Source organism: Telluria sp. Soil_C_11 (assembly GCF_057657395.1).
The window spans coordinates 115,063-171,631 of record NZ_JBDGIN010000010.1 but is presented as its reverse complement, the minus strand read 5'-3'; the positions used below and the strand labels follow the sequence as shown (position 1 = coordinate 171,631).

Genomic DNA, 56,569 nt, shown 5'->3' with positions numbered 1-56,569 from the left:
CTGGCCAGGGGCGAAGGACTCGCTGAAGACGAAGGTGGCGCCGGGGATCCCGGCCTGTGGCGGCAGTGGCCTTGCCCTCACCTCCACCGCGAGATCTTTATCGCCGGCGGCCAGCGTCCCGCTCCAGCGCCGCTCGCCGGCCAGCGCCAGCCCGGCCTCGAGCGCAGCCTGGCGCGCGCCGGCCTCGCAGAACAGCGCCGCCAGCATCCGGCCTTCGAGCGGCGCGCCGAGCAGCCGTTCGAGCGCTTCGTTCGCCGCCCATACCATCCCCTGCGCATCGCAGGCACACGCGGGTGCCGCAATGAGCCCCAGCGCCTCGGCCACCAAGGCCGGTTTGCTCGTTACACGATCCATCCCTGTTCCAGTCTATGGGCCCGTCTACGGAACCTCTCATCACTGCGGGATCATAAACCACAAATTACCGTAAATATCGAACAGCCCAAAAAAAGCCCGCCGGCGAGCGACGGGCCGGTGGCGCCGATACGCCTCAGAAGGTGTCGCCGGGGATGCGCACCCAGCCTTCCATCAGCACGCGCGCGCTCCGGCTCATCACCGCCTTGGTGACGATCCAGTCGCCGTCGAACACCTGGGCCTGGGCGCCCACGCGCAGGGTGCCGGACGGATGGCCGAAGCGCACGGCTTCGTGCGCCCGCCCGCCCGCGGCCAGGCTGACCAGGGTGCCGGGGATCGCCGCCGCGGTGCCGATCGCCACCGCCGCCGTGCCCATCATCGCGTGGTGCAGCTTGCCCATCGAGAGCGCGCGCACCAGCAGGTCGATGTCGCCGGCCTTCACCTGCTTGCCGCTGGAGGCCAGGTAACCGGCCGGCGGCGCCACGAAGGCGACCTTCGGCGTGTGCTGGCGGCGCGCCGCCTCCTCCACGTGCGAGATCAGGCCCATGCGCATCGCGCCATAGGCCCGGATCAGTTCGAACATCGCCAGCGCCTTCGGATCGCCATTGATGTCGTCCTGCAGTTCGGTGCCCTTGTAGCCGACGTCGGCCGCGTTCACGAAGATGGTCGGGATGCCGGCGTTGATCATCGTCGCTTTGAGGGTGCCGACGCCCGGCACCTCGAGCTCGTCGACCAGGTTCCCGGTCGGGAACATCGCATTGTTCCCCTGCGCGCCGCCCTCGCCGCCTTCGGCTTCCGCCGCCGGGTCCATGAACTCGAGCTGGACTTCGGCCGCCGGGAAGGTCACGCCATCGAGCTCGAAGTCGCCCAGTTCCTGGACCTGGCCGCCGGCCACCGGCACATGGGCGACGATGGTCTTGCCGATATTCGCCTGCCAGATCTTCACCGTGACCGTGCCGTCCTGCGGGATGCGGTCCGGATCGATGAAGCCGTTGGCGATGGCGAAGGGACCGATCGCCGCCGACAGGTTGCCGCAATTGCCGCTCCAGTCGACGAACGGCTTGTCGATCGAAACCTGGCCGAACAGGTAGTCGACGTCGTGCCCGGGCTTCGTACTTCTTGCGACGATCACCGTCTTGCTGGTGCTGGACGTCGCGCCGCCCATGCCGTCGATCTGCTTGCCATAGGGGTCGGGGCTGCCGATCACGCGCAGCAGCAGCTTGTCGCGCGCCTCGCCGGGAACTCGGGCGGCTTCGGGCAGGTCCTGCAGGCGGAAGAAGACGCCCTTGCTGGTGCCGCCGCGCATGTAGGTGGCGGGGATTTTGATTTGGGGGATATGTGTCATATGTGTTAGCTCGTAAACGTCGTCCCCGCGAAGGCGGGAACCCAAGTTCTGCTTGAACTATCGACTGCTCGACAAACCTGGGGCGCCCTCGCGGGAACGACGAGGTTTTACGCGGCGACCTTCGTCGTCGCCAAAAAGTCCTGCGCAAACCGCTGCAGCACGCCGCCGGCCTCGTAGATCGACACCTCTTCCGCGGTATCCAGGCGGCAGGTCACCGGCACTTCCACCGTCTCGCCGTTGCGGCGATGGATCAGCAGGGTCAAGACCGCGCGCGGCGTGCGTTCGCCCACCACGTCGAAGGTCTCGGTGCCGTCGATGCCGAGGGTCAGGCGGGTCGTGCCCGGCATGAACTCCAGCGGCAGCACGCCCATCCCGACCAGGTTGGTGCGGTGGATGCGCTCGAAGCCTTCGGCCACGATGGCTTCCACGCCCGCCAGCCGCACGCCCTTGGCCGCCCAGTCGCGCGAGGAGCCCTGGCCATAGTCGGCGCCGGCGATCACGATCAGCGGCTGCTTGCGTTCCATGTAGGTCTCGATCGCTTCCCACATGCGCGTGACCTGGCCCTCGGGTTCGATGCGGGCCAGCGAGCCCGCGCGCACGCTGCCATCCGGGTTGCGCACCATCTCGTTCTTCAGGGTCGGATTGGCGAAGGTCGCGCGCTGCGCCGTCAGGTGGTCGCCGCGGTGGGTCGCGTAGGAGTTGAAGTCTTCTTCCGGCAGGCCCATCTTGTGCAGGTATTCGCCGGCCGCGCTGTTCATCATGATGGCGTTCGACGGCGACAGGTGGTCGGTGGTGATGTTATCGCCCAGCACCGCCAGCGCGCACATGCCCTTCATCGTGCGTTCGCCGGCCAGCGCGCCTTCCCAGTACGGCGGACGGCGGATGTAGGTGCTCATCGGGCGCCAGTCGTACAGCGGCGACACCGCTTCGGAGCTAGCCTCCTGGCGCGCGAACATCAGGTCGTAGACCTTGCGGAACTGCTGCGGCTTGACCGACTGCTCGACCACGGCGTCGATCTCTTCGTCGCTCGGCCAGATGTCGGCCAGTTTGACCTCGCGGCCGGCGGCATCGACGCCCAGCACGTCCTTCTCGATATCGAAGCGGATCGTGCCGGCGATCGCATAGGCCACCACCAGCGCCGGCGAAGCCAGGAAGGCCTGCTTGGCATACGGGTGGATGCGGCCGTCGAAGTTGCGGTTGCCGGACAGGACGGCGGTCGCGTACAGGTCGCGCTCGACGACTTCCTTCTGGATCACGGGATCGAGCGCGCCCGACATGCCGTTGCAGGTGGTGCAGGCGAAGGCGACGATGCCGAAGCCCAGCTTCTCCAGTTCCGGCAGCAGGCCCGCCTCTTCCAGGTACAGCGCCACGGCCTTCGAGCCCGGCGCCAGCGAGGACTTGACCCAGGGCTTGCGCAGCAGGCCCGCCTTGTTGGCGTTTCGCGCCAGCAGGCCGGCGGCGACCATGTTGCGCGGGTTGTTGGTGTTGGTGCAGCTGGTGATGGCGGCGATGATCACGGCGCCGTCCGGCATCAGGCCCGGCTCGTTTTCCACCTTGCCGGCGATGCCCTGCGCCGCCAGCTCGGAGGTCGGCACGCGCTTGTGCGGGTTGGACGGGCCGGCGATGTTGCGCACCACGCTCGACAGGTCGAAGTGCAAGGTGCGCTCGTACTCGACCTTGGCCAGGGTGTCGGACCACAGCCCGGCCTCTTTCGCATAGGTCTCGACCAGCTTGACCAGCTCGTCGTCGCGGCCGGTAAGCTTGAGATACTTGATGGTCTGCTCGTCGATCGAAAACATGGCGGCGGTCGCGCCGTATTCGGGGGCCATGTTCGAGATCGTGGCGCGGTCGCCCAGGGTCAGGTTCGACGCGCCTTCGCCGTAGAACTCGAGATAGGCGGAGACGACCTTCGACTTGCGCAGGAACTCGGTCAGCGCCAGCACGATGTCGGTGGCGGTGATGCCGGGCTGCGGTTTGCCGGTCAGCTCGACGCCGACGATGTCCGGCAGGCGCATCCAGGAGGCGCGGCCGAGCATCACGCTTTCCGCTTCCAGGCCGCCCACGCCGATCGCGATCACGCCCAGCGCATCGACCATCGGGGTGTGCGAGTCGGTCCCGACCAGGGTGTCCGGGAAGGCCACGCCATCCTTGACCTGGACCACGGGGCTCATGCGCTCGAGGTTAATCTGGTGCAGGATGCCGTTCCCCGGCGGGATCACGTCGACGTTCTGGAAGGCCTTCTTGGTCCACTCGATGAAGTGGAAGCGGTCTTCGTTGCGACGGTCTTCGATCGCGCGGTTCTTGTCGAAGGCATCCGGATCGAAGCCGCCGCACTCCACGGCCAGCGAGTGGTCGACCACCAGCTGGGTCGGCACCACCGGGTTCACCAGGGCCGGATTGCCGCCCTGCTGGGCGATGGCGTCGCGCAGGCCGGCCAGGTCGACCAAGGCGGTCTGCCCGAGGATGTCGTGGCAGACCACGCGCGCCGGGAACCACGGGAAGTCGAGGTCGCGCTTGCGCTCGATGAGCTGCTTCAGCGAAGGAACCAGTGCAACCGGCTCGCAGCGGCGCACCAGGTTCTCGGCCAGCACGCGCGAGGTGTACGGCAGGCCGTCCCAGGCGCCCGGCTGGATCTCTTCGACCGCGGCCTTGGCGTCGAAGTAGTGCACGTTCGTCCCATGCAGGGGTTTGCGGTATTGGCTGTTCATGATGTCTGTGGATCTAATATTAGTTGGCGGTGCTGCTTGGCGTAGTAGCGCCCGTCGTGCAGGAAGGCGTCCGGCTCGAGGCCGAACTGCCGGAATCCGAAGGCGTCGTACAGGCGCTCGGCGCGCGTATTGCCCTCGTGGACCGTCAGCGTGAGCTGGCGGATGGTGCCAAGTGAGCGGGCGAATTCGATCAGATGAGCGACCAGGCTCCGGCCTATGCCTTGTCGCTGGCGTTCCGGGTCGACCACCAGCGCGTTCAGGCTGGCCGAGTGACGGATCTTGCTGCCCTCCTGCGTGCGCAGGCAGACCGCGCCGACCAGCGTGCTTCCTTCGAAGGCGCCGAACCAGTACTCCCCTTCTTTCGCCAGGCGCTTTTCGGCCCAGGACAAGGGCTGCTTCGATGCCTCTTCATGGTCCGGCCGGAAGGCGTGCGGGAAGGCGCGCAGGCCGGCCAGGCGCAGGGTGCGGTAGGCGGTTGCGTCGGCGGGGTTGAGCTGGCGGATGGTCAGGTTCATCATTTTCTCCGTCGTCCCCGCGAAGGCGGGGATCCAAGTTCTGCAAGAGTTATCGACTGCTTTTCAAACTTGGGTTCCCGCCTGCGCGGGAACGACGGTGTGTTGGTTCAACCGTTCGCGGGCTTACTTACGCTCCGCCAGCGGCACGAACTTCAGGTCCTCCGGACCGACATAATTGGCGCTCGGACGAATGATCTTGTTGTCGATCCGCTGCTCGATGATGTGCGCCGACCAGCCCGAGGTGCGCGCGATCACGAACAGCGGCGTGAACATCGCGGTCGGCACGCCCATCATGTGGTACGAGACGGCCGAGAACCAGTCCAGGTTCGGGAACATCTTCTTCACTTCCCACATCACCGATTCCAGGCGCTCGGCGATGTCGAACATCTTCATCGAGCCGGCGCTGGCCGACAGCGTGCGGGCGACTTCCTTGATCACCTTGTTGCGCGGGTCCGCGATCGTGTACACCGGGTGGCCGAAGCCGATCACGACTTCCTTGTTGGCGACGCGGTTGCGGATGTCGGCTTCGGCTTCGTCCGGGTTCTCGTAGCGCTTCTGGACTTCGAACGCGACCTCGTTGGCGCCGCCGTGCTTCGGGCCGCGCAGCGCGCCGATCGCGCCGGTGATGGCCGAGTAGATGTCGGAACCGGTGCCGGCGATCACGCGGCCGGTGAAGGTCGAGGCATTGAACTCGTGCTCGGCGTACAGGATCAGCGAAGTGTGCATGGCCTTGACCCACTCCTCCGGCGGCTTGGTACCGTGCAGCAGGTGCAGGAAATGGCCGCCGATCGAGTCGTCGTCGGTCTCGACCTCGATGCGGCGGCCAGCATGGCTGAAGTGGTACCAGTACAGCAGCGCCGAACCCAGCGATGCCATCAGGCGGTCGGCGATGTCGCGCGCGCCCGGGATGTTGTGGTCGTCCTTTTCCGGCAGGGTGCAGCCCAGCACCGAGACGGCGGTGCGCATCACGTCCATCGGATGCGAGGCGGCCGACAGCGCTTCCAGCGCGGACTTCACCGCTTGCGGCAGGCCGCGCAGCATCTTCAGCTTGGCCTTGTAGCCGCGCAGTTCGGCTTCGGTCGGCAGCTTGCCGTGCACCAGCAGGTAGGCGATTTCTTCGAATTCGGAGGTGTCGGCCACGTCCAGGATGTCGTAGCCGCGGTAGTGCAGGTCGTTGCCGGAGCGGCCCACCGAGCACAGTGCGGTATTGCCGGCGGCGACGCCGGACAGGGCGACGGATTTCTTCGGCTTGAAGGTCGAAGGTTCAGCTTTTGATGCGTCGTTCGGTTTGGTCTGGTCGGTCATATCGTGGTCTCCGTAGGCGGTTATTTGGCTTTGTTCTGGGCAAACAGGGCGTCCAGTTTCTGCTCGAAGCTGTGGTAGTCGATGCGGTCGTACAGCTCGGCGCGGGTCTGCATGGTGTCGACCACGTTCTTCTGGGTGCCGTCGCGGCGGATCGCTTCGTACACGTTCTCGGCGGCCTTGTTCATGGCGCGGAAGGCCGACAGCGGGTACAGCACGATGTCGACGTCGGCGCCCTTCAGCTCTTCGACGGTGAACAGCGGGGTCGCGCCGAACTCGGTGATGTTGGCCAGGATCGGCACCTTGACCGCCTTCTTGAACCGGGCGTACATCTCGAGGCTGGTGATCGCTTCCGGGAAGATCATGTCGGCGCCGGCTTCGACGCAGGCGACGGCGCGTTCGACGGCCTTGTCCAGGCCCTCGACGGCCAGGGCGTCGGTGCGCGCCATGATCACGAAGTTGTCGTCGGTGCGGGCGTCGACGGCGGCCTTGATGCGGTCGACCATCTCGCCCTGGCTGACGATCTCCTTGCCCGGGCGGTGGCCGCAGCGCTTGGCGCCGACCTGGTCTTCGATGTGGCAGGCGCCGGCGCCGGCCTTGATCAGCGAGCGCACGGTGCGCGCCACGTTGAAGGCCGACGAGCCGAAGCCGGTATCGATGTCGACCAGCAGCGGCAGGTCGCACACGTCGGTGATACGGCGCACGTCGATCAGCACGTCTTCCAGGCCGGAGATGCCGAGGTCGGGCAGGCCCAGCGAGCCGGCCGCCACGCCGCCGCCCGACAGGTAGATCGCGCGATAGCCGGCGCGCTTGGCCAGCAGGGCGTGGTTGGCGTTGATCGCGCCGATCACCTGCAGCGGGTGTTCTTCCTGCACGGCCTGGCGGAATTTCGCGCCTGCGGAGAGTTGGCTCATGTCCTGTTACCTTTCAATGATGCGTTGACGGGAATATGGCGAGAAACAATGCAAACGGCGTGCCAGGCCGGAAAGCGGCGCCCTGCCCCATGTTTTCAAGGACTTGCGGCCGCCTCCGTCACGCAGGCCGGCACTGGCGCTTCAGGAATGTTTCATTGTGAAACATCGCGCTGCAACAGGCAAGCCATGACCCGTTCCACTCCTGCGCGGCGCGACGATCGCGCCGGACCTCATCGGCCGCCCTCCTCTCCATGAAAAAACCCGAAAGCCGGAGACCGGCTTTCGGGTTCAGTGTACAGCGGCGCAGGTTCAGTGTGCCGATGCGGCAGCAGCACCGATACCGGTCTCCGAACGCACTTCCTGCGCCTCGAAGCCGGCCTTGTCGATGGCCGCGCGCGGGCTCTTGTCGGTGACCGAGAACAGCCACACGCCGACGAAGCCGACGATCATCGAGAACAGGGCCGGCGAAGTGTACGGGAAGATCTCGGCCTTGTTGTGGAAGACGTCGACCCACACCGATTTCGACAGCACGGTCAGGATCACGGCGGTGGCCAGGCCCAGGAAGCCGCCGATGGTCGCGCCGCGGGTGGTGCACTTGCTCCACAGGACGGACATGAACAGCACCGGGAAGTTGGCCGAGGCCGCGATCGCGAAGGCCAGCGAGACCATGAAGGCCACGTTCACGGTTTCGAACACATAGCCCAGCGCCACGGCGATGATGCCGAGGACGATGGTGGTAATCTTCGACACGCGCAGTTCGCTGCCCGGGGCCGGCTGGCCCTTCTTGACCACGGTCGCATAGATGTCGTGCGAGACGGCCGAGGCGCCCGACAGGGTCAGGCCGGCCACCACCGCGAGGATGGTGGCGAAGGCCACGGCCGAGATGAAGCCGAGGAAGATATCGCCGCCGACCGCGCTGGCCAGGTGCACGGCCGCCATGTTGTTACCGCCGAGGAGCTTGCCGGCGGCGTCCTTGAAGGCCGGGTTGGTACCGACCAGCACGATCGCGCCGAAGCCGATGATGAAGGTCAGGATGTAGAAGTAGCCGATCCAGGTGGTGGCCCACAGCACCGACTTGCGCGCTTCCTTGGCGCTCGGGACGGTGAAGAAGCGCATCAGGATGTGCGGCAGCCCGGCGGTGCCGAACATCAGCGCCATGCCGAAGGAGATGCCGGAGATCGGGTCCTTGATGAAGTTACCCGGGCCCATGATCGAGATGCCCTTGCTGTGCACGTCGACGGCCTTGGCGAACAGCGCTTCCGGGCTGAAGTCGTACATGGCCAGCACCGAGAACGCCATGAAGGAGGCGCCCGCCAGCAGCATCACTGCCTTGATGATCTGCACCCAGGTGGTGGCGGTCATGCCGCCGAACAGCACGTAGACCATCATCAGCACGCCCACCAGCACCACGGCGACGCCGTAGTCCAGGCCGAACAGCAGCTTGATCAGCTGGCCGGCGCCGACCATTTGCGCGATCAGGTAGAACAGCACGGTCACCAGGGTGCCGGAGGCGGCGAACATGCGCACCGGCTTCTGGGCGAAGCGGTAGGCGGCGACGTCGGCGAAGGTGAAGCGGCCCAGGTTGCGCAGGCGCTCGGCCATCAGGAAGGTGATGACGGGCCAGCCGACCAGGAAGCCGATCGCGTAGATCAGGCCGTCGAAGCCATTGGCGAACACGGCGGCCGAAATGCCCAGGAAGGACGCGGCCGACATGAAGTCGCCGGCGATCGCCAGGCCGTTCTGGAAGCCGGTGATGCCGCCGCCGGCGGTGTAGAAGTCGGACGCCGAGCGGGTGCGCGCGGCGGCCCACTTGGTGATGAACAGGGTGAAGATGACGAAGGCCGCGAACATCGTGATCGCGGTCCAGTTGGTGGCCTGCTTGGTGGCCTGGCCCAGGTCGGGCGCGGCGATGGCGGCGTTGGCGGCGGCCAGCAAGGCCAGTGCGCAAGCGTGTCGGATCATGGCTTTCATGCGCGCACCTTTTGCTTGATCGGCGTGGCGCCGGAATCGCCGGCTGCGGCGTTGCGCTGGATCGCATCGGTCAGCGCGTCGAATTCGCTGTTGGCGCGGCGCACGTAGATGCCGGTCACGACCACCGTGAACAGGATCACGAACAGGCCCAGGGGCACGCCCCAGGACATCACGCCCGCGCCGATGCGGGCGCCCATGAATTCCTTGTCGAAGGCGTTCAGGCAGGTGAAGCCGTAATACACGATCATCACGGCCCAGGTCAGCATCCAGCCGTAGCGGGAGCGGGTCTTGACCAGCTTCTGGTAATTCGGGTCGCTCTTGACCCGTTGTACGACGTCTTGTTCCACTGTTTGTCTCCAATACTTTTAATGATGCCTTTTTGGTACAGGCTGGTAGCGATGCTATGAGGGTTGCCTTACCCAATTCTTACGACTGTTACGGAAATTAACGGTCAATACGATGTTTCACGCTGAAACGTCGGGTGCACATTGCGCTACACTTGCAACATGAGCCATCCCGCCCGCACGCCGCACGACAGCATCGACAAGCCCGTGATCTGGACCGTTTCGGTCTCGCGCCTGTCCGACCTGTTCCGTGACATCACCCTCGAATACGACCACCTGGCCCAGATCGAGCCGCTGCACCTGGGCTTCGACGAGGCCGCGCGCCACATCCGCGAACGCATGGCGACCGACCATTGCGACGTCGTGATCGCGGCCGGTTCCAACGCCGCTTATTTGAAGGGGCGCGTGTCGGTGCCGGTGGTGGTGGCGAAGGCCAGCGGCAGCGACGTGATGCAGGCGCTGGCGCGGGCGCGCCGCCTTTCTCCGCACATCGCGCTGATCAGCTACCAGCAGCCGATGCCGGAACTGGCCGACTTCAGCGCCACTTTCGGATTACCTATCGCCCAGCGCACCTACGTGACCGAGGAAGACGCGCGCGCCGCCATCGACGAACTGAAGGCGGCCGGGGTCGAGGTGATCGTCGGCGCCGGCCTGATTACCGACCTGGCCGAGGAGGCCGGCCTGAAGGCGGTGTTCGTGTATTCGGCCGCCTCGATCCGCCAGGCTTTCGACGACGCCCTCGAGATGGCGCGCCTGACCCGCCTGGAAGCCGGGCGCGGCCGGCGCGGCGCCCCGGACCCGCGCCGGGCGCGGCGCGGCCTGAACGACCTGCGCGGCGACTCCCCCGTCATGGAGAAGCTGCGCCAGACCGTGGTGCTGTATGCGCGCTCGAAGGCCACCGTCCTGGTCCAGGGCGAGACCGGCAGCGGCAAGGAGCTGGTGGCGCAGGCGATCCACCGCGAAGGCACGGGCCGCGCCGCCAACCGGCCCTTCGTCGCCGTCAACTGCGGCGCGATCGCCGAGTCGCTGCTGGAATCCGAACTGTTCGGCCACGAGGAAGGCGCGTTCACGGGCGCGCGCCGAGGCGGCCACGCCGGCCTGTTCGAAGCGGCCAACGGCGGCACCCTGTTCCTGGACGAGATCGGCGAGATGCCGCTCGCCCTGCAGACCCGGCTGCTGCGCGTGCTGGAAGAGCGCGAGGTGATGCGGGTCGGCGGCACGCGCCCGGTGCCGATCGACGTACGGGTGATCAGCGCCACCCACTGCGACCTCGACGCCCGCGTACGCGAAGGGCGCTTCCGGGCCGACCTGTTCTACCGCCTGGCGGTGCTGCGCCTGACCCTGCCGGGGCTGGCGCAGCGCCGCGCCGACATCCCCCAGCTGGCCGAATGGTCGCTGAAGAATGCGATGGCGGCGCTCGACGCCCGCCCGCATCCGAACCTGGCCGCCGAGATCGCGGCCTGCGCGCCGCTGCTGCAGGCCTACGCCTGGCCCGGCAACGTGCGCGAGCTGCGCAACCTGATGGAGCGGCTGGCGCTGTTCCTGGCCGCCGAACCGCTGCAGGCCCTGACCCCGGCCTTCCTGCTGGCGGTGGCGCCGGAGCTGGGCCGGGCCGCCCCTCCGCCCGCCTCCGCCCTGCCCGCTCCCGGCGTCCTATCGCCGCCGCCAGCATCGCCGCAGGCCAGCGTGGCCGAGGTGCTGGCCCGCTTCGGCGGCCAGCGCGAGGCCGCCGCCCGCCACCTGGGGATCAGCCGCACGACGCTGTGGCGCCGGCTGAAAGCAGGCGGCTGAGGGGGCACCCGGGCCTGCACCGAAACCGGCGACAGCCGGCCGCGTAAAGCCTTAATATTGCCCAAGCCGCGCGCCTTGACGCCGTCATAAGATCATCCTTTTATCGACGGCCCGGCGCCCGCCTTGCGCCCTATCGGAGGCAATATGAAACCTTCCCAGCCCGCACCACAGCCCGCATCTTCGGCTGCCCTGTTTTCGCTGATCGGCAACACCCCGCTGGTCGAGGTGACCCGGATGGATACCGGCCCCTGCCAGCTCTTCCTCAAGCTCGAATCCCAGAATCCCGGCGGCTCCATCAAGGACCGCATCGGCCGCGCCATGATCGAAGCGGCCGAGCAGGATGGCCGCCTGCAGCCCGGCGGCACGGTGGTCGAAGCCACCGCCGGCAACACCGGCCTGGGCCTGGCCCTGGTGGCGCGCATCAAGGGCTACCGCGTGGTGCTGGTGGTGCCGGACAAGATGGCGGCCGAGAAGGTGCTGCACCTGAAGGCCCTCGGCGCCGAGATCCACTTGACCCGCTCGGACGTCGGCAAGGGCCATCCCGAGTACTACCAGGACTATGCGGCGCGGCTGGCGCGCGAGATCCCGGGCGCCTGGTTCGCCGACCAGTTCAACAACCCGGCCAATCCGCATGCCCACGAGACCACCACCGGCCCCGAGATCTGGGAGCAGATGCAGCATGAAGTGGATGCGATCGTGGTCGGCGTCGGCTCGTCCGGCACCCTCACCGGCCTGTCGCGCTTTTTCGCGCGGGTGAAGCCGGAAGTGGAGTTCGTGCTGGCCGACCCGGTCGGCTCGATCCTGGCCGAGTACGTGAACACGGGGCGCGTATCCGCGGTGTCCGGTTCGTGGGCGGTCGAAGGCATCGGCGAGGATTTCATCCCGGCGATCGCCGACCTGTCGCGGGTGCGCCGCGCCTATTCGATCGGCGACGAGGAAAGCTTCAACACGGCGCGCGCCCTGCTGCGCCAGGAAGGCCTGCTGGCGGGCTCCTCGACCGGCACCCTGCTGGCCGCCGCCCTGCGCTACTGCCGCGAACAAACCACGCCGAAGCGCGTGGTCACCTTCGTGTGCGACACCGGCACGCGCTACTTGACGAAGGTGTACAGCGACGGCTGGATGGTCGACCAGGGCCTGCTGCACCGGCCCACCACGGGCGACCTGCGCGACCTGATCGGCCGCCGCTTCGACGACGGCGAAGTCGTCACCGTGTCCCCGACCGACACCCTGCTGGTCGCCTTCAACCGGATGAGGAGTGCGGACCTGGCCCAGCTGCCCGTCATCGACAGGGGCAAGCTGGTCGGCCTGATCGACGAATCCGACATCTTGCTGCACGTGACCAGCGAACGCGAACGCTTCCAGGCGCCGGTGTCCGGCACCATGACCTCCGAGCTGCAGACCCTGGCGCCGTCCGGGACCATGCAGCAGGTGCGCGAGATCCTCGACCGCGGCCTGACCGCCGTGATCGCGGAAGGCGACCATTTCTACGGCCTGATCACGCGCTTCGACCTCCTCAACCACCTGCGCAGGACGCTCACCTGAACATGAACATCGACGACAAGAAACACAACCTGGCCACCCGCGTCATCCACGGCGGCCAGCAGCCCGACCCCGCGACCGGCGCCGTGATGCCGCCCATTTACGCGACCTCGACCTTTGTCCAGGAAAGCCCGGGCGTGCACAAGGGCCTCGACTACGGCCGCTCGCACAACCCGACCCGCTGGGCGCTGGAGCGCTGCGTGGCCGACATCGAGAGCGGCAGCGCCGCCTTCGCCTTCGCATCCGGCCTGGCCGCCATCTCGGCGGTGCTGGAACTGCTGCCGGCCGGCTCGCACATCGTGGCCGGCGACGACATGTACGGCGGCACCTACCGCCTGTTCGAGCGCGTGCGCCGCCACAGCGCCGGCCATGAGTTCACCTACGTCGACCTGACCGACCCGCTGGCGCTGGCGAACGCGCTGCGTCCTGACACGAAGATGGTGTGGGTCGAGACCCCGACCAACCCGATGCTCAAGCTGGCCGACCTGCACGCCGTCGCCGCCCTGTGCCGCGAACGCGGCATCCTCAGCGTGTGCGACAACACCTTCGCCAGCCCGATCGTCCAGCGTCCGCTGGAGCACGGCATCGACATCGTGGTGCACTCGACCACCAAGTACATGAACGGTCACTCGGACGTGATCGGCGGGGTGGCGGTGATCGGCACGCAGTTGGGTGCCGATGGGCGCCACCAGTCGCTGCGCGAAAAGCTCGGCTTCATCCAGAACGCGGTCGGCGCGATCCAGGGACCGTTCGACAGCTTCCTGGTGCTCCGCGGGATCAAGACCCTGGCCCTGCGCGTCGAGCGCAGCTCGGCCAACGCGATGGAGCTGGCGCAGTGGCTGGAAAGCCAGCGCAAGGTCAGCCGCGTGTTCTACCCGGGCCTGGCCTCGCATCCCCAGCACGAGCTGGCGCGGCGCCAGATGCACGGCTACGGCGGCATCATCTCGATCGACCTCGACACCGACCTGGCCGGCGCGCGCCGCTTCCTGGAGCATTGTGAAGTCTTCACCCTGGCCGAGAGCCTGGGCGGCGTCGAGAGCCTGATCGAGCACCCGGCCATCATGACCCATGCCACCATCCCGCCCGAGCAGCGGGCCGTGCTCGGCATCGGCGACGGCCTGATCCGGCTGTCGGTCGGCATCGAACACGTCGACGACCAGCGCGCCGACCTGGCGCGGGCGCTGGCCGCGGTCTGAGCGCGGCCTGACACGGCCGGAGGCGCCGCGGCGGTCCGGCTCAGGCGTGGGCCGGCGCCGGCAGCGCCGTCCGGACTGCGGTCCCTGCCGTCACCGCGTCGACCCTGAAGGTGGCGACGACCCCGGTCAGCCGTTCGGCCTGGGCGCGCATGGTTTCGGCACTGGCCGCGGCCTGTTCGACCATCGCCGCGTTCTGCTGGGTCGCCTGGTCCATTTCCGCGATCGCGCGGCGCACCTGGGCGATGCCTTCGGCCTGTTCCGAGCTGGCGCTGTCGATCGCGGCCAGCAGGTCGGCCACCTGCTGCACCCGGTCGAGGATCTGGCGCATGGTGCCGCCGGCCGCGCTGGCGATGCCGGCGCCCGATTCGATGGCGCCGTTCGATTCCGCGATCAGGGTCTTGATTTCCTTGGCCGCCGCGGCCGAATGCTGGGCCAGGCTGCGCACTTCGTTCGCCACCACGGCAAAGCCGCGTCCTTCGGCGCCGGCGCGCGCCGCTTCCACCGCGGCGTTCAGGGCCAGGATATTCGTCTGGAAGGCGATGCCGTCGATCATGGCAGTGATGTCGCCGATCTTCGCGGCCGACAGGCGGATCGTCTCCATCCGCTCGACCATCTGGCCGACCGCGTTCGCGCCTTCCCTGGCGACGCCGGACGCCGCCAGCGCAAGCTGGTTGGCGTCGTGGGCGTTCACGTGGTTCTGCTGCACCGCCTCGGTCAGTTCCACCATCGAACGCACGGTCGCGTGCAGGCTGCCGGCCTGGTGTTCGGTGCGGCGCGACAGGTCGCGATTGCCGGCGGCGATCTCGGCCGAGGCGTGGTCGATCATGCGCGCGCTGTCGAGCACCTTCACCACGGTGGCGGACACGCCGCCCGTCATGTGGTTCAGGGCGTCGAACAGGCGGCCGATCTCGTCGCCGCGCGCGTGCGCGATGCTGGCGCTGAGGTCGCCCTGCGCGACCCGTTCGGCCAGCCGCACCGCGTCCTGCAGCGGGGCGACGATGCTGCGCGTGAGCAGCCAGCCGGCGGCGCAGCCGAGCAGCAGCGCGGCCGCGCCGGCGACGAGCAGCAAGGCGCGGCTGGCCACCGACGCGTCGGCCGAGGCGGCGGCGATGTCGTGGGCCTGGCGGGCTTGGGACGCCAGCAGCGCTTCCAGGGCGCGCGTGTAGGCATCGAAGGAGGCGGCCAGTCCGGTGCCCGCCAGTTGCTCGACCTCCTGGGTCTTGCCCAGGTCCTTGGCCTGGAACACCTGCGCGCGCACTTTCAGCCAAGCGACCTTGCGCCGGGCGGCTTCCAGGGCAAGCGCGTGATCCGCCGGGTTCGACGCCAGGGCGCCGAGGCGCGCTTCGAGCGCGGCGGCGTCCTTCTCGCCTTGCGCGAGCTGGGCCTGGAAATAATCGCCCAGCTCCAGGCTGTCGCTGCGCGCGATCGAGACGGTGCGCACGCCGTTCAGGCGCGCCAGGCCGAGCAGTTCGGAAGTGAGCTGCTGCCGCGCCAGCTTGTTGTCGACCAGGTCGCGCGTGATGGCGTCGGCGGCCTGCATGCGCCACAGGGCGATGCCGGCGATCAGGACGATGGAGAGGGAAACCACGGCAAACGCGCCGAAGATCTTGGTGCCGGTCTGGAGCCTGGAGAGTCGCATGGGGCCTGTACTGGGTTGGGTTGCAACCCAGTATAGGTTGGCATTGTGACAAGCCGATGACAGGTGCCGGAGGCCGCGGCCGGGCGAAAAAAAACCCCGCACGAAGCGGGGTTCCGTTGCCGGCGCGGGCCGGCGGCGTCGATTACTCGATCTCGACAGTCTCGACCGGCTCCGGCGGCGGCGGGACGTCGCCTTCCGGGAACTCGAGGAACACATCGTCCTTCTCGTTCAGGTCCACCGTCACGCGTCCGCCGTTGACCAGGCGGCCGAACAGCAGCTCGTCGGCCAGCGCCTTGCGGATCATGTCCTGGATCAGGCGCGACATCGGACGTGCACCCATCAGCGGGTCGAAACCCTTCTTCGCGAGATACTTGCGCAGTTTCTCGGTAAAGATCGCTTCCACCTTCTTCTCGTGCAGCTGTTCTTCCAGCTGCATCAGGAACTTGTCCACGACGCGCAGGATGATTTCCTCGTCCAGCGCGCGGAAGCTGATGATCGCATCCAGGCGGTTGCGGAACTCCGGCGTGAACATGCGCTTGATGTCGGCCATCTCGTCGCCCTGCGCCTTCGAATCCACGAAGCCCACCGAACGCTTGGTCAGGCTTTCGGCGCCCGCATTCGTGGTCATGATGATGATCACGTTGCGGAAGTCCGCCTTGCGGCCGTTGTTGTCGGTCAGCGTGCCATGGTCCATCACCTGCAGCAGGATGTTGAAGATGTCCGGATGGGCCTTCTCGATCTCGTCCAGCAGCAGCACCGCGTGCGGCTTCTTGGTGATGGCCTCGGTCAGCAGGCCGCCCTGGTCGAAGCCGACGTAGCCCGGAGGCGCACCGATCAGGCGCGACACCGCATGGCGTTCCATGTACTCCGACATGTCGAAGCGCACCAGCTCGATGCCGAGGATGAAGGCCAGCTGCTTGGCCACCTCGGTCTTGCCGACGCCGGTCGGACCGGAGAACAGGAAGGAGCCGATCGGCTTGTCCTGCTTGCCCAGGCCGGCGCGCGCCATCTTGATCGCGGAGGCCAGCGCGTCGATCGCCGGGTCTTGCCCGAACACGACGTTGCGCAGGTCGCGGTCGATGGTCTGCAGCTTGCTGCGGTCGTCCTGGTTGACGGTCTGCGGTGGAATCCGCGCGATCTTCGCGATGATGTCCTCGATCTCGGTCTTGCCGATGGTCTTCTTCTGCTTCGACTTCGGCAGGATGCGCTGGGCCGCGCCCGCTTCGTCGATCACGTCGATCGCCTTGTCCGGCAGGTGACGGTCATTGATGAAACGCGCCGCCAGTTCGGCCGCGGTGGAGAGCGCCGACGACGAGTACTTCACGCCGTGGTGTTCTTCGAAGCGCGACTTCAGGCCGCGCAGGATCTGCACGGTCTGCTCGACCGACGGCTCGTTGACGTCGACCTTCTGGAAGCGGCGGCTCAGTGCGTGGTCCTTCTCGAACACGCCGCGGAATTCCGTGAACGTGGTCGCGCCGATGCACTTGAGCTGGCCGTTCGCCAGGGCCGGCTTCAGCAGGTTCGAGGCGTCGAGCGTACCGCCCGAGGCCGAACCGGCGCCGATGATCGTGTGGATCTCGTCGATGAACAGGATGCCGTTCGGGGTGTCCTTCAGCTGCTTCAGCACCGCTTTCAGACGCTGCTCGAAGTCGCCGCGGTACTTGGTGCCGGCCAGCAGCGCGCCCATGTCCAGCGAATACACGACGGCATTCTGCAGGATCTCCGGGACGTCTTCCTGGACGATGCGCCATGCCAGGCCTTCGGCGATCGCGGTCTTGCCCACGCCGGCCTCGCCCACCAGCAGCGGGTTGTTCTTGCGGCGGCGGCACAGGATCTGGATCACGCGGTCCACTTCCTCCTCGCGGCCGATCAGCGGATCGATGCGACCATCGGCGGCAGCCTTGTTCAGGTTCTGGGTGAACTGGTCCAGCGGGCTTTCCTTGGTCTGGCCTTCGACCTGCGCTTCTTCCACGCCTTCCGACGCCTTCTGGCTGTCGATCTGCTGGTCCTTGCGCACGCCGTGCGAGATGAAATTGACCACGTCCAGGCGGGTCACGCCCTGCTGGTGCAGGTAGTAGACGGCGTGCGAGTCCTTCTCGCCGAAGATCGCCACCAGCACGTTGGCGCCGGTCACTTCCTTCTTGCCGTTGGACGCCGACTGCACGTGCATGATCGCCCGCTGGATCACGCGCTGGAAACCAAGGGTCGGCTGGGTGTCGACCTCGCCCGTGCCCGGCACGGTCGGGGTGTTGTCGCCGATGAAATTCGTCAAGGTCTTGCGCAGATCTTCAATGTTCACCGCGCACGCACGCAGGACTTCAGCGGCCGAAGGATTGTCGAGCAGCGCCAGCAGCAAATGCTCGACCGTGATGAACTCGTGCCGAGCCTGCCGCGCTTCGACAAAGGCCATATGTAAAGAGACTTCCAATTCCTGCGCAATCATACTTCCTCCATCACGCACTGCAGGGGGTGACCTGCCTTACGCGCATGCGTTAATACAAACTCCACTTTGGTACACGCTATATCTTTGGAAAACACGCCGCACACCCCTTTACCATGGCGATGTACGGAAAGCATGATCTGCGTCGCCGTCTCGCGATCCTTGTTGAAGTACTCCTGGATGATGGCGACCACGAACTCCATCGGCGTGTAGTCGTCATTCAGCAGCGCCACCTGATACAGGGGGGGTGGCTTTACGGTCTGCCGCTCCAGCAGCTGTTCGGTATCGTGCTTGGTTGCCATAAGAGTATTCTAAGATGCTTTCGCCGTTCGTGCGTACGTTAACAATCAGGGACAATCAAGGGACGCCCATGTGCTTTCCATCTTACGCGTTTTCCCAACTGCGCGCAGATGGCGGCCCGATTGCGAAAATCAAGAGCTTGTTGCAAAGCACCTGTGATGTTTTTTACAACACGCTCTCAAAACCGCTTGACTTACAAGATTATTGCACCAACAATGCAAACATTGACATGTACTTATGTACTTGTTGATAAGAAGTGAGCAGGCTGAGGAGGGGGCAAGAAGCTTCTTGCTTTTATGGCTCGTGTGATTAGTTTTTATTTGAAAGTTTTTTATGGCAACTGGTACTGTTAAATGGTTCAATGATTCCAAAGGCTTTGGCTTCATCACTCCTGATGACGGCGGCGAGGATCTGTTCGCGCACTTCTCCGCAATCAATATGGCCGGTTTCAAGACCCTCAAAGAAGGTCAGAAAGTCCAATTCGAAGTCACGCAAGGCCCTAAAGGCAAGCAAGCTTCCAACATCCAGGGCGTGTAATCCACCCTCGGAAGCAAAAGCCCCGCTGCGGCGGGGCTTTTTTTTGTTCTGGCGCAAGACCTCAGCCTCTGCGCCATGCGCGCGGCATGCGCCGCCCGCCCCGCCTGTCTCTATATATATATGTATCAGGCGTCCATGTTCTCGATCATGACCTCGCCGAAGCCCGAGCACGACACCTGGGTCGCACCCTCCATCAGGCGCGCGAAGTCGTAGGTCACGCGTTTCGAGGTGATCGCCTTCTCCATCGAGCTGATGAGCAGGTCGGCTGCTTCGATCCAGCCCATGTGGCGCAGCATCATCTCGGCCGACAGGATCAGCGAACCCGGGTTCACATAATCCTTGCCGGCGTACTTGGGCGCGGTGCCGTGGGTGGCCTCGAACATCGCCACCGAATCCGACATGTTCGCGCCCGGCGCGATGCCGATGCCGCCGACCTGGGCCGCCAGCGCGTCCGAGATATAGTCGCCGTTCAGGTTCAGGGTCGCGATCACGCTGTACTCGGCCGGGCGCAGCAGGATCTGCTGCAGGAAGGCGTCGGCGATCGAATCCTTGACCACGATGTCGCGGCCGGTCTTGGGATTCCTGAACTTGCACCACGGGCCGCCATCGACCAGCTCGGCGCCGAACTCGCGCTGCGCCAGCGCATAGCCCCAGTCGCGGAAACCGCCTTCCGTGTACTTCATGATATTGCCCTTGTGGACCAGGGTCACCGAAGGCTTGTCGTTGTCGATCGCATACTGGATCGCCTTGCGCACCAGACGCTCGGTGCCTTCGCGCGAGACCGGCTTGACGCCGATGCCCGAGGTCTCCGGAAAGCGGATCTTCTTCACGCCCATCTCCTTCACCAGGAAGTCGATGATCTTCTTTGCGCCGTCCGACTCGGCGGCCCATTCGATGCCGGCGTAGATGTCTTCCGAGTTCTCGCGGAAGATCACCATGTCGGTCTTCTGCGGCTCCTTCAGCGGCGAGGGCACGCCGGCGAAATAGCGCACCGGGCGCAGGCAGACGTACAGGTCGAGTTCCTGGCGCAGCGCCACGTTCAGCGAACGGATCCCGCCGCCGACCGGGGTCGTCAGCGGCCCCTTGATCGAGACCACATATTCGCGCACCGCGTCGAGCGTCTCCGGCGGCAGCCAGACGTCGGGGCCGTAGACCCGGGTCGACTTCTCGCCGGCGAAGATCTCCATCCAGCTGATCTTGCGCTTGCCGCCATAGGCCTTGGCCACCGCGGCATCGACCACCTTGAGCATCACCGGGGTGATGTCCACGCCCGTGCCGTCGCCCTCGATATAGGGGATGATCGGCTGGTCCGGCACGTTCAGCGAATAGTCGGGCCTGACGGTGATCTTCTGACCTTCGGTCGGTACGTTGATATGTTGGTACATCGTGTTCTCCGAATTGGACGCACTGAGCTGCGATAATCACAATATTGATGACAACAGCTATTTTGCTCCAAAATCCCCTTTTATGTCCCTCATCTTGTTCAACAAGCCATTCCAGGTCCTCTGCCAGTTCAGCGCCGAGCCCGGCCGCGCCTCGCTCGCTGACTACATCGACATCCCGAACATCTATCCGGCCGGCCGCCTGGACGCCGACAGCGAAGGCCTGATGCTGCTCACCGACGACGGCCGCCTGCAGCACCGCATCGCCCATCCGGACCAGAAGGAAGCGAAGACCTATATCGTGCAGGTGGAGGGCGCGGCCGACGCGGCCGCCCTCGCCCGCCTGCAGGCGCCGCTCGACCTGGGCGACTTCGTCACCAGGCCCTGCCGCGCGGTGCAGATCGCGGAACCCGAATGGCTGTGGCCGCGCAACCCGCCGATCCGGGTGCGCCAGGACAAGCCGACCAGCTGGATCGCCATCACGCTCGAGGAGGGAAAAAACCGCCAGGTGCGCCGCATGACGGCAGCGGTCGGGCTGCCGACCCTGCGCCTGGTGCGCACCAGCATCGGCCCGTTTTCACTGGCCAGCCATCCGCTGATGCCGGGCGAATGGATGGAAGTGCCGGCCGAGGCCGTCGGCGCCGGGAAGGCCAGGAAAGGCTGAGGCGTTTGTTTTGCGTCAATCAGAAACGCTCATCCGGCAATGCATCCTGCCGTTAACGAGCCAGATCCGCGTCCGTGGATCGACTTCTTAACGAAAAGGAACCCGACATGTCCAAACTCATCGCTGGTCTGGTAGCTTCGCTGTTCGCCGTCTCCGTCTTCGCCGCCACCCCGGCGGCTACGCCCGCTGCCGCACCGGCTGCCGCCGCGACCGAACCGGCCGCCGCCGCGCCGAAGAAAGCCAGGAAGATGAAGAAAGCCAAGAAGGCCGCGGCCGCCGAAGCCGCGCCAGCCGCCGACCCGGCCACGAAGTAAGCGCCTGCATGGACAAAAGAAGGCAGGCTGCGGCCTGCCTTCTTGTTATCGAAAACCCATTGCCAAAAACCGGGGTCAGACTCCGATTTTAGGAAATTGCCCAAATTCGGAGTCTGACCCCGGTTTTGGGAAATTGGCCAACGAAAAAACCCGCCAGGACCGTAGTCGGGCGGGTCTTTCATCCTGCAGAACCTGCGCGGCAGGGGCCGCGCCGATGGTGTCGCTTAGGCCGACAGGGCCTTGATAGCGGCAGCCAGGCGGCTCTTGTGGCGAGCGGCCTTGTTCTTGTGGATGATTTTCTTGTCAGCGATGCTGTCGATGGTCGACACGGATTGCTGGAAGATGGTGGTCGCAGCGGCCTTGTCGCCAGCCTGGATGGCTTTCTTGACAGCCTTGATCGCGGTGCGCAGGGTCGAGCGCTGAGCCGAGTTGTGAGCGTTTTGCTTAACTGCTTGACGAGCGCGCTTGCGCGCCTGTGCGGTATTTGCCATGGAAATTCCTAATCGGTGTAAGTTGCGTCCGCAAACACCTCAAACGATTAGTGTCTGCCAACAGAATTCAATACAGCCCTCGATTATAGCGAAGGTTTCATCGCAGGGCAATTCCAAATTCATACCCGCGTCCGGTTTGCCCCGTAAAAAGCGACGCACGCAAGTTTCCGCAGGCTATTGCCCAGCTATAATCGCGGGCTATGAACCTACTTCGAACCCTGGCAGCCATCTCGAGCATGACGATGGTTTCCCGCATCACCGGCCTGCTGCGCGAGACCCTGTTTGCCCGCGCCTTCGGCGCCAACGAATTCACCGACGCCTTCAACATCGCCTTCCGCCTCCCCAATCTGCTGCGCAGGCTGTTCGGCGAAGGCGCGTTCTCGCAGGCCTTCGTGCCCATCCTGGCCGAATACAAGACGCAGAAGGGCGACGCCGCCACCCGCACCCTGATCGACCACGTCGCCAATTCGCTGGTCTGGGCGACCCTGCTCATCAGCGTGCTCGGGATCGTCGGCGCACCGCTGATCCTGATGGCCATCGCCAGCGGCCTGAAAGGCCACGCCTTCGATGCCGGCGTGGTGATGACGCGCCTGATGTTCCCCTACATCCTGTGCATGTCCTTCGTGGTGATGGCCGGGGCCGTACTCAACACCTGGCGCGAGTTCAAGATTCCCGCCTTCACGCCGGTGCTGTGGAACCTGTCGTCGATCTTCTTCTCGCTGTTCATGGTGAAGTACTTCGAGGTGCCGATCTATTCGATGGCGGTGGCCGTGATGGTCGGCGGCGTGCTGCAGATCGCGATCCAGGTCCCGGCCCTGAAGCGCATCGGCATGCTGCCGCGCCTGTCGCTCAATCCCCTCGCCGGCCTGAAGGACCCCGGCGTGCGCCGCATCCTCAAGAAGATGGGGCCGGCGGTGTTCGCCGTCTCCGCAGCCCAGATCAGCCTGCTCATCAACACCAACATCGCCTCCAACCTGGGACGCGGCGCCGTCTCCGTGCTGCAGTATGCCGACCGCCTGATGGAATTCCCGACCGGCATGCTGGGCGTGGCGCTGGGCACCATCCTGCTGCCCAGCCTGTCCAAGGCGAACGCCGACGGCGATACGGTCGAATACTCGGCCCTGCTCGACTGGGGCCTGCGCCTGACCCTGCTGCTGGCCCTGCCGGCCGCGGTCGGCCTGGCGGCGCTGGCGGAACCGCTGATCGCCGCCCTCTTCAACTACGGCGAATTCAAGGCCGCCAACGTGAGCGCCGCCACCGCGCCGCTGATGGCCTACGCCGCCGGCCTGCTGGGCATCATCCTGGTCAAGATCCTGGCCCCGGCCTTCTATGCGCGCCAGGACATCCGCACCCCGGTGCGCATCGCCATCGGCGTGCTGATCGCGACCCAGCTGATGAATCTCGTGTTCGTGCCCCTGCTGGGCGTGGCCGGGCTGGCGCTGTCGATCGGCATGGGCGCCTGCATCAACGCAGTGTTCCTGTACACCGGCCTGCGCCGGCGCCGCATCTACACGCCGCATGCCGGCTGGCTCGCGTTCTCGGTCAAGGTGGTGGTGGCGGTGGTCCTGATGGGCCTGGCCGCCTGGTCCAGCCAGACGCAGTTCGACTGGACCGCGCTGCGCGCCCATCCGGTCCTGCGCCTGGGCGCACTGCTGCTGGTCATCGGCATCAGCGCCGCCGTCTACTTCGCCGTGCTGTTCGCGCTGGGCTTCCGTCCGCGCGACTTCACGCGCCGCGCCAAGTGACACGCCCAGCGAAGGCGTCGAAGGCCGGGTAGCGCACTATCCGCCGCGGCGCGCGTCCCGGCCCCGCTCCTTCTCGTCCTTCTCCTCGTCGCCCTCCTTGTCGTCGCCTGAGCCGGACGCTTCCGATGACGGCGGCTCCTGCGGTTCCGGCGCCGCCGCGGGCTCGGGCGGCGCCGGGGCGGGCGCGGGCGGCTCGGCCGGCGACGGGCGGGCATTGCCCGCATTGCCGCGGTCCGGGAACAACGAAGGCTGGGCCCCGGCCGGATTCTGCGCCGCCGCGGGACTGGCGGCGGGGACGATCTGCGCGGGCGGATTCGGTTGCCCCAGCCGCCCCTGCGCCACGCCCTGCCCCGTGACCGCAAACTTCCATTCCGACAGGTGTTCGCGGTTCTCGAAATTCTGGAAGCGTCCGTCGAAGTTGGCCTGCTTCAGCGGCTTCGCCTCGGACAGGCTGTACACGGCCAGCACGCCGCTGCCGCCGAAACCATCGATGCCACTCCCCTTGTTCAGCCAGACGATGCCCCATTCGGCCTTGCCGGTGATCGGGTCGACGAAGATCTTGCGCAGGTGCCGGCGGGTGCCGGGGACGCGCGGGTCCTTCAGCAGCGCTTCCAGCGAAGGCGGCTGCGGCAACTGGCCGCGCGGGGTCGCTTCCGCATAGCTGGTGAGCGCGGCGCTGAAGGCGGCGCCGATTTCCAGCAGCTCCTGCTCGGCCGCGGCGCGCCGCAGCAGGGCGTCGGCCTTCAGGGTGGCCGCGCCCACCAGGCCGATGATCGTGACCAGCACGATCAGGCCGACATAAGTAAAGCCGGCCTCGCGGCGTGGAACGGCAGCTACCATTCCGAATACGGCTTGCCGTTGCGCCCCTTGCCCTCGGCGCCGCTGTGGATGTCGTAGACGTTGCCGCGCGCCGGATCCTCGGGCGGCACGACGACCCAGCCGGCGTCGCTGTCGAGCACCGGATCGAAGGGCAGGCGCGGCAGGTATTTTTTCTCGACCAGCTGGTCGAGCGAGTCCGGATAGCGCCCGGTGTCGGCATAGAACTGGTCGATCACGGCGCGCGTGGTGCGCAGGTTCTCGGCCAGGATCGTCTCCCTGGTCTTGTCCACGCTCGGGAAGAAGCGCGGCACGGCCAGGGTCAGCAGCAGGGCCACGATGCCCAGCACCACCAGCAGTTCGATCAGGGTGAATCCGCTGTTGCGCCTCATGCTCTCACCATCTGCTGTACGGAATGCCGTTCAGGCCCACCCGGCCGGACAGCGAATACACGTCGTACACATCGTCGCCCTCCTTCGGCTCGCTCGCCTCGCTGGCGTAGCTGCGCTTGCCCCAGGTCTGGGCATCGTCCAGCGCGGCGTCGGCGCCGAAGGGGTCGCGCGGCAGGCGGCGCAGGAAGCGGATCTTCGCCTTCTTCGGGCTGCGCAGGTCGACCACGCCGTCCACCAGCAGCTCCAGTTTCGGCGGATAGCCGGTGGCGCCGGCCGACTTCGCGATGCGGCCCTCGTCGCTGGCTTTCTTGTAGGCGTCGATGGCCTGGCGGATCTCGCGCAGCGCCAGGCGCAGGTCCTGCTCGTGGCGGCGCTGCACGGCCATGCTGGCGGCTGGCACCACCATGGTCCCGAGCAGGGCCAGGATGGCGAGCGTGACCAGCAGCTCGATCAGCGTGAAGCCGCGCGCGCGACGCATCATCGCTGGGCCGGAATCGGCGTCACGTCGGGCCGGGGAAGCGGCACGGCCTGCACGCCCTGCACGGGCGGCTGCGCGGTGGCCGGGCTGGGCGCCGGCGCGGCCTGCGCACCGCCCATGTTGACGCTGGTGGCCGGAACCATCGCGGGCTGCGCCGGCGGCGGCGCTGCCGGCGCAGGCACCGGCACCGGCGGCGGCGCCAGCTGGATCGGGGCGCGCGGCGCCTCGTCCGGACGGCGCCGGAAGCTGGCTTCGGTGCCGGCGTTGAACTCGGCGGCGTTGGCGGCCGGGCGCTGGATGTTGCGCACCAGGTGGGGCGTGATCGACAGCACCACCTCGGTCTTGTCGCGGGTGTCCTGGCGGCTGCCGAACAGGCGCCCGACCAGCGGCACGTCGCCCAGGCCCGGCAGGTGGCTGGCGCTGCTGCGCTCGTCGTTCTTGATCAGGCCCGCCAGCACCTGGTTCTCGCCATCCTTCAGCTGCAGCATGGTGGCGGCCGAGCGCGTGCCGATGCGGTAGGCGGTGGTGCCGCTCTTGGTCTCGATGGTGTCGACCAGGGTGCTGGCCTCGAGCGAGATGCGGATGCCGATCTCGTTGTTCAGGTAGATGGTCGGCTCGACGTTCAGGGTCAGGCCGACGTCGACGTAGTTCACCGACTCCGAGGCGAAGCCGCCCACGCCCGAGGAGATGGTGGTGGTGATGGTCGGCAGCTTGTCGCCGATGACGACCTTGGCCTTTTCCTTGTTGCGCACGCGGATGCGCGGCGCGGCCAGGGTGTTGGCGTCGCCGTCGGTCTTCCTGGCGGTGATCGTCGCCGAAACCCCGGACACGCCGGTGTTGTAGGAGTTCAGTCCGCGCAGCTGGGCGATGGTGAGCGGCCCGGAAGCGGCGGTCGTGATCGGCGCGAAGGACAGCGAAGTCGGCAAGTCGACCCCCAGGTCGAGCAGGCGGTTGCGCTGCACTTCCAGGACTTCGACGTCGAGCACCACTTCCGGCTCCGGCACGTCCTGCAGCTGCACCAGCTGGGTGGCCAGCCTGACCGCTTCCGGGCTGTCGCGCAGGATCACCAGGTTGAGCTTCTCGTCGACCACCACGTCGCGCGACTTGAGGATGGTCTTGAGGGTGTTGGCGATGCTCTTCGCCTCCGCGTTCGCCAGGAAGAAGGTCTTGACCGTCATCTCCTGGTATTCCTTCTGCTTGGCAGCCACGTTCGGGTAGATCAGGATGGTGTTGCCGTCCATGACCTGGCGCTCGAGCTGGTTGGTCATCAGGAGATAGTAGACCGCCGATTCGACCGTGCTGTTCTTCAGGAAGATGGAGGCGCGCAGGTCGGTCTTGACGTCCTTGTCGAACAGGAAGTTGAGGCCGGAGTGGCGCGAAATGACTTCGAAGATCTGCTTGATCGGCGCGTCGCGGAATTCCAGGCTGATCGGCTTGCGGAACGACGCGGCCAGCGCCGCCTGGGCCGGCGCCGCCGCCCCCTGCTCGTTGACCTCGGCCAGCAGCAGGCGCGCCGGCTCGTGGCTCGGGCGCTCGCTCAGGATCGCGCCCAGCTTCTGGCGCGCGATGTCATGGTCCTTGCGTTCGAAGGCGGCGCGCGCCTCCTCCAGCAGCACGGCATGGCGGTGGTCGGCCTCGACCTGGCGCAGGCCGGCGCGCGCGCGGTCGTTGACCGGATCGATGGCCAGCACCCGCTGGTAATCCTGCAGGGCCAGCTGCGCCTTGCCGTCGGCGATCTCGCGGTCGGCCTGGGTCAGCAAGCGGTTGGTGAGGCCATCGCGCGCGCGCAGGTACGCCGTCTTGTAGGCGGCGTTCGCCGGATCGGCGGCCACCGCTTGCTGGTACTTCACCAGGCTGGCCTCGACCTGGTCCTGGGCCACCAGCGCATTGCCCTCGCGGTAGGCCATTTGACCGGCGCAACCGGACAGCAGCAGGGTGAGCGCCAGCGGAATGGCCAGCATGGATGACAGGCGACGCATCAGTCGAACACTCCAATATTGAGCTGCTGAACCTGGTTCAGCGGCAGGTAGGTCAGGGTCAGGATCGGCGGCGCGATGGCGTCGACGCGGTAAGTGCCGTCGATCACGGCCTTGTCGCGCACGACGTAGGTGCGGTCGCCGCGGGCCAGGTAGACTTCCCAGGCGCCGTCGGCCACCGATTTGCCGATGACGGTAAATGGTAAAGGCGGGGCGCTCGGCGGCGGTGGCGGCGGCGCCGGTGGCGGCGGGGGCGGCGGCGGCGTCCAGTCCTGGCGCCCGAACACCCCATGTTCGCCCTGCCGGAACTGGGCGTCGCCGTCGCCGATCAGGGCTTCGCGCGGCACCAGGGCCAGGATCGTCGTTCCGCCGGCGGCATTGGCGGCGCCTGCGGCCGCTGCGCGCCCGACGGCGGCGGCGGCTGCGGCCGCGGTGGCGTCCGCAGTGGCGGCCGCGGCGGATACGGACGGCACCGGGCGCGGCGCGGGCGTGCGCTCCACCGCTTCGGCGATCTCGCCGCCGGGCGACCTGTCGCCAAAGATGGCCAGCAGCGCGGCGCCCGTCAGCGCGGCCCCCAGCACGAGGTGGCGCGGCTTCATCGCTCGCCTCCGGGGACGTCCTTCAAATACAAGGTAAAGCGCAGCCGCGCCTCCACCGTCGGGTCGCCGATGGTGTCGCGGCGGAAGCCGATGTCATCCAGCGAAGCGAAGGGGATCGCGCGCAGCGCGCCGAAGGCGAACTGCCAGATCGCGCCGTAGCTGCCCTTCACCGGCAGGTTGACCTGGTAGGTATGAACGCGCGCGTTGCGGTCGTAGCCGGTCTTGTATTCGCCCTGGCTCAGCGACAGCCCGTTCTTCGCCGCCAGCGCGAACAGGGTCTTGACCTGCTGTTCGGCGTAGCGGCGCGGGCCGAGCGCTGCGTAGAAGGCGTCCAGGCGGTCGGGCGGCGGCGCATCCGGCACGGCCGGCGCCGCCGGGATGGCGGGCGCCGGCGACGGCACCGCCGCGCGCCGCGCCGCGGCCAGCTTCAGCGCGTCGCGCTCGGCGTCCAGTTGCGTGGCCGTGTGCACGGTCCAGGCCAGCGCGGCGAGGCAGGCCAGCAATGCCAGACCGGCTCCCGCCAGCAGCGGGTTGGCGCGCAGTGCCAGTTGCAGGCGCAACAGCTTCATTCGCCCCCCCTCCACTGCGCATCGAGCTGGAAGCGGATCGGCCGGTTCGGGTCCTGTTCGTTGATCTCGTGGCGGGCAAGCACGACGGCGCTGAACCACTCGACCTTCTGCAGCTGCTCGACGTAGGCGATCATGTCGTCGCTGCTCCTGGCCTCGGCGGTGATGCGGACCAGATTCTTCTTCGCGTCCGGCTCCAGCGCCAGCAGCGCGATATTGGCCGGGGTGCCCGCCTGCACCGCGTCGTGCAGGGCGCGCCACGGCAGGTTCAGCTGCAACACCGCGGCGTTCACGGCCGCCGCCTGGGCTTCCGGCACGCGCGCACGCGCGGCCACGGCCGCGGGCGCGGGCGCCTGCGTGCGCGCCTGCGACTGCGCGCGCAGCAGGTCGATCTCGCGCTGCGTCCGTCCGAGCGCGGTCCAGGCGAATGCCAGCGCCATCGCCGTCATGGCCAGCACCCACACCATGGCCCAGGCCTGGCGCGGGGTCCGGAACACGGCGCGCGCCAGGCTGGGCGGCGCGAAATCGATGGCCACCCGCTTCATGGCGCCCTCCCCGTCATGGCCAGCCGCGCGCAGTCCGGCCACAGCGGATCCAGCTCGTCTTCGAACAGCGTGCAGGCGAATTTCAATCTTCCGGCGCTGCTGGCCCAGGCTTTCGGCGCCGGGCCGCTCACCTGCAGGCGTTCCGGACGGCCCAGGCCCACGCGCAAGGCTTCGCGCGCGACGTGGCCTTCCAGCCAGTCGCGGTCGGCGCCTTCCGGAATCGGCGCGGTGCGCACCGCGGCCAGGCGGTCGCCATCGAAGGCGGCCACGCTCAGGACCCCGCCGTGCACCAGCCCGAACCAGGCGCCGGGCCGGCGCAGCGCGCGGTGCTGGTTCAGCGCGGCGACGAATTGCGGCGCCACCTCGACCAGGCGGAAGCCCTGCCCCGCCGCGGCCTGCCGCAGGCGTTCCAGCAGGGCCTGGGGCATGGCGGCCGCCAGGAAGGGTTGCGTCGCGTTCCAGTCGGCGCGGATCAGCCAGCCCGACGGGCTGGCGCCGAACAGCGCCTGGTAGCGCAGCGCGCTGGCCGCTTCCAGGTCGGCGATGCGGGCCGCGCCGGGCGGCGGCGTCACCTGCCACAGGCGCACCAGTTCATCGGACAGCACCACCCGCAAGGGCCAGCCGGCGCTCCTGTGTTCGGCCAGCAGCGCCTCCAGTTCGCGCCCGATGGCATCGATGCCCATGGCGGCGAAGCGCACCTGCCCGAGCAGGCGCGCGCGTTCGTGCGGCCAGATGCTGGTGCGTACCAGCGCCAGGCCGTCGGGGGCGACACCGAGGCGCAGCGACTGTCCCAGCAGGGGCCTGATCCATCTACGCATGCAGGGTCACCCGTTTGATTTCTTCGATGGTGGTGGCGCCGCGCTTCACCAGGTCGAGCGCCGCCATGCGCAGGCTGCGGGTGCCGTTGGCGGCGGCGGCAGCCTTGATGCGGCGGATCGGCTGCTTGTCGACGATCAGTTCGCGGATCTCGTCGTTCAGGGTCAGGATCTCGGCGATCGAACGGCGGCCCTTGTAGCCGGTGCCGCGGCAGTCGCCGCAGCCCTTGCCGCGCATGAACAGGTAGTCCGCCGTTTCCGCGCGCGCCAGGTGGGCCGACGCCAGCTCCGCTTCATCCGGCGTGTAGGGCGCGGCGCAGTGCGGGCAGTTCATGCGGATCAGGCGCTGGGCCCAGATCCCGTTCAGCGCCGAGACGAAGGCATACGGGTCGATGCCCATGTGGGTGAAGCGGCCGAACACGTCGAACACATTGTTGGCGTGGACCGTTGTTAAAACCAGGTGCCCGGTCAGCGCCGACTGCACCGCGATCTCGGCGGTCTCGCGGTCGCGGATCTCGCCAACCATGATCTTGTCCGGGTCGTGGCGCAGGATCGAGCGCAGTCCCTTCGCGAAGGTCAGGCCCTTCTTCTCGTTGACCGGGATCTGGAGAATCCCGGGCAGCTGGTATTCGACCGGATCCTCGATGGTGATGATCTTCTCGCGCCCGTTGTGGATCTCGGTGAGCGCGGCGTACAGCGTGGTGGTCTTGCCGGAGCCGGTCGGCCCGGTCACCAGCAGCATGCCGTAGGCTTCCTGGGCCAGCGAGCGCAGGGTCGCCAGCGAGGGCGCGTCGAAGCCCAGCGCTTCCAGGGTCAGCGCGCCGTAGGACTCGATCATGGCGCGCTTGTCGAGGATACGGATGACCGCATCCTCGCCGTGGATGCTCGGCATGATGGACACACGCAGGTCGATCTCGCGGCCGCCGGATTCGACCCGGAAGCTGCCGTCCTGCGGAATGCGGCGCTCGGCGATGTCGAGTTCGGCCAGCACTTTCAGGCGCGAGATGATGTGCTCGGCCAGCTCGATGCCGCCGACCGAGGCCGCGTGATCGAGCACGCCGTCGACGCGGTATTTCACGGCCAGGCCGCCGGCCGTGCTCTCCAGGTGGATGTCGGAGGCGCCCGCCTTCAGCGCATCGTACAGCGTGGAGTTGACCAGCTTGACGGCCGGACTGGCGCCTTCCGAGACCGAGGCGAAGGACAGCACCGATGCGGTCCTGCCGTCGCGCCGCGGATCGAGCCCGGAAGCGCCGCTGTCGCCGACCAGGCTGTCGACCGCGCGCGCCGATTCCTCCTGCTTGCCCAGGTAAGCCTGGATGTCGCCGGCCAGCGCCAGGCGCAGGTGCAGCGGGCGCGCCGCCGTGCAGCCGGCCTGCGCCGCCAGCCAGGTCTGCAGATCGAGGTCGAACGGGTCGGCGATCACGCCGGTCAGCAGTCCCTGCGCGTCCCTCAGCAGCACGCAGTGGCGCGCCAGGGCCAGCGCCAGCGGCAGCAGGTCGAAGGCCGGCTGCTGGCCGAACATCTCGGCCGTCTCCATCACCGTCAGGCCGAAGGGCTCGGCCAGCAGGCGCACGATCTGGCGCGGCTCCTGGCCCGACAGGGCCTGCAGCTCCTCGACCAGCGAGCGCTGCGACTGGCGGCTCTGCGCGCGCGCCCTGGCCAGCAGGGTGGCGTCGAAAGCGGTCACCGGCTGCGCGTTCACGACATGTCTCCGGCCAGGTCGAAGATCGGCATGTACAGCAGCACCACGATGGCGCCGACCACCAGGCCGATGGCGGCCATCAGCAGCGGCTCGAAGGTGCGCGTGAAGCGGTCGATCCAGCGCCCGATCTCGCCGTCGTAGAAGGCGGCCGAGCGGGTCAGCATCGGCCCCATCTCGCCGGTGCGCTCGCCCACGCGCAGCATGCGCAGCGAGATCGGCGTGGTCAGGCCGTTGGCTTCGAAGGCGTCGGACAGCGGGCGCCCGGATTCGATCCCGGCCTTGGCCGCGCGCAGGCCGGCGGCGATGCCGGGCGAGACCATGCCCTGCACCGTCTCGATGGCGTTGACCAGGGTGATCCCGCCCTCGTTGAGCATGCCCAGGGTCAGGTACAGGCGCGACAATTCATACACGCGGGCGCGCTCGCCGATGCCGGGCAGTTTCGCCAGCAGGCGTGCCGCCCCGCCCTGGCGCAGCACGCGGCGGATGCCCCAGCCCGCCAGTGCGATGAGCGCGGCGAAGGACAGCAGCAGGCCGCCGGCGTGGCGCCCGGCGAACTGGCCCCACTCGAGCATCAGGCGCGACATCCACGGCAGGTTGCGCCCGGCCCCTTGATACACCTCGGCGAAGCGCGGCACCACATAGGACATCAGGAAGACCGAGACGCCGCCGCCGACCACCAGCAGGATCGCCGGGTAGATCGAGGCGCTGACGATTTTCGAACGCACCGCGTCGATGCGCTGCTGGTATTCGATATAGCGTTCGAGCGCGCGCGGCAGGTCGCTGGTGCCCTCGGCGGCGCGCACGATGCCGACGTACAGCGGCGGGAACAGGGCCGGCTGCTCGGCCAGCACGCCCGACAGGCGCTTGCCCTCGCGCAGGCCGCCCAGCAGGCGTTCCAGCACGGCGCGGGTGGCCGGGCTGGCTTCCTTTTCGAGCAGGGCCTCCAGGCCTTCGACGATGCCCAGGCCGGCGGTGAGCAGGGCCAGCAGCTCCTGGCTGAACAGCACCAGCGACAGCTTGCCGGCGCGCCTGCTGGGCAATCCGGCGCCGCGCACCGGCTCGACCACGCTGACGTACAGGCCGCGCGCCTCGACCTGGCGCCGCGCGTCCGCCTCATCCGAAGCATCGACCACCACGCTGGCGATGGTCATGTCGGGAGCGAGGGTGCGAACCGCGAACTGCATGGAAGCCGGATGAGAGGAAAGAAGAAGTACTTGTCGGGAGCTTACTGGGAGCTGATGTCGGCGGCTTCGCCGCTGCCGCCCGGCTGGCCATCCTTGCCCAGCGAGACGATCTCGTACTCGCCCTTGGCGCCGGGCGCGCGGTACTGGTAGGGGTGGCCCCAGGGGTCGGCCGGTACGACCTTCTTCAGGTAGGGGCCGTTCCATTTGCCGGCAGCCGTGGGCGGCGCCGTCAGCAAGGCGTTCAGGCCTTCCTCGGTGGTCGGATAGCGGCCGACGTCGAGGCGGTAGGTATCGAGCGACTTTTCGAAAGCTTCGATCTGGGCGCGCGCCACCGTGACTTCGGACTTGCCGAGCTGCGAGAAATACTTGGGACCGACGTAGGCGGCCAGCAGGCCGATGATGACGATCACCACCAGCAGTTCGAGCAGCGTGAAACCTGCGCTGCGTGCACCACTTCCTGCGCCCCGGACCAGCTTTGAAACCATTCCCACTCCTTTGTGCCTTTTGGAAAGCCTAGCCGTGCAAGGCTACCACGCCACTTAGCGCACAGACAATTCTTTTTATGAGTGTGAAACGCCGGATCAGCGCACCGGCAAACCGCCCCCGCCCGGCTGGCAGGTGCCGGCGCGGCAGACGGCGCCGGGGTCCATCAGGAACTGGCAGGTCGACACCCCGCCCGAGGCCTTGTTGGCGGCGCGCCGTTCTTCCTTGTAGCGCTCGCCCAGGGCCTGGAGTTCGGCCAGCGAGGTCCTGGCCGACGACCATGGCAGGTAGCTCTCCGGACCGCCGCAGGGACGTGTTCCGAGCGCCAGGGTGTGGCACTGGTCGTCGCTGGAGCAGGCTGGCGTGCCGATCAGGGCGCGGATCTTCGCCAGCGTATCGCCCTGTCCATCCGGGACCGCGGCGCGGGATTGCGGGGCCTGCGGCGCTTCAGGTGTTGCGCCGGTGCTGCAGGCGGTACAGCCGGCCAATAATAAAAGGATAAGGGTTCGCATGGGCGCATCATGCGCTTCAGCTGGCGAGAGCGTCAAGCGTGCGTTGCCGGTCAAATATAATTCGATAGAACAAGCTTTTCACCATATGTTCCCCTGTGTGCAGTGGCGAATGAATGTTGTTGTTCTTGATATACTCAATGATAATTTTTTAGCAAGCCCAGCAGTAAATAGCAGTAGCACAGCAGTATTCCGCAAGCCGCGCATCCCGCGCACTCCAACCAAAAAGGTAAGCAAATGAACAGGACCACACATTGCGGCGGTGTATTCAAGCGCCTACTGGGCGCCGGCGTGCTTGCGCTGGCCTCGGCCGGAGCGGCCCAGGCAGCCGTCATCACTTTCGAGGGCCATACCGGCCCCGCGCTCAACCAGGACAGTATCCAGGAAGCCAACTACACCATCACCTTCCTGGATCCGGCCGGCGATGCGCCCGCGGGCACGATCCAGATCGGCCGCTTCATCGACGGCAGCGATCCCACCGCCTGCGCCGCCGCCAGCATCTGCCCGACGAATAATCCGACGACCTATTTCGACCTGTTCAACACCGGCTTCATCGATATCCTGCCGACCGTGGAGGGATCGACATTCACCTTCAGCGGGCTGGACGCCAGCTTCATCGCCATGGCGGGCGTGCAGTATCCCCTGTTCCCGGCCGCCATCCAGGTGATCGGCTTCCGGGCCGACGAAAGCTCCACCTCGATCCAGTTCAACCTGGCGAACACGGATTTCGCACACTTCGACGTCACGGACGCCGTGGGCGGCGCCGCTTTTGCGGAGGAACGTTTCACCGAGATCGCCATCGTCAGCTTCCGCTGCGACGCGGAGGGACATTGCACGGGCCTCGACAACGGCAATGGCGAAGTCGGCCTGGACAATATCGCCTTGTCCGACGTCCCCAGCTCCCCGGTGCCCGAACCGACCAGCGCCTCGCTGCTGGCCGTCGGCCTGCTGGGACTGGGCGCCCGCTTCCGCCGGCGCGCCTGAACCTTCGATTCTTCCATATTCACCGGCTGGCGCAGTCCGCGTACCGGTTCGCGGACTGCGCCAGGGCCCCTCTCCCTGCCCGCTTTTCCTGCTCCTTCCTGCCTTTTTCACATGTTGATGCACTAACACAAGTGCCGATACATGTGAATTTTTTTATGCAATTTACCTAGATGTCTGTACGTTATCGTCGTATTCGTGCGACGTTGCTCTGATGCACCTCAAATTTCCTCAAGGATATTTCCACACATCATCGCTTAACTCCGTCTATTTCCATACAAAAACCTTTCATTTAATCAATATTTGCACTAAATAAACGAAAAATTAATTGAGCTGCGGAAAATTTCCTGCCTACAATAGCTTCATCTGTTGAACGCAACCTCTTCCGCACCCATGAAACTCCACGCTTTCCGCTCCGTTGCCGCCCTCGCCCTCGCCGTCGTCCTCACCGCATGCGGCGGTGGCCAGATCGACCAGATGGACCAGCCGACCATGACGGCTGCCGCCACGATGACGAGCAGCGCCCAGGCCTCCAGCACCATGCCGGCGCCGGATTGCGCCGCCGACGGCTGCCAGGGCCTGCGCATCATCGACGCCAACGCCGAAGCCTATCGCTACGATGCGATGCGCCGCGCCGCCGCCGAGCAGGCAGCAGGCACCGGCAACTCCTGATTTTCATCCGGAGGCTCAGCCCTCCAGCAAGCGCAGTTCGAGGCATCGCGCCAGGGCATGTGCGCGATTGCCGACTCCCAGCAGGCGGTAGATCCGCTGCAGGTGGTTCTTGACGGTCAGTGCACTGATCCCGAGGATCAGCGCCATCTCCTCATTGCTCTTCCCTTCGCGCAGCCAACCGACGATCTCGGTTTCGCGCGTGCTCAGCGGCCGCACCGGCCCCTCCGCGGCACGGGCATCCGTCACCGGCAGGCGCAGCAGCGCCAGATGCAGGTGGGCCAGCAGCAGTTCCAGGAAATAGGCATGCCGCGGCCCGGGCCGCATCGGCAGGCCGAACAGCACGAACACGCTCGCTCCCTCCGCCAGCGGCCCGGTGCCGTGCACCAGCACGCTGTCGAAGCCGGCGTCACGCAAGTCCCGTTCGAAGCCGGCCAGCACCCCGCTTTTATCTTCCCCTTCCTCCATGCCGATGTCGGCCATGGCCGGCAGCCGTCCGCCCCGCATGCAATGGCGGGCGATGCGCAGCGCCAGGCCGTCGCGGCGGTCGGTAAGGAGGGTCTCGGTGCGCGGCGCCAGCACGGTCGCGTGCAGGCACTCGAGCCGGCGCAGCGCGCCCGAGGGCGCGAAGCGCAGCGCCACCATCACCTGGTGCGGCAGCAGCGCCTGCAGCTGGCCCTGGGTCCACAGGAAGAACTGGCGCATGCTGGCTACCCGCAGTCCGGATTCCACCGCGCGCAGCAGGTATTCCTGCTCCTGCCGGCTGAGGATGACGACTGCGTCCACGCCCGGGCTCAGGCGGCGCCGGACCAGTCGACGCGCGCGTTCCAGGCCACGAAGCGGTAGCCGGTGCCGCGCACCGTTTCGATGTGTTCCTGGTGGCCGCTGGGCTGCAGGGCATTGCGCAGGCGGCCGACGTGGGCGTCGACGGTGCGCTCGTCGAGCACGGCATGGCGGCCCCACACTTTATCGAGCAGCTGGGAACGGGTGTGCACGCGCTCGGGATGGTGCATCAGGAAATTCAGCAGGCGGAACTCGACCGGGCCCAGCGCCACCTGGCGCGAACCGGCGATCACGCGCTGCGTGCCGGGATCGAGGCGCAGGCCCGCCATCTGCACGGTCTCGCTCGAGACATGGGGGACGCGCCGGCGCAGCACCGCATTCATGCGCGCCAGCAGTTCGCGCGGGCTGAAGGGTTTGGTGAGGTAGTCGTCGGCGCCCGATTCCAGCGCCAGGATCTTGTCGTGCTCCCCTGTCCGGCTGGACACCATGATGATCGGCAGCTCGCGCGTGCGCGCCTTCGCGCGCAGGCGGCGGATCAGGGCTTCGCCGGATTGTCCGGGCAGATCCCACTCCAGCAGCAGCATCTCGGGCAAGCTGTCGTCCATCAGCACCAGGGCCGACTCGGCGTCGAGGCAACTGGCGGCATCGTGCCCTGCGCTGGTCAGGTTCAGCGAGAGCAACTGGCGGATGGCGGGATCGGGGTCGACCACGAGAATGTGTGCAGCCATGAAATTTGTCTACATTGCTATGTCTGTGGGACAACGACAATTTTAATATGCACCAAGCAAGTTCAACTGAACAATATGATTTGCCTTGGGGATTGATAGCTTTGCCGAATAAATGGGCGAATCGCGGCAGCCCTAGAGGGATGCGGGCTTCACCCGTTTTGGGTAGGCCTGTGCGGCCCATGTGGGAGTGGTGAAAAGGATACAAATTGAATAAAAAAACCCGCCTGCCCTTGCAGGCAGGCGGGTCGATCTCTGCCGGGACGCTTACGCGCGGCGGCGGGTGGCGACGCCGGCCATCACCAGGCCGATCAGGACCAGCAGCGCAGCCGACGGTTCCGGCACGGCGGCGGCCGGGCCGACGGTCGCATAGTCTTCCTGGAAGGACACCGTCACGTTACCGGGCTGCAGCGTGAAGTGGACCAGCGAGGCGACCAGCAGGTTCATCCCGGTGTCGTCGTAGAGGCTGACGTCGAAGTCGGTGCCGCCCATGCCGCTGTCCGGGCCGCTGAACGTGATGTCGAAGCCGAAGTGGCCGTCCAGGTTGATCGAACGGAACAGGTCGGCGTACTGGCTGTTGTCGAACACGACCTTGCCATCCACCGAACCGCTCACGCCGGCCGTCATGTCCAGGTAGTCGCCGTAGTTGCCGCTGAGGTGGCTGACCGTCGCGGTGGCCGGATCGATCTCCAGGCCGGGCAGGAAGGTCATGTCGAGGAAGCCGGTGCCCCGGTCCTGGAAGCCGGCGGTGTCGATGTCGACGTGGTAGACCGGGCCGGCCACGGCCGCGCCGGCGCCGGTCACGAGCGCGGTGGCCAGCAGCGCGCGGTACAGCAGGGATTTTGCGAAGTTCATGGTGTTCTCTCGATTCAGAAGGTGCCGGAATACAGCTTCGGCGTGTACACGATGCTGACCTTGTTCGGGTTGGTGAACGTGGTGCTCACGGTCACGGTCGCGCCGGCCGCCAGCGAGGCGTTCGGCAGGGTCAGGTAGGGAGCGCCATTGAAGTCGCCGCTCTTGTTGTCCAGGGTCACGCCGGCGGGCAGGTTCTGCAGCACGAACTGCAGCGGGCCGTTGAGCACCTGGCCGCTGGTGTTGGTGAAGCTCACGCTGCCGCTGAACTTGCCGGTCATGCGGTTCAGGGTCATCCCCGTCGCCGCAATCTTCACGGAGCCGGTGACTTCGGTGAACGCAGGCGCCAGGTTCAGGCTGACGACCACCGGATCATGGTCGGAGGCGCGGAAGGCATTGTTGACGTACTCGTCGTCCGGCTTGCTTTCCATGTTGTAGTCGATGACTTCCGGCTCGTCGGCATTGTTGTGCCACTCGGTCACGCCGGCCATCTGGCCGTCGAGCGAGGCGCTGGCCAGGGCATGGTCCAGATAGCCGGCCTGGGCGTCGAAGACATAGGAATACGGCATGCCGTTCGGGCGCACGAAGCGCTCCAGCTCGTTGACCAGGCCGGTGCCGGTCAGGTAGGCGATCGGGTCTTCATGTCCGTAGGAGTTGAAGTCGCCCACCGCCAGCACGTCCGGGTCGCCGGCATTCGCCACCACCGCCGGGATGAAGTACTGCGCCAGGCGCTGCGCCTGCTGCACGCGGGTCGCGTTCCAGCAGCCCTGGCCGTCCCCTTTGTCGGCGTCGCCACCGGTGCCGCCGCAGCTGCCCTTCGACTTCAGGTGGTTGACGATCAGCGAGAACCTGGCGCCGTTGGCGTTGACCTTGAAGGTCTGCGCCATCGGCGGACGGTTGTTGATGGCGTCGCCGTCGGACAGCGCGCCGCCCACCGGGGTCAGCTTGCCCGGCTTGTAGATCATCGCCACGCGGATCGCATCGGTGCCGGTGGCGGCCGGCTTGCGCACGTAGTCGTAGACCGGGGCCTTGAGCGCCTGGTTCAGCGCATCGACCAGGTAAGCGACGGTGGTGTCGCCGTTGTTTTCGATTTCCATCAGGCCGACCGCATCCGCATCCATCGCGGCCAGTTCGTTGACGATCTTGTCGCGCTGGCGCACGAATTCCGCGAGGTTGTCGGCGCCGCGGCAATTGCTGGCGCGCGTGGTCGCGCCGATCGTGCAGCCCTTGTTCGAGCCGCCCCAGGCATCGTGGCCGTCGGTGAAGGTGGTGAAGAAGTTCAGCACGTTGGCGCTGGCGACCCGCACGTTGCCCTGGGCGACCATCGGCGCCGCGTCGCGCGGATTGCTGCGGCTGAACACCGGGGTCTCGGTCGGCTGCACCTTGTACCAGGCGCCATTACCGCCGGTCGCGCCGAAGTCCAGCACGCCGGTCAGGTCGCTGACGGTGTCGCCGGCGCGCACGGTGCCATCCTGCAGGTAGGGAATCGGATTCGGGGTGGTGAAAATGCCGTCGTCCAGTACCACGGTGTCGCGCGCCTGGGCGGCGGCCAGGTCGATGGCTTCCTGGGTGCCCGGGCGGTAGCGGTTGGTCGGGGTCTCGTGGCGCATGCTGCCCAGCACCAGTTCGCCGCGGTCGCCGATGAACTGGTTGCCGTTCACGGTCAGCGAGCCGCTGAAGCGCACCAGCATGCCTTCGTAGCGGCTGAGGTCCTCCTCGCCCAGGCGGATGTTGGTGATGGGCACCGACAGGCCGCTGGCGAGGACGTTCACCGCCGTCACGCTGGCGAGTTCGGTGTAGGTGCGGGTGGCGTTGGACGGCTTGTACTCGGTCACGGTGCCGGTCACGCTGACGCGGTCGCCGACCTGCGCCGCCGTGGTGGCGCCGAACACGTAGATGGCGTCCGAGGTGGTCGGGTCGCCGTCGCCGGCCGGGTCCTGCATGAAGAAGCCGCCGTTGGCGAGCTTCTTGGTGATGACGCCGGTGGTGGTCTGCACCGTGTTGGCGTACGGGCTGCCCGGGCCGCTGCCCTGGATCTCGGAAATCGTGTGCTCGCCCGCCAGCGCGACGTTGACCGTGCACTTGGCGGTCTGGCCGTCGCCGTTGGCGAAGGTGACGACGACCGGGTAATTGCCGCTCGGGACGCTGGCATCGACCGACAGGGTCACCGAGGCGTTGCCGCCCACGCTGGACGCCGGTACGAAGCCGGCCAGGCTGATGCCGGCCACCGCGCCGCCGGTGATGTCCACCTTGTTGACGATGCTGTCCGCATCGGTGGCCGAGAGCAGGCCCGAGTAGGCGCTGCCGGCGCGGCCGGAGATGCTTGCCGGGCAATTCAGGACGATCGGCTGGACGACCGGTCCGGCGCTGCAGGAATGCGGCGCGCTGGCGCTGTTGCGCGGGGTCGGTGCGCCGGTCGCGAAGTCGGTCTTGTTGTCGTTGATGTCGGTGCAGCCGGCCTCCTTGCGCAGCGCGGCGACGGTGTTCGACAGGGTCGCCGTGGGGCCGCTGCCTTCGAAGCCGGTGGCGCTCGAGCCGAAGCCGACCAGGTCGACGAGGTCGGGCTGGTCGGTCGGATTCGGGTTGGCGACCGCCGCCAGTGCGGTCTGGCTCTTGACCAGGGCCACCTTGCCCGAGGTGCCGCTCATATTGATCGTGCCGGTCGCGTCCGCGGTCGGCAGCACCGCGCCGACCGCGGCCGTCGACGCCAGCTGGACCAGGTAGTACTGGCCCGGCTGCAGGGTGGCGGCCGGCAGGTTGGTCTTGTTGCTGCCCCAGCTGTTGCCGGCGGACGAGGTGTACTGGATGCTCCATCCACTCAGGCTGACCGGGCTGGCGCTACGATTGAACAGCTCGATGAAGTCGTTCTGGTAGAGCGCGCCGGAATTGCCGCCGCCGCCATAGACCTGGCTGATGACGACGGGGCCGCCGTCGGCGAGCGCCGGCGCCGACAGGCTGGCCAGCAGCGCCGCGAGCACGGTCAGGCGCCCCGGAAAGTGGATCGATACGCGATGAGTCATGTGTGGTCCCGAAAATGGAGTACGGAGGTTGTCAGTGAAGCACTTAACAAAATGCATATTAAATGCACAAATTGACAACATCATGACCACGAATTAGTCCGAACGGATCAACGCCGGAGATATCGAGGCTCCCGCCTCGATGGCCCCACGCGACCCAAGGGATCAGCGCGCCCGCTTGCGGTAAGGCGCAGCCAGCGGCTCGCCGATGAACAGGCCCTGGGTCGGCCAGGCCACGCTCTTCCAGTAGGCTTCGATCGCGCTGTTGCCCTGCACGTAATGCTTGAGCAGCACGGTCGGGTTGGGGAATTTCTGCCAGTAGTTGCAAGGCTCGCTGACCGAGCCGTAGCTGGCGGTCGCGCCCGCCTCCAGCCAGCGCAGGCTGCTCATCTGTCCCTCGCCCAGCAGGTCGCCGCCGAGCGAGGTCAGGTGATCGGCCAGGGCGCCGGGCAGGAAGTGCAGGGTCTCCAGCTTGTCGACCCTGGCCATGCCGGTCTCGTAGATCATCACGTCCTTCGCCCCTTCGAGCACGTCGGCCTGCATGGTCCTGGTGCTGAGCTTCCGGGCCTCGATGCGGCCCGGCGGCGGGAAGAAGCCGGCGCGCGAGTTGCGCGCCTTTTCCGAGGTGACCAGGTAATAGGCGGTGGCCGGCACGATGCGGAAACCGGCCGAGGCGCCGCGGTCGATCAGGGCTTTCGCATCCGCCACCGACTCGGTCGGCAGCAGCATCGACAGGCGCAGCTTGAGGTCGGTGTAGGGCCTGGTCGAGCGGGAATTGAAATAGGGGCTGGAGCGGCCGCTGGCGCAAGTCTTGACGCACTGGGAAGGATCGAAGCCCAGCGTGTAGGCGCCGGTGATGGAATTGCACTCGACCTTGTAGGGCGCGGTCCAGATCATCAGCACGGCCTGGATGGCGGGACCGAGGTGGCTGTCGATCTCTTCCTTCAGTTCCTGGAATCGTTCCGCGCTGATCTCGTGCGGCTTGTCCGGGATGCTGACGTGCACCACGTTATCCGCCGGGATGTTGCGCCGCTTGCGGTAATACTCGCCGACCTTGACGCTGTTCGGGTCGGCGTCGTTGATGACGATGGCCAGCTGCGCCGGCTGCAGGCTGGGGGCGCTGGTGAACTGGGCGTGGGCATTGGCGGCCGCGGCCGCCATCAGGATGAGGAGGAAGCGTCGGATCGATGTCATCCCCTCATCATGCCACAACTTGCAATGCGGACAAGTTACGCCAGGCCGATCCGGTGTTTGCGCTGGCGCCAGCTGCCCCATGCGCCGAGCATACCCACGCCGGCCAGCCACATCGCCGCCGCCGCGGGTTCCGGCACCGGCGCGATGGCGAAGATTTCCATCGCGTTCACGTGCACGGCCTGCCCGCCCAGGCTGCCGTCGATGATGCTGACGCCCTCGTTCGCCGGATCGCCGTAGCTCAGCTGCCAGGACAGCGCGGCGCTCAGGTCGTCATTGACCAGCAGGTCGGGACCGGAGCCGAACACGGGGCCGAACAGGATGTCGTTGAAGGTCTGGCGCAGGCCCTGGCTGGGCAGCACGTAACCGGACAGCACCTGGCGGTAGACCGCCGGCGTGGTGAAGTTGAACAGGAAGGCGGTGCGCTGGAAATCGCGCTCGGTCTCGTGCCAGCCGTCGGTGGAGGACCAGCCCTGCGGGTTGTAGCCGCCGACCAGGAAGGTCTGCCCGGCCGTGTTCGTCACTTCGAGCAGGGTGAAGGTGGCGCCCTTGCCGTCGGCCCCCTGGTGGAAGTCGGCCGAGGTATCGCCCGGGCGCAGGGTGTAGACGTTGTTGAGGTTGAACTCGCCCTGGCCGAGCCAGCGTTCGAGCTGGGCTTGCCGGCCATCGTCCAGCAGCTTCGAGCCGCCGATGATGTCGCCCGCCCTGGCTGCCCCGCTGGTGACGCCCAGCAGCAATGCAAGCGCCGTACTGCCCGCCGCAATGATCGCTTTCATGGGACCACTCCCCGTTTTTGTTCTTGATGAAGCATTGTATGCCCGCTGCATAAGCGCGACGCACGGTTGACCTCTGAAAAAGAGAAACGCCGCCGGCGCTGGCGCGCGGGCGGCGTAAGTGACACAAGGTGACGCGAACGAAACCTTGTCTGCGTGACTCAGGCGCGCGAGTAGACGTCCTCGAAACGCACGATATCGTCCTCGCCCAGGTAGCTTCCCGACTGCACCTCGATCAGGTGCAGCGGCAGCTTGCCCGGGTTTTCCAGGCGGTGGGTCATGCCGATCGGAATATAGGTCGACTCGTTCTCGGACAGCAGCTTGACGCTGTCGCCGCAGGTGACGCGCGCGGTGCCCGACACGACCACCCAATGCTCGGCACGGTGGTGGTGCATCTGCAGCGACAGCTTCTCGCCCGGCTTCACGCAGATGCGCTTGACCTGGAAGCGGTCGCCCGCGTCGATGCCTTCGTAGAAGCCCCACGGACGGTAGACCCGGGTGTGGTACAGGTGCTCGGTGCGCTCCTGGACCTTCAGGTGGTCGACGATGTTCTTGACGCGCTGGACCTGGTCCTTGTGCGCCACCAGCACCGCGTCCGAGGTTTCGACCACGACCAGGTCCTTGACCCCGACCACGGCCACGATGCGGCTCTCGGCGCGCACCAGCGAGTTGCTGACGCCGTCCAGGTAGACGTCGCCGCGCTGTACGTTGCCGTGGGCATCGGCCTGCTGCACGTCGGCCAGGGCCGACCACGAACCGACGTCGCTCCAGCCGATGTCGCTCGCCACCACCACCCCGTCACGGGTGTGTTCCATGACCGCATAGTCGATCGAGTCCGACGGGCAGGCCGTGAAGGCCGCTTCGTCCAGGCGGCAGAAGTCGAGGTCGCGGTAGGCGTTCTTCATCGCGGTTTCCGCCGCCGTGGCGATCTCGGGCGCATGCTGCCCGATCTCGGCCAGGAAACGGTCGGCGCGGAACATGAACATGCCGCTGTTCCAGTAGAAGCCGCCGTCGGCCACGAAGCCTTCGGCGGTGTTGCGGTCGGGCTTCTCGACGAAGCGCTCGATCTTGTAGCAGTCGTCGCAGCCCGGCAGCGGCTCGCCGCGGCGAATGTAGCCATAGCCGGTCTCCGGCGCGCTGGGCACGATGCCGAAGGTGGCCAGCGAACCGTCCTGCACCAGCCGGTAGGCGCGCTCGACCGCCAGGCGGAAGGCTTCGTTCTTCTCGATCACGTGGTCGGCCGGCAGCACCAGCATGATGGCGTCCGGATCGTCGGCCAGCAGGTGCCGCGCGGCCGCCGCCACGGCCGGGGCCGTGTTGCGGCCGACCGGCTCGAGCAGGATGCCGCCAGGATTGATGCCGACCTCGCGCATCTGCTCGGCGACCAGGAAGCGATGCTCGTTGCCGCACACGATGAGCGGCGCCATCAACCCCGGCCAGCCGCGGACCCGTAGCGCGGTTTCCTGCAGCATGGTCTTGTCGGTGACCAGCGGCAGGAGCTGCTTGGGCATCAGGGCACGCGACAGGGGCCACAGGCGGGTACCGGCGCCGCCGGAGAGGATGACTGGGTAAATTTTCATGCGCTAATTTTCTCTAAAGTGGAATCTGTTTCTTCCGCGACCTCTTTGCGGCGGCTGCGGCGGCGGTCGCGGGCGTTCAACCATTCATCCGAACCGTAGTCGGACGAATGCTTCATTTCTCCGGCACGATCGATGCTGTAATCCTTGAACACGATCATCTCATGTAATGTCACATCGTTAAGTACCCGAGTATATTCGAAAAGCACGCTACGGACGATTTCGGCGCCTTCGCAGATGTGGCTGCCATGGCCGATCCAGGTCGGGCCGATGATGGTGGCGCCGGCTTCGATCTTGACGCCCGAGCCGATGTAGACCGGACCCTTGATCGTGGTGCCGTTCCAGTCGATGCTGGTGTTCAGGCCGACCCACAGGCCCGGCTCGATCTGGATGCCCGGCACGTCCATGTGGTTGACTTCGCCGGTCAGCACGTTCTGCAGCACTTCCCAGTAGTCGGAGACGCTGCCGATGTCGAGCCAGTTGAACGGCCGGCCCTGGGCGTAGAACGGCATGCCCTTCTCGGCCAGCAGCGGGAACAACTGGGAGCCGATGTCGAATTCGACGCCGGACGGGATCAGGTCGATGACTTCCGGCTCGAAGATGTAGATGCCGGTGCTGATGAAGTTCGACAGCGCCTCTTCCTGCTTCGGCTTTTCCTGGAACTGGGTAATGCGGCCGTTCTGGTCGGTGACCACCACGCCATAGCTGGACACCTTATCCCACGGCACTTCCTTGGTGATCACGGTCGCCATCGCGCCCTTCTGGCGGTGCTCGAGCAGGGCGGCCTTCAGGTCGAGGTCGATCAGGGCGTCGCCGCACAGGACGATGGTGGTGTCGTCGAAGAAGCCGCCGAACTCCTGGATCTTCTTCATGCCGCCGGCCGAGCCGATCGGCACGGCCACGACTTCGCCGTCTTCCTTGGTGTAGCCCTCGAAGGAATAGCCGATCTGGACGCCGAACTGCTCGCCCTCGCCAAAGTATTCCTCGATCTTTTCGTGCAGGTGACTGACGTTGACCATGATTTCGGTCACGCCGTGTTTGCGCAGGTGTTCGATCAGGTAAGCCATGACCGGCTTGCCCAGCACGGGGATCATCGGTTTCGGCAGGTCATAGGTCAGCGGACGTACGCGGGTGCCCTTGCCTGCTGCAAGAATCATTGCTTTCATGGTTCGGTCCTCATGCTCATTTTGCGGTAGTTTGGTAGCGCCAGGAGTCGGCGCACATTTGGGCGATGTCACGCTGCGCCGTCCAACCGAGTTCCTCGCGGGCGCGGGTCGGGTCGGCGTAGCACTTCGCAATGTCGCCGGGGCGACGGTCTACGATCTGGTAGGGAATCGGCTTGCCGCAGGCCTTCTCGAAGGCGTGGACCATTTCCAGCACGCTGTTGCCATTGCCGGTGCCGAGGTTGTAGGTATGCAGTCCCGGACCCTGGACCAGCTTGTCGAGGGTCTTGACGTGGCCGATCGACAGGTCGACCACGTGGATGTAGTCGCGCATGCCGGTGCCGTCCGGGGTCGGGTAGTCGCCGCCGAACACGGACAGCTTCTCGCGCTGGCCGTTGGCGACCTGGGCGATGTAAGGCACCAGGTTGTTGGGGATGCCGTTCGGCTCCTCGCCGATCAGGCCGCTTTCATGGGCGCCCACCGGGTTGAAATAGCGCAGCAGCGCGATGCGCCAGTCCGGCTCGGCCTTGAACAGGTCGCGCAGGATGTCTTCGATCATCAGCTTGCTGCGCCCGTAGGGATTGGTGGCCGAAAGCGGGAAGTCTTCCCGGATCGGCACCGAGGCCGGGTCGCCGTACACGGTGGCCGAGGACGAGAACACCAGGGTCTTGCAGCCGAACTTGGCCATGGTCTCGAACAGCACCACGCTGCCGGAAACGTTGTTGTCGTAGTAGCGCAGCGGCTGCGCCACGGATTCGCCGACCGCCTTCAGGCCGGCAAAGTGGATCACGGCGTCGACCTTGTGCGCGCCGAACGCGGCTTCCATCGCCGCACGGTCGCGGATGTCGGCCTCGACGAACTCGAAAGCCTTTCCCGTGATGCGAGTCACCCGCTCCTGCACGGAACGGTTGGCGTTGGACAGGTTGTCGAGGACCACCACGTCATGGCCGGCATTCTGCAGCTCGACCACGGTGTGCGAACCGATATAACCCATGCCGCCTGTAACCAGAATCTTCATTGATATGTGCTTTCGTAAAAGTTTGCCCGTCGCCATGCTTACAGCTGGCGCCTTCCTTTTATGCATCCAGCGGCTTCTGCGGCCGCGGTAATCCCTGTCTTGTTTGCGTTACTGCTTGTGTTACCACCAGCCTAACGGGGGGCCGAGCGCCCTCCCTTCAGCTCCTTGATCAGGAGGCGAAGAAAGGCCATGTCTTCGATGAAATAGCGGCGGAACATCCGGCGCGGCTCCTGCAGGAAGCGGTAGAACCATTCCAGGCCCGACTTCTGCATCCACACCGGGGCGCGCTTCACATGGCCGATCGCCACGTCGAAGGTGCCGCCCACGCCCATCGCGAACGGAATCTTCATCTCGGCCTGGTAGCGGCCGAGGAACTGCTCTTTTTTCGGCGAACTGATCGCCACGAACAACAGGTCGGGCCTGGCATCGCGGATCTGCCCGACGACCTGCGCCTCTTCGGCCTCGCCTTTCCAGTAGCCGTTGCGGTAGCCCGCCAGCACCAGCTTGGGATACTTGCGCTGGTAGGTGGAGGCCACCTTGGCGACCACGTCTTCCTTCGCGCCCAGCAGGAACACCCGCCAGCCCTTCTCCCCTGCCCGGCGCATCAGCGCCTCGAACAGGTCGACGCCGGCGACCCTTTCCTTGAGCGGCTTGCCGAGCAGGCGCGAGGCCCACACGACCGGCATGCCGTCCACGTTGATGAGCGCACAGTCGTTGATGATCCGGCGCAGCTCCGGATCGCGGCTGGCCTTGACCAGCTTGTCGACGTTCACCACCACATGCTGATGGGGCTTTCCTGTATGGATGAAACCCTCGATGGTCTGCAGTGTCTCTTCCATCGACAGGTTGTCGATGGAGCACCCCATCAGTGTGATGCGTTCGCTCATCTGTTCATCCTTTCTATTCCTTGCGTTCCTTCGCGAGCTCGGTTGCAAGTACCGCGACGATCCGTTCGGCCGCCTTGCCGTCCCACAGGTGCGGCCGGCGGCCCTGCTTGCCTTCGCCGCCCAGGACCTTGCGCGCCTCGCGCAGGATGGCGGCCGGGTCGGTGCCGGCCAGCACGTTCGAGCCTTCGTCCACGGTGACGGGACGCTCGGTGTTCTCGCGGATCGTCACGCAGGGCACGCCCAGCGCGGTGGTCTCTTCCTGCAGGCCGCCGCTGTCGGTCAGCACCACGGCGGCGTCCTTCCACAGGTTCAGGAAGGCCATGTAGGCCTGCGGGCCGGCCAGCGTGATGTTCGGGCCGAGGTCGATGCCGAATTTATCGATGTTGGCGCGGGTGCGCGGGTGCACCGGGAAGATCAGCGGCAGCTCGTTCGAGATTTCCTTGAGCGCGCCGGCGATGCGGGTGAAGGCTTCGGCATCGTCGACGTTGCTGGGGCGGTGCAGCGTGACCACGCCATAGCGCTGGCCCGCGTCCTGGCGCGCCTGCTTGAATGCGCTGGTTTCGAACGCCGAGGTGTCGGCATGGGCCAGCTTGTCGGCCTGGTACAGCACGTTGTCGACCATCACGTGGCCGACGTAGTGGACCGCGGATTCCGGCTTGCCTTCGCGGCGCAGGTGCTCGAGCGCGGCCGGTTCGGTGACGAAGAACCAGTCCGAGATGCTGTCGGTGACCAGGCGGTTGATTTCTTCGGGCATGGCCATGTCGCCCGAGCGCAGGCCGGCCTCGACGTGGGCGACCGGGATGTTCAGTTTCTTGGCGACGATCGAGCAGGCCAGCGTGGAATTCACGTCGCCGACCACCAGCACGGCGGCCGGGCGCTCCTGCTGGCACAGTTCCTCGAAGCCGACCATGATCTTGGCGGTCTGCTGGGCATGGCTGCCGCCGCCGGCGGCCATGAAGACGTCGGGTTGCGGAATGCCGAGTTCCTCGAAGAATACGTCGTTCATCTCGCGATCGTAGTGCTGGCCGGTATGGATGATCTTGTACGACAGCGTTTGTGGTACCTGTGCCTGCAGCGCGCGGACGATCGGGGCGATCTTCATGAAATTGGGCCGGGCGCCCGCAACCAGATAAATGAGCATGAAACAAGTTCCCTAGTAATTAGTATAAAAACAAGCCTTACAGCGACTGACTATTAAAAAAACGTTATTGTAAACCTGCACTCGACTGGGACGGCGGACGATACGGTGCTGATCTTCAGCACGTCGCACGGCTGCTTCGATTCGTAGCAGCGCGAATACCAGCCCAGCGGCGGATTTTCATTGGCGCGCACCAGCTCCAGCTTGAGGTCGGCGCCTTGCGCATGCATCTGCAATGCGAAGCGCTTGCCGCGTACATGCAGGCCGGAACTATCTAACCGGACACTCAGGCCGGGCGCGAAATGCCAGAACAGTTCGACCTGGTGGTGTTTCTTGGCAGAAAACTCATCGCGCACCACCAGGCTGGAGGTGGCGGCGTCGAAACGTACGCTCCGCATGTGGCGCACCGGATCGGGCAGGCGCTCGTAGCCGTCGTGCGAGCCGCGGAAGTCGAATTCGTGCGGCGACTGCGGCATGCGCTCGATGCTGGCCCGGGCCTTCTTCAGCCACATGAAGCGCCCGCCCGACACCGACTGGTCGAGGCCGTCGATGCGCACCGTGTTGTGGGCCGAGGTGCCGCGGAAATAGTCGCGCCACTTGTGTTCCTGCCAATAGGAATAGGTGCCGGGATCGACCAGGCATTCCTCGCCGCCCACCGACAGGTTCAGCGCCAGCGCGTCCGCATGGCCGTGGGCCGCGATCCCGAGGTAGCCCAGCGGGCCGCAGTCGACCATGCCCTTGATTTCGTTGGCTTCGCCGAAGTGGGAGCCGAACAGCAGGTAGCCGCCGTCCGGGAAGGCCCAGCCGGTCTCGGATTCGTGCGGATCGGCTTCCGGGCGCTTGCCCGGCAGCGCGTGCAGCAGCCAGCGCACGCCGATGTGCTCCACGTCCTGGCGCCGCAGTACGGCATCGCCCAGGGCCAGCAGCTGGGCCGCGCGGTCGCTGCCCGGCGCGTCCAGGCGGAACACGATGCCGTCGTCGGCGTCGCCCACCATCGGCACGTTGCCGCCGACGTCGCGCACGGAGCGCAGGAAGCGCAGGGCGCGCTGCAGGCTGGTCCAGTAGGCGCGCGAGAAGGGATGGCCGCACGCCTGGCCGACCAGGCCGGCGACGAACAGGAATTCGCTGGAGAAGATGTGGTAGGCGAAGGCTTGCTCGCGGTTCACGCCGTCGCGCGAGAACTGGGCCTGGGCCTCGTGTTCGAGTTCGCTCCTGGCCTGCTCGAGCCAGGCCCCGGACGCCTTCCAGCAGGGCCAGACCGAGGCGCCCACGTACAGGCCGGCGAGTTCGCCGATCAGGTGGTTGTTGGCCGAGGAGTGGCGGGACAGATGGCGCGCGATCGCGCTGCAGTGGGCATGGATCGAATCGAGCCAGTCGGCGCGCAGGCGCTCGCCGTCCTCGCCGGCGAACAGGCCGCTGTTTTCCCCGCCGATCAGTTGCCAGACCAGGGACCAGTTGATCAGGCGGATGCCCAGCTCCAGCGAGCTGGTCCAGTTGGGCCCGGTCAGCGGCGGGCACTGGTCGAGCCAGCTGCGCAGCTGGCGGTGCAGCGCGTGCAGCCAGGCGGTGTCGGAGGTGGCGGCCCAGGCCTGGGCCAGGCGCACCAGGTGCAGGTGGCGGTTCAGCTCCCACACGTGCTTGATGTCGCCGACCAGTTCGCGGTTGGTGATCACGATGTCGCCGGCATACACCGCAGGCCCGGTGACGCCGCTTTCCGGATCGCGGTTCCACTGCGGCGGCATGCCGACGTCGAAGCGGCGCTCGGCAAACAGCACCACGTGGCCGGCCTCGACGCTGGCGGCGTCGGCCAGCAGGGCCTCGCGCTCGGCCGCGCTCAGGGCCGGGGCGCCAGGCACGTTGAAGGTCCGGGCGCGCGGCAGCGGCGGCGCGGCTCGCGGCCGGACCCGTTTCGCCACGCCTTTCGCCGCCGCCTGCTGGATCCGGTAGCCGACCTCGGCCACCGACATGCAGCGCAAACGGTTCACCAGCCAGACCATGCCTGTCGCTTCGCTCATCATCGTGTCTCCGCCAATTCACGGTAGAGCGCGGACAGTTGGCCGCACACCACCTCGGTTGAGTAATATTGCTCAATCGTTGCACGCGCACCCCGTGCCAGCCGTGCGCGCAAGTCCTCGTCGCGTAATGCCTGTGCCAGCCTGCCTGCCAGCGCCTGCTCGTCGCGCGGCGGCACCAGCAGGCCGTTGTCGCCGTCCATGATCGTTTCCGGGATCCCGCCCACGCTGCTGGCGACCACCGCCCTGCCGGATGCCATCGCTTCCAGCATCGACATCGGCAAGCCTTCCGCATGCGACGGCAGGCAGAACACGGCGGCGCGCGCCAGTTGCGCCTCGCGTTCCCGAGGGCCGATCCAGCCCAGTAATTCGATCCGGTCGCCAATGCCGAGCTCGGCGGCGCGCCGGCGGATCGCCCCGGCATCGCCTTCTCCGCCGAACACCAGGCGCAGCGCCGGAAACTCCGGCGCCAGCCGCGCGCCCGCGGCCAGCAGTTCGAACACGCCCTTGGCCGCTTCCAGGCGCCCGAGGAACAGCACGCGCTGCGGCTCTTCCCGGACGCCCGACGGCGCCGGCAGCGGCACCGAATTCGGCACCACCACGACCCGCGACCTCGGCGCGAACGCGTGCACGAATTCCGCCCAGCCGTTCGAGAGCGCGATCACGACCGAACTGGCTTCCAGCGTGTGGCGGATCCAGCGCCGCATCAGGCCGCCGGCCTCGACGGTGGCAAACTGGCGGAAACCGCCGCCGTGCAGGTGGAAAATGGTCTTGCAGCCCGCCAGGCGGGCGATCAGCAGCACGATCGACTTGCGCACGAAGCTCGCGCGCGAGGCCGCATGCACGTGCACGACGGCCGGCGGCTGGCGCACGCAGGCCAGCACGGTGTGCCAGAAGCCGGACAGGGCGCCTTTCGCCTTCTCCGCCTTCGAGCCCTCGCGGTGGGTGGCGATGTAGCGGACCTGCTCGCGCTCGAACAAGCCATGCTGGCGCAGCACGGACACCACGGCCGCCACCCCGCCCTTGCCTTCCAGTGCAGTGCCGACCATGAGGATCCGTGGCGCCGGCGTTTTTTTCACGCACGCTCTCCGCCGCTCATCCCCTGCCTGGTCGTTTGCTGTTGCAACAAAATTCACGCTCTTATTAAACGGGCAATGTTTCGATCATACATCATGAATTTCCCGTGGTGCGCACAGTTCGCCTTCCTCCTCGACAACAACGAACGCAAACTTGCCCCGCGGCCCGCGTGGAATGGCCGCGACCTGCTCCACCGTCACCTCGACGCCGGGCACGCGCAACAGGAATTTCGCGATCATCGCCCGGCTGTCCGCCTCGCTCCAGCCTTCGGTGGCGACCACCCGCAGCACGAAGCGGCCGTTGCCGCGGTAGCACACCTGGCCTTCGACCAGGTGGCGGTCGTGGCCCTGGAAGATCCGGTCCAGGCGCCCGATCATGCGCCCGTCCGGCAGGGTGATGACTTGTTCCTGGCGCCCCAGCACGGCCTTGATCGTCGGAAACACCCGGCCGCAGGGGCACGGTCCTTCTCCCGGGACCACGGTATCGCCGGTGCGGTAGCGCTGCAGCGGCATCGCCGGGTTGTTCAAGCTGGTGCCGACCAGCTCCCAGGCGTCCGCCTTGTCCGTTTCGAGCAAGGCCACGCCGCCGTAGTCGGTCAGCACGTGGTAGCTGCCGTGCTCGCAGGTGCCGATCGCGGCCACCCGCTCGGACTGGCCGTACCAGTCGAACACGCGCACGCCGAAGGCCTGCTCGACCGCCGCGCGCACCTCCGGCTCCATCGTTTCCGACGAGGTCATCACGCCGAGGAGCCGCCGGCCGGCGTAGCGCCGCCCGCGCGCGTTCAGCCAGGCGGCCAGCGCCGCGATCGAGGATGGATAAGCGTGGATCACCACCGGCTCGAACCGTTCGAGCGCCTCGATGTAGGCGCCGATGGTCTCATTCGACAAGTGGTACGAGGACATCATCAGCATGTTGCCGACCCAGTCGCGGCACCAGTAGCGGCCGTCCCGCGGATGGTCGGCGCAGACGATGTCGCCGCGGATCCAGGCGCGCGGCTGGCCGTGGCGCCAGCCGATCCAGCGCAGCTGGCGGTAGACGAAGCCTTCCTCGCGCACCATATTGCCGATCGACTGGACGATGGTGAGCGGCGTGCCCGAGGTGCCGCTGGTCTTGATGGTGGTGCGGATCAGGGAGCCGAAGCGGCGCGGGCGCAGCAGGCGTTCGGGATGCTGGCGCAGGTCCTGCTTGGTGAGCAGCGGGGTGTCCGGCGCCAGGCGCGGCAGGCTGGCGGGATCGCCGTCGAGCGTGACGCCGACCCTGGCGGCGCGTTGCGCGACGTAGCGGGCCAGGGTGTCGCGCGAGCGCTCGTTCCTGGCGAGGGCCGGGTAGACGAACAGGCGTCCCCAGAGGTTGCGGACCAGCTCACGCCCGAGCGAACGCAGGGAAAACTTGAGCGAGCGGGTCCATGTCATGCAGGGCTACTCCATCAGGATTTTCTTATAAGTTCTTGCAACATTTCGGCCGAGAATATCATACGTCCGATGGCTTTTTACGTACGCTGGGCCACGCATCCCGAACTGCCGCGCCAGCGCTCCGTCGTTCAGCAATTGCAGCGTCGCTTCGGCAAACGCCCGGGCTTCCATCGGCACGCACAGCCCCGCCCCGCTCTCGTCGATGACCAGCTTCTGGTCGGGAATGTCGTTGGCCACGCTGGGGATGCCGAGCGCCAGGTACTCGACCAGCTTGGTCGGCGAGGAGACGTCGAACAGGGTGCCGCGCGGGATCGGCGACAGCCCGACCTCGGCCCGCACCGCATAGCCGAGCGCGGTGCGCTGGGGCAGCCAGCCGGTCAGCAACACGTGTTCGTCGAGCCCGCGCGCGACGATCTCGCGCCGCATCCAGGCCATTTCGTCGTTCGAGGGCGCGTCGCCGGCGATCACCAGCAGGGTGTCCGGCATGGCCCGGCGCAGTTCGGCCGCGACGTCGAGCAGGAAGTCCGACTTGCGCGACTGCGCGATGCGGCCCAGGTAGAGCACCACCCTCCTGCCGTCCAGGCGCGCATCGATGACCGGGGCGACGCCGGCGCGGTCGAACAGGGTCGCATCGACCCCCATCGGCACCGCCGTCATGCGCGCGCGCTCGAAGCCTTTCGAGGCCAGCCAGTCGGCCATCGCATCGCTCTGCACGAAGATGTGGCGCGCGCCGGGCAACACGAAGCGGTAGATGGCGATGCGCGAGGCGCGCGCGCGCAGCGCGTGCGCGGCCCACTTCAGGCGCCCCTTCAGGCCGCGCTCGTGGCGTGCGATGTCGTCGCGGCGGACCTCGAAGCCTTCGACGATGGGAAAGGACATCCAGTAAACAAAGGGCACGCGCAGCAGCGCGGCCATCACGCGGCCCAGCACGCCGCTGGCGATCTTGTCGCGCACCTGCAGGCAGTCCGGGCGCCTGCCGCGCAGGCCGCCGAGGGCGCGCCACAGGCCGACCAGGTCCCACAGCGGCGAGCAGACGCTGGCGAAGCGCGAGCGCAGGCTGCCCACCACGTGCATGCCGCCGGCCGGCCATGGCGAGCCGGGCGCATCGGTTCCGCCCTGCCCCACCAGCTCGGTGCGTACGCCATAGCGCGGCATCTCGGCGCCGAACAGGGTCAGCACGTCGGCGCGGATCGGCGGCAAGGGGTCGCGGACGATGAAGGCAATCGACAGCGTCGATTCGGGCGGCTGGCTCGGCATGGATTCCTTGCAGGATGCATAACGCTCGGAAGCCGATTCTAACGTAGGGTGGGCACACCGTGCCCACGCAAAAGCCAACCGTACGCGCGGTGTCAGCCGCAGCGCAGCGCCATCAGCCGCGGCAGCAGCCCGGCGCTGGCCTGGCTGTCGATCTTGCGGCAGAAATGCGCCTTCGAGGCGGCGATGCGCTCGAAGTCATGCTCGTCGAGGATCTTGGGATTGCGCGCGCCCTGCTCCGGCCACTGGATGTAGCGGAAATTCTCGGCCAGCACGCGCTCACCGAAGCTTGAGTTCATCACCAGGGTCTGGAAGAACATCTCGTCCGGGCAGGACACGCTGCGGAAGAAGCGCAGCAGGCCGGGCTCGCGCCGCACGCGCGCCAGCAGCTCGCACACGCAATCGCGCGACAGCGCCCACCACGAGGAGCCGCCGTAGGGGACGAGCCCGCGCGGCAGGCGGCGTGCGATCCCGCAGGCGCGCATCGCACGGTTCGCCAGCGAGCAGGCCAGGCGCAGCGGCAGGCCGGCATCGGGGCGGTAGAAATACCGGTAGCGGTAGTCGGCCGCCCACTGGCCGGGCGCGCGGCCGATCGCCACCGTGTCGAGCAGCTCGTGGCCGCGCAGGCCGTCCAGCGCCGCCTTCAGGGCCGGGTTCGAGAGCAGCGGGAAATCCTGGGCGCTGAGGAACAGCACCTTGTCGAAGTCGGGCACTTCGGCCACGATCTGGCGCAGCGAATTCAGGGTCGCCTGGACCTGGCTGAAGCAGCCCCAGTGCACGGCGACGCGCGCGCCGACCAGGCGCGCGGCGGGATGCACACTGGCGGGGTCGATGGCGCCCTTGGCGTCGAGGTGCACGTAGATCAGGAAGTCGTCGTCGCGCAGCTGTTCGACCAGCGCGTTGAGCTGGGCGGGATCCTTGTGGGCGGCGATGAGGAAAACCTGTTTCATGGTGGACGCACAAGCGAAAAAAAGTCCTTCGCGGCGCCTGCCTGCGAAGGACTCCGGCCCGCGCGCCGAGTGTAGCACGGCGCCCGGGCTGCCCGGCTCACGCCAGGCTTCAGTGCCTGCCCGCGGTCAGGGCAGGCTCACGGTCTGTGCGCCGACGGTGACGGTGCGGGTGCTGCCGCTGGTCGCGACCTTGACGGCCGGGCGCTTGCAGCCGACGTCCATCAGGACCAGGAACTCGCCGACCGACTTGCCGTCGTTCTTCAGGTAGAAGGCGCCGTGGCTTTCGGTCACGCCGGCTTTCGGCGCCGGACCGGTCCAGGTCGCGAATGGGGCATTGCCGTTCAGGTCGCGCAGGCACAGCGACTGGCCGCCCGCCACGATCTTCACGCTCGACGGGCTCTCCACCGTGATCGCCGCCGGGGCGTGGATGTTGAACTCGTAGGTGTGCGGGACCACGGCCGACAGCTTGTCGCGCACCAGCATCGCGTTCTGGGCCTTCAGGTACCAGATCTGGCGCTTGGCCATCGTCAGCTGGCCGCCGTAGGCCGGGGTGGCGTCGCCTTCCGAGTAGTCGTAGTTCGCATTCACCGCCCAGCCCGTGATCTTGCCGCCGCGCTGCAGCTGCTCGCGGTAGCCGTCCACCAGCTGGCCCTTGCCGCCGTCGAAGGTGATGGCGTTCTGCGACCTGGTCTGGTGATACCAGTCTTTCCACAGCGGCGAACCGTACCAGTCGTACCAGCCGGCCTTGACCAGCAGCGGCTGGCCGGCCACCGACAGCAGCAGGCCGTTCTGGTCGCCGTGGCTGTGGTTGAAGGAACCGTAAGGGCTCGACTTGAAGAAGATCGAGGTGCGGGAGGTAGAGCCGATGTCGCTGTGGATCGCGACCCAGCCGGTGCTCGGGTAATACGCCTCGTTCGACGGCGGGGTGAACACCATGTTGCCGGCGATCGGCATCGGATACGGCGCCGCGAGCACGGACATGCCGTCTTCGATGCCCGGCAGCTTCGACTGGTACCAGTTCGCGCGCGGGTTGACCATGCGCTGGGCGAAGGCGTGGAACACGCGCGGGTCCGGCCTGGTTTCCGAGCCGTCGCCGAAAGCGTGGACCTTCGAGCCCGGCGGGGTCAGCATCATCGAGAAGTCGAGGAAGCCCAGGGTCCACGGCTTGGCGTACATGTTCACGCCGGTCGCCTGGTTGATCGCATCCCACAGCGCGACCATGTAGCCGGCCGCGTACTCGGCATAGGCGGTGCCGTTGGCGTAGCCGCCTTCCGGACCCGCCCACGGCGACGGGGTGTTGACGTAGGCGCGGAAGGTGAAGTCGAACCACTTCTGGGCATCCGGGATGTCGCCCAGCGACAGGCTCGAGATCAGCGACATGAAGATCATCAGCGTGTTGCCGTGCGAATCGAACGGGTACTGGTCGAGGCGGCCGTTGTCGCCGGCCAGGTTGTTGAACATCTCGTTGGTACGCACGCGCACGATGTCCAGCCACTTGTTGCGGCGGGTGCCGTCGAGGTCGCCCGGCAGCATGTCG

Annotated in this window: 51 protein-coding genes (2 of these 51 running past the window's edge); 9 read left to right on the top strand and 42 right to left on the bottom strand. The window is 66.8% G+C overall.

Translation table 11 applies throughout. The features are described 5' to 3' along the window. From AC3A6M_RS17550 to AC3A6M_RS17515, 8 genes are all read right to left on the bottom strand, one after another. On the bottom strand, positions 1–354 hold the 5' end (the start) of the coding sequence (locus tag AC3A6M_RS17550; protein ID WP_487854005.1) for a sensor domain-containing protein. 2,547 nt of this gene lie to the left of the window's left edge; the window shows 354 of its 2,901 coding nt (coding positions 1–354); its start codon is at positions 352–354; the stop codon falls past the left edge of the window. 133 nt (positions 355–487) lie between these two features. Beyond that, a complete protein-coding gene (gene prpF / locus AC3A6M_RS17545) occupies positions 488–1,696 on the bottom strand; it encodes a 2-methylaconitate cis-trans isomerase PrpF (RefSeq protein WP_487854004.1) in 1,209 nt (402 codons plus the stop codon). Between the two features lie 107 nt (positions 1,697–1,803). Further along, a complete protein-coding gene (gene acnD, locus AC3A6M_RS17540; protein ID WP_487854003.1) occupies positions 1,804–4,404 on the bottom strand; it encodes a Fe/S-dependent 2-methylisocitrate dehydratase AcnD in 2,601 nt (866 codons plus the stop codon). Beyond that, positions 4,401–4,919 carry an N-acetyltransferase family protein gene (locus tag AC3A6M_RS17535; protein ID WP_487854002.1) on the bottom strand — a complete coding sequence of 173 codons (519 nt, stop codon included), beginning with the start codon at positions 4,917–4,919 and terminating at the stop codon, positions 4,401–4,403. Before AC3A6M_RS17535 ends, acnD begins: the two co-directional genes overlap by 4 nt. 123 nt (positions 4,920–5,042) lie before the next feature. Next, positions 5,043–6,224: a bifunctional 2-methylcitrate synthase/citrate synthase gene (gene prpC, locus AC3A6M_RS17530; protein ID WP_487854001.1), complete on the bottom strand. Its 1,182-nt coding sequence runs from the start codon at positions 6,222–6,224 to the stop codon at positions 5,043–5,045. Positions 6,225–6,244: 20 nt separating this feature from the next. Then, positions 6,245–7,135, bottom strand: a complete 891-nt coding sequence (prpB, locus tag AC3A6M_RS17525) for a methylisocitrate lyase (protein ID WP_487854000.1) — start codon at positions 7,133–7,135, stop codon at positions 6,245–6,247. 309 nt (positions 7,136–7,444) lie between these two features. Beyond that, entirely contained in the window at positions 7,445–9,097 is a 1,653-nt protein-coding gene (locus tag AC3A6M_RS17520) for a cation acetate symporter (RefSeq protein ID WP_487853999.1), read from the bottom strand. Positions 9,098–9,102: 5 nt separating this feature from the next. Then, positions 9,103–9,453 carry a DUF485 domain-containing protein gene (locus tag AC3A6M_RS17515; RefSeq protein WP_487853998.1) on the bottom strand — a complete coding sequence of 117 codons (351 nt, stop codon included), beginning with the start codon at positions 9,451–9,453 and terminating at the stop codon, positions 9,103–9,105. A 159-nt stretch (positions 9,454–9,612) separates the two neighbouring features. Here AC3A6M_RS17515 and prpR point away from each other — a divergent pair, with 159 nt between their 5' ends. The 3 genes from prpR (at position 9,613) to AC3A6M_RS17500 (ending at position 13,976) form a co-directional block, all read left to right on the top strand. Beyond that, positions 9,613–11,241: a propionate catabolism operon regulatory protein PrpR gene (prpR, locus tag AC3A6M_RS17510; protein WP_487853997.1), complete on the top strand. Its 1,629-nt coding sequence runs from the start codon at positions 9,613–9,615 to the stop codon at positions 11,239–11,241. A gap of 144 nt (positions 11,242–11,385) precedes the next feature. Beyond that, the gene (locus AC3A6M_RS17505) at positions 11,386–12,783 is read left to right on the top strand and encodes a pyridoxal-phosphate dependent enzyme (protein ID WP_487853996.1); all 1,398 of its coding nucleotides are present in this window, start codon (positions 11,386–11,388) and stop codon (positions 12,781–12,783) included. Positions 12,784–12,785: 2 nt separating this feature from the next. After that, a complete protein-coding gene (locus AC3A6M_RS17500; protein WP_487853995.1) occupies positions 12,786–13,976 on the top strand; it encodes a trans-sulfuration enzyme family protein in 1,191 nt (396 codons plus the stop codon). 40 nt (positions 13,977–14,016) lie between these two features. Here the strand turns inward: AC3A6M_RS17500 and AC3A6M_RS17495 are convergent, their stop codons facing one another. From AC3A6M_RS17495 to clpS, 3 genes are all read right to left on the bottom strand, one after another. Then, positions 14,017–15,615, bottom strand: a complete 1,599-nt coding sequence (locus AC3A6M_RS17495) for a methyl-accepting chemotaxis protein (protein WP_487853994.1) — start codon at positions 15,613–15,615, stop codon at positions 14,017–14,019. Positions 15,616–15,757: 142 nt separating this feature from the next. Continuing rightward, positions 15,758–18,058 carry an ATP-dependent Clp protease ATP-binding subunit ClpA gene (clpA, locus tag AC3A6M_RS17490; RefSeq protein ID WP_487853993.1) on the bottom strand — a complete coding sequence of 767 codons (2,301 nt, stop codon included), beginning with the start codon at positions 18,056–18,058 and terminating at the stop codon, positions 15,758–15,760. Beyond that, positions 18,055–18,357, bottom strand: a complete 303-nt coding sequence (gene clpS / locus AC3A6M_RS17485; protein ID WP_027864722.1) for an ATP-dependent Clp protease adapter ClpS — start codon at positions 18,355–18,357, stop codon at positions 18,055–18,057. The genes clpA and clpS overlap by 4 nt, the downstream gene beginning before the upstream one ends. Before the next feature lie 331 nt (positions 18,358–18,688). On the opposite strand from clpS, the gene AC3A6M_RS17480 reads away from it, so the two are divergent. Next, positions 18,689–18,892 carry a cold-shock protein gene (locus AC3A6M_RS17480; protein WP_060566744.1) on the top strand — a complete coding sequence of 68 codons (204 nt, stop codon included), beginning with the start codon at positions 18,689–18,691 and terminating at the stop codon, positions 18,890–18,892. 125 nt (positions 18,893–19,017) lie between these two features. Here the strand turns inward: AC3A6M_RS17480 and icd are convergent, their stop codons facing one another. Beyond that, positions 19,018–20,277 (bottom strand): NADP-dependent isocitrate dehydrogenase, encoded by a 1,260-nt coding sequence (icd, locus tag AC3A6M_RS17475; protein ID WP_487853992.1) that lies wholly within the window; start codon positions 20,275–20,277, stop codon positions 19,018–19,020. An 82-nt stretch (positions 20,278–20,359) separates the two neighbouring features. Here icd and AC3A6M_RS17470 point away from each other — a divergent pair, with 82 nt between their 5' ends. Both AC3A6M_RS17470 and AC3A6M_RS17465 read left to right on the top strand, forming a co-directional pair. Next, positions 20,360–20,938 carry a pseudouridine synthase gene (locus AC3A6M_RS17470; protein ID WP_487853991.1) on the top strand — a complete coding sequence of 193 codons (579 nt, stop codon included), beginning with the start codon at positions 20,360–20,362 and terminating at the stop codon, positions 20,936–20,938. Between the two features lie 107 nt (positions 20,939–21,045). Beyond that, on the top strand, positions 21,046–21,252 hold the full coding sequence (locus AC3A6M_RS17465; RefSeq protein WP_487853990.1) for a hypothetical protein: 207 nt from the start codon (positions 21,046–21,048) through the stop codon (positions 21,250–21,252). A gap of 224 nt (positions 21,253–21,476) precedes the next feature. On the opposite strand, the gene rpsT is transcribed toward AC3A6M_RS17465, so the two are convergent. Then, entirely contained in the window at positions 21,477–21,743 is a 267-nt protein-coding gene (rpsT, locus tag AC3A6M_RS17460; RefSeq protein WP_047823157.1) for a 30S ribosomal protein S20, read from the bottom strand. Between the two features lie 200 nt (positions 21,744–21,943). On the opposite strand from rpsT, the gene murJ reads away from it, so the two are divergent. Beyond that, positions 21,944–23,488, top strand: coding sequence for a murein biosynthesis integral membrane protein MurJ (gene murJ, locus AC3A6M_RS17455; RefSeq protein WP_487853989.1), 1,545 nt, complete (start codon positions 21,944–21,946; stop codon positions 23,486–23,488). Positions 23,489–23,524: 36 nt separating this feature from the next. Here murJ and AC3A6M_RS17450 read toward each other — a convergent pair whose 3' ends face one another. The 12 genes from AC3A6M_RS17450 to AC3A6M_RS17395 all read right to left on the bottom strand — a co-directional run bounded on the left by AC3A6M_RS17450 (position 23,525) and on the right by AC3A6M_RS17395 (position 33,556). Beyond that, positions 23,525–24,328, bottom strand: coding sequence for a type II secretion system protein (locus AC3A6M_RS17450; protein ID WP_487853988.1), 804 nt, complete (start codon positions 24,326–24,328; stop codon positions 23,525–23,527). Continuing rightward, positions 24,322–24,696, bottom strand: a complete 375-nt coding sequence (locus AC3A6M_RS17445; protein ID WP_487853987.1) for a type II secretion system protein — start codon at positions 24,694–24,696, stop codon at positions 24,322–24,324. Before AC3A6M_RS17445 ends, AC3A6M_RS17450 begins: the two co-directional genes overlap by 7 nt. 4 nt (positions 24,697–24,700) lie before the next feature. Beyond that, positions 24,701–25,177, bottom strand: a complete 477-nt coding sequence (locus tag AC3A6M_RS17440) for a type II secretion system protein (RefSeq protein WP_487853986.1) — start codon at positions 25,175–25,177, stop codon at positions 24,701–24,703. Continuing rightward, on the bottom strand, positions 25,174–27,153 hold the full coding sequence (locus AC3A6M_RS17435; RefSeq protein ID WP_487853985.1) for a secretin N-terminal domain-containing protein: 1,980 nt from the start codon (positions 27,151–27,153) through the stop codon (positions 25,174–25,176). Before AC3A6M_RS17435 ends, AC3A6M_RS17440 begins: the two co-directional genes overlap by 4 nt. Beyond that, positions 27,153–27,749 carry a hypothetical protein gene (locus tag AC3A6M_RS17430; RefSeq protein WP_487853984.1) on the bottom strand — a complete coding sequence of 199 codons (597 nt, stop codon included), beginning with the start codon at positions 27,747–27,749 and terminating at the stop codon, positions 27,153–27,155. Before AC3A6M_RS17430 ends, AC3A6M_RS17435 begins: the two co-directional genes overlap by 1 nt. Next, positions 27,746–28,318 carry a hypothetical protein gene (locus tag AC3A6M_RS17425; protein ID WP_487853983.1) on the bottom strand — a complete coding sequence of 191 codons (573 nt, stop codon included), beginning with the start codon at positions 28,316–28,318 and terminating at the stop codon, positions 27,746–27,748. The genes AC3A6M_RS17430 and AC3A6M_RS17425 overlap by 4 nt, the downstream gene beginning before the upstream one ends. Then, positions 28,315–28,860, bottom strand: coding sequence for a PilN domain-containing protein (locus AC3A6M_RS17420; RefSeq protein ID WP_487853982.1), 546 nt, complete (start codon positions 28,858–28,860; stop codon positions 28,315–28,317). The genes AC3A6M_RS17425 and AC3A6M_RS17420 overlap by 4 nt, the downstream gene beginning before the upstream one ends. Continuing rightward, a complete protein-coding gene (locus AC3A6M_RS17415; protein WP_487853981.1) occupies positions 28,857–29,678 on the bottom strand; it encodes a hypothetical protein in 822 nt (273 codons plus the stop codon). The genes AC3A6M_RS17420 and AC3A6M_RS17415 overlap by 4 nt, the downstream gene beginning before the upstream one ends. Next, entirely contained in the window at positions 29,671–31,377 is a 1,707-nt protein-coding gene (locus tag AC3A6M_RS17410; RefSeq protein ID WP_487853980.1) for a GspE/PulE family protein, read from the bottom strand. Before AC3A6M_RS17410 ends, AC3A6M_RS17415 begins: the two co-directional genes overlap by 8 nt. After that, entirely contained in the window at positions 31,374–32,561 is a 1,188-nt protein-coding gene (locus AC3A6M_RS17405; RefSeq protein ID WP_487853979.1) for a type II secretion system F family protein, read from the bottom strand. The genes AC3A6M_RS17410 and AC3A6M_RS17405 overlap by 4 nt, the downstream gene beginning before the upstream one ends. Positions 32,562–32,602: 41 nt before the next feature. Next, positions 32,603–33,046, bottom strand: a complete 444-nt coding sequence (gspG, locus tag AC3A6M_RS17400) for a type II secretion system major pseudopilin GspG (RefSeq protein WP_487853978.1) — start codon at positions 33,044–33,046, stop codon at positions 32,603–32,605. Positions 33,047–33,142: 96 nt separating this feature from the next. After that, the gene (locus tag AC3A6M_RS17395; protein ID WP_487853977.1) at positions 33,143–33,556 is read right to left on the bottom strand and encodes a hypothetical protein; all 414 of its coding nucleotides are present in this window, start codon (positions 33,554–33,556) and stop codon (positions 33,143–33,145) included. 234 nt (positions 33,557–33,790) lie between these two features. Here AC3A6M_RS17395 and AC3A6M_RS17390 point away from each other — a divergent pair, with 234 nt between their 5' ends. Next, a complete protein-coding gene (locus tag AC3A6M_RS17390) occupies positions 33,791–34,537 on the top strand; it encodes an NF038120 family PEP-CTERM protein (RefSeq protein ID WP_487853976.1) in 747 nt (248 codons plus the stop codon). Between the two features lie 390 nt (positions 34,538–34,927). Then, entirely contained in the window at positions 34,928–35,206 is a 279-nt protein-coding gene (locus AC3A6M_RS17385; protein ID WP_487853975.1) for a hypothetical protein, read from the top strand. 15 nt (positions 35,207–35,221) lie between these two features. On the opposite strand, the gene AC3A6M_RS17380 is transcribed toward AC3A6M_RS17385, so the two are convergent. The 17 genes from AC3A6M_RS17380 to AC3A6M_RS17300 all read right to left on the bottom strand — a co-directional run. Continuing rightward, the gene (locus AC3A6M_RS17380) at positions 35,222–35,989 is read right to left on the bottom strand and encodes a LuxR C-terminal-related transcriptional regulator (protein WP_487853974.1); all 768 of its coding nucleotides are present in this window, start codon (positions 35,987–35,989) and stop codon (positions 35,222–35,224) included. Between the two features lie 8 nt (positions 35,990–35,997). Continuing rightward, positions 35,998–36,714: a winged helix-turn-helix domain-containing protein gene (locus AC3A6M_RS17375; protein ID WP_487853973.1), complete on the bottom strand. Its 717-nt coding sequence runs from the start codon at positions 36,712–36,714 to the stop codon at positions 35,998–36,000. Positions 36,715–36,978: 264 nt separating this feature from the next. Beyond that, positions 36,979–37,566 carry an NF038129 family PEP-CTERM protein gene (locus tag AC3A6M_RS17370; RefSeq protein ID WP_487853972.1) on the bottom strand — a complete coding sequence of 196 codons (588 nt, stop codon included), beginning with the start codon at positions 37,564–37,566 and terminating at the stop codon, positions 36,979–36,981. Between the two features lie 14 nt (positions 37,567–37,580). Next, complete coding sequence (locus tag AC3A6M_RS17365) at positions 37,581–40,583, bottom strand: ExeM/NucH family extracellular endonuclease (RefSeq protein ID WP_487853971.1); 3,003 nt, start codon at positions 40,581–40,583, stop codon at positions 37,581–37,583. Between the two features lie 162 nt (positions 40,584–40,745). Continuing rightward, on the bottom strand, positions 40,746–41,774 hold the full coding sequence (locus AC3A6M_RS17360) for a TIGR03790 family protein (protein ID WP_487853970.1): 1,029 nt from the start codon (positions 41,772–41,774) through the stop codon (positions 40,746–40,748). 35 nt (positions 41,775–41,809) lie between these two features. Beyond that, complete coding sequence (locus AC3A6M_RS17355) at positions 41,810–42,547, bottom strand: PEP_CTERM-anchored TLD domain-containing protein (protein ID WP_487853969.1); 738 nt, start codon at positions 42,545–42,547, stop codon at positions 41,810–41,812. 158 nt (positions 42,548–42,705) lie between these two features. Beyond that, on the bottom strand, positions 42,706–44,124 hold the full coding sequence (locus tag AC3A6M_RS17350) for a mannose-1-phosphate guanylyltransferase/mannose-6-phosphate isomerase (protein WP_487853968.1): 1,419 nt from the start codon (positions 44,122–44,124) through the stop codon (positions 42,706–42,708). Then, the gene (locus tag AC3A6M_RS17345; protein WP_487853967.1) at positions 44,121–45,287 is read right to left on the bottom strand and encodes a nucleotidyltransferase family protein; all 1,167 of its coding nucleotides are present in this window, start codon (positions 45,285–45,287) and stop codon (positions 44,121–44,123) included. Before AC3A6M_RS17345 ends, AC3A6M_RS17350 begins: the two co-directional genes overlap by 4 nt. A 16-nt stretch (positions 45,288–45,303) precedes the next feature. Continuing rightward, a complete protein-coding gene (gene galE, locus AC3A6M_RS17340; protein ID WP_487853966.1) occupies positions 45,304–46,302 on the bottom strand; it encodes a UDP-glucose 4-epimerase GalE in 999 nt (332 codons plus the stop codon). 131 nt (positions 46,303–46,433) lie between these two features. Further along, entirely contained in the window at positions 46,434–47,189 is a 756-nt protein-coding gene (locus tag AC3A6M_RS17335) for a WecB/TagA/CpsF family glycosyltransferase (protein WP_487853965.1), read from the bottom strand. Between the two features lie 13 nt (positions 47,190–47,202). After that, complete coding sequence (gene wecB, locus AC3A6M_RS17330) at positions 47,203–48,330, bottom strand: non-hydrolyzing UDP-N-acetylglucosamine 2-epimerase (RefSeq protein WP_487853964.1); 1,128 nt, start codon at positions 48,328–48,330, stop codon at positions 47,203–47,205. Between the two features lie 53 nt (positions 48,331–48,383). Beyond that, on the bottom strand, positions 48,384–50,342 hold the full coding sequence (locus tag AC3A6M_RS17325) for a heparinase II/III family protein (RefSeq protein WP_487853963.1): 1,959 nt from the start codon (positions 50,340–50,342) through the stop codon (positions 48,384–48,386). Continuing rightward, positions 50,342–51,418 carry a glycosyltransferase family 4 protein gene (locus tag AC3A6M_RS17320; protein WP_487853962.1) on the bottom strand — a complete coding sequence of 359 codons (1,077 nt, stop codon included), beginning with the start codon at positions 51,416–51,418 and terminating at the stop codon, positions 50,342–50,344. Before AC3A6M_RS17320 ends, AC3A6M_RS17325 begins: the two co-directional genes overlap by 1 nt. An 84-nt stretch (positions 51,419–51,502) precedes the next feature. Further along, a complete protein-coding gene (locus AC3A6M_RS17315; protein WP_487853961.1) occupies positions 51,503–52,828 on the bottom strand; it encodes a phenylacetate--CoA ligase family protein in 1,326 nt (441 codons plus the stop codon). A 6-nt stretch (positions 52,829–52,834) separates the two neighbouring features. Continuing rightward, a complete protein-coding gene (locus tag AC3A6M_RS17310; RefSeq protein WP_487853960.1) occupies positions 52,835–54,085 on the bottom strand; it encodes a glycosyltransferase in 1,251 nt (416 codons plus the stop codon). A 92-nt stretch (positions 54,086–54,177) separates the two neighbouring features. Beyond that, positions 54,178–55,032: a beta-1,6-N-acetylglucosaminyltransferase gene (locus AC3A6M_RS17305; protein ID WP_487853959.1), complete on the bottom strand. Its 855-nt coding sequence runs from the start codon at positions 55,030–55,032 to the stop codon at positions 54,178–54,180. A 126-nt stretch (positions 55,033–55,158) separates the two neighbouring features. Continuing rightward, a protein-coding gene (locus AC3A6M_RS17300; RefSeq protein ID WP_487853958.1) for a heparinase II/III domain-containing protein crosses the window boundary here: on the bottom strand, positions 55,159–56,569 show its 3' portion. The gene runs 821 nt beyond the window's last position; 1,411 of the gene's 2,232 nt are visible here — the last part of the coding sequence; the start codon falls outside the window, past its right edge; its stop codon occupies positions 55,159–55,161.

Coding starts and splice junctions, on each gene's coding strand:
- prpF (WP_487854004.1), bottom strand. CDS start 1,696: ATGACACATATCCCCCAAATCAAAATCCCCGCCACCTACATGCGCGGC.
- acnD (WP_487854003.1), bottom strand. CDS start 4,404: ATGAACAGCCAATACCGCAAACCCCTGCATGGGACGAACGTGCACTAC.
- AC3A6M_RS17535 (WP_487854002.1), bottom strand. CDS start 4,919: ATGAACCTGACCATCCGCCAGCTCAACCCCGCCGACGCAACCGCCTAC.
- prpC (WP_487854001.1), bottom strand. CDS start 6,224: ATGACCGACCAGACCAAACCGAACGACGCATCAAAAGCTGAACCTTCG.
- prpB (WP_487854000.1), bottom strand. CDS start 7,135: ATGAGCCAACTCTCCGCAGGCGCGAAATTCCGCCAGGCCGTGCAGGAA.
- AC3A6M_RS17520 (WP_487853999.1), bottom strand. CDS start 9,097: ATGATCCGACACGCTTGCGCACTGGCCTTGCTGGCCGCCGCCAACGCC.
- prpR (WP_487853997.1), top strand. CDS start 9,613: ATGAGCCATCCCGCCCGCACGCCGCACGACAGCATCGACAAGCCCGTG.
- AC3A6M_RS17505 (WP_487853996.1), top strand. CDS start 11,386: ATGAAACCTTCCCAGCCCGCACCACAGCCCGCATCTTCGGCTGCCCTG.
- AC3A6M_RS17500 (WP_487853995.1), top strand. CDS start 12,786: ATGAACATCGACGACAAGAAACACAACCTGGCCACCCGCGTCATCCAC.
- AC3A6M_RS17495 (WP_487853994.1), bottom strand. CDS start 15,615: ATGCGACTCTCCAGGCTCCAGACCGGCACCAAGATCTTCGGCGCGTTT.
- clpA (WP_487853993.1), bottom strand. CDS start 18,058: ATGATTGCGCAGGAATTGGAAGTCTCTTTACATATGGCCTTTGTCGAA.
- clpS (WP_027864722.1), bottom strand. CDS start 18,357: ATGGCAACCAAGCACGATACCGAACAGCTGCTGGAGCGGCAGACCGTA.
- AC3A6M_RS17480 (WP_060566744.1), top strand. CDS start 18,689: ATGGCAACTGGTACTGTTAAATGGTTCAATGATTCCAAAGGCTTTGGC.
- icd (WP_487853992.1), bottom strand. CDS start 20,277: ATGTACCAACATATCAACGTACCGACCGAAGGTCAGAAGATCACCGTC.
- AC3A6M_RS17470 (WP_487853991.1), top strand. CDS start 20,360: ATGTCCCTCATCTTGTTCAACAAGCCATTCCAGGTCCTCTGCCAGTTC.
- AC3A6M_RS17465 (WP_487853990.1), top strand. CDS start 21,046: ATGTCCAAACTCATCGCTGGTCTGGTAGCTTCGCTGTTCGCCGTCTCC.
- rpsT (WP_047823157.1), bottom strand. CDS start 21,743: ATGGCAAATACCGCACAGGCGCGCAAGCGCGCTCGTCAAGCAGTTAAG.
- murJ (WP_487853989.1), top strand. CDS start 21,944: ATGAACCTACTTCGAACCCTGGCAGCCATCTCGAGCATGACGATGGTT.
- AC3A6M_RS17450 (WP_487853988.1), bottom strand. CDS start 24,328: ATGGTAGCTGCCGTTCCACGCCGCGAGGCCGGCTTTACTTATGTCGGC.
- AC3A6M_RS17445 (WP_487853987.1), bottom strand. CDS start 24,696: ATGAGGCGCAACAGCGGATTCACCCTGATCGAACTGCTGGTGGTGCTG.
- AC3A6M_RS17440 (WP_487853986.1), bottom strand. CDS start 25,177: ATGATGCGTCGCGCGCGCGGCTTCACGCTGATCGAGCTGCTGGTCACG.
- AC3A6M_RS17435 (WP_487853985.1), bottom strand. CDS start 27,153: ATGCGTCGCCTGTCATCCATGCTGGCCATTCCGCTGGCGCTCACCCTG.
- AC3A6M_RS17430 (WP_487853984.1), bottom strand. CDS start 27,749: ATGAAGCCGCGCCACCTCGTGCTGGGGGCCGCGCTGACGGGCGCCGCG.
- AC3A6M_RS17425 (WP_487853983.1), bottom strand. CDS start 28,318: ATGAAGCTGTTGCGCCTGCAACTGGCACTGCGCGCCAACCCGCTGCTG.
- AC3A6M_RS17420 (WP_487853982.1), bottom strand. CDS start 28,860: ATGAAGCGGGTGGCCATCGATTTCGCGCCGCCCAGCCTGGCGCGCGCC.
- AC3A6M_RS17415 (WP_487853981.1), bottom strand. CDS start 29,678: ATGCGTAGATGGATCAGGCCCCTGCTGGGACAGTCGCTGCGCCTCGGT.
- AC3A6M_RS17405 (WP_487853979.1), bottom strand. CDS start 32,561: ATGCAGTTCGCGGTTCGCACCCTCGCTCCCGACATGACCATCGCCAGC.
- gspG (WP_487853978.1), bottom strand. CDS start 33,046: ATGGTTTCAAAGCTGGTCCGGGGCGCAGGAAGTGGTGCACGCAGCGCA.
- AC3A6M_RS17395 (WP_487853977.1), bottom strand. CDS start 33,556: ATGCGAACCCTTATCCTTTTATTATTGGCCGGCTGTACCGCCTGCAGC.
- AC3A6M_RS17390 (WP_487853976.1), top strand. CDS start 33,791: ATGAACAGGACCACACATTGCGGCGGTGTATTCAAGCGCCTACTGGGC.
- AC3A6M_RS17385 (WP_487853975.1), top strand. CDS start 34,928: ATGAAACTCCACGCTTTCCGCTCCGTTGCCGCCCTCGCCCTCGCCGTC.
- AC3A6M_RS17375 (WP_487853973.1), bottom strand. CDS start 36,714: ATGGCTGCACACATTCTCGTGGTCGACCCCGATCCCGCCATCCGCCAG.
- AC3A6M_RS17370 (WP_487853972.1), bottom strand. CDS start 37,566: ATGAACTTCGCAAAATCCCTGCTGTACCGCGCGCTGCTGGCCACCGCG.
- AC3A6M_RS17365 (WP_487853971.1), bottom strand. CDS start 40,583: ATGACTCATCGCGTATCGATCCACTTTCCGGGGCGCCTGACCGTGCTC.
- AC3A6M_RS17360 (WP_487853970.1), bottom strand. CDS start 41,774: ATGACATCGATCCGACGCTTCCTCCTCATCCTGATGGCGGCCGCGGCC.
- AC3A6M_RS17355 (WP_487853969.1), bottom strand. CDS start 42,547: ATGAAAGCGATCATTGCGGCGGGCAGTACGGCGCTTGCATTGCTGCTG.
- AC3A6M_RS17350 (WP_487853968.1), bottom strand. CDS start 44,124: ATGAAAATTTACCCAGTCATCCTCTCCGGCGGCGCCGGTACCCGCCTG.
- AC3A6M_RS17345 (WP_487853967.1), bottom strand. CDS start 45,287: ATGAAAGCAATGATTCTTGCAGCAGGCAAGGGCACCCGCGTACGTCCG.
- galE (WP_487853966.1), bottom strand. CDS start 46,302: ATGAAGATTCTGGTTACAGGCGGCATGGGTTATATCGGTTCGCACACC.
- AC3A6M_RS17335 (WP_487853965.1), bottom strand. CDS start 47,189: ATGAGCGAACGCATCACACTGATGGGGTGCTCCATCGACAACCTGTCG.
- wecB (WP_487853964.1), bottom strand. CDS start 48,330: ATGCTCATTTATCTGGTTGCGGGCGCCCGGCCCAATTTCATGAAGATC.
- AC3A6M_RS17325 (WP_487853963.1), bottom strand. CDS start 50,342: ATGAGCGAAGCGACAGGCATGGTCTGGCTGGTGAACCGTTTGCGCTGC.
- AC3A6M_RS17315 (WP_487853961.1), bottom strand. CDS start 52,828: ATGACATGGACCCGCTCGCTCAAGTTTTCCCTGCGTTCGCTCGGGCGT.
- AC3A6M_RS17310 (WP_487853960.1), bottom strand. CDS start 54,085: ATGCCGAGCCAGCCGCCCGAATCGACGCTGTCGATTGCCTTCATCGTC.
- AC3A6M_RS17305 (WP_487853959.1), bottom strand. CDS start 55,032: ATGAAACAGGTTTTCCTCATCGCCGCCCACAAGGATCCCGCCCAGCTC.